General features: G+C 71.8%; 46 protein-coding genes, 1 rRNA gene and 1 pseudogene (1 of these 48 cut by a window edge). 22 read left to right on the top strand and 26 right to left on the bottom strand.

What is annotated here, in order from left to right; all coding sequences use genetic code 11:
* A 16S ribosomal RNA gene (locus tag AB0Q90_RS27960) occupies nt 1-76 on the bottom strand; the annotation flags it as partial.
* A gap of 555 nt (nt 77-631) precedes the next feature.
* Between AB0Q90_RS27960 and AB0Q90_RS27955 the strand changes: the two genes are divergently transcribed.
* Together AB0Q90_RS27955 and ptsP are read left to right on the top strand one after the other, a co-directional pair.
* Complete coding sequence (locus AB0Q90_RS27955) at nt 632-1,081, top strand: PTS glucose transporter subunit IIA (protein WP_363164538.1); 450 nt, start codon at nt 632-634, stop codon at nt 1,079-1,081.
* A gap of 80 nt (nt 1,082-1,161) precedes the next feature.
* Nucleotides 1,162-2,832 carry a phosphoenolpyruvate--protein phosphotransferase gene (ptsP, locus tag AB0Q90_RS27950; protein ID WP_363164539.1) on the top strand — a complete coding sequence of 557 codons (1,671 nt, stop codon included), beginning with the start codon at nt 1,162-1,164 and terminating at the stop codon, nt 2,830-2,832.
* A 70-nt stretch (nt 2,833-2,902) separates the two neighbouring features.
* Here the strand turns inward: ptsP and AB0Q90_RS27945 are convergent, their stop codons facing one another.
* Entirely contained in the window at nt 2,903-3,796 is an 894-nt protein-coding gene (locus AB0Q90_RS27945) for a hypothetical protein (RefSeq protein ID WP_363164540.1), read from the bottom strand.
* Nucleotides 3,797-3,931: 135 nt separating this feature from the next.
* Nucleotides 3,932-5,899 carry an acetoacetate--CoA ligase gene (locus AB0Q90_RS27940; protein ID WP_363164541.1) on the bottom strand — a complete coding sequence of 656 codons (1,968 nt, stop codon included), beginning with the start codon at nt 5,897-5,899 and terminating at the stop codon, nt 3,932-3,934.
* A gap of 213 nt (nt 5,900-6,112) precedes the next feature.
* On the opposite strand from AB0Q90_RS27940, the gene AB0Q90_RS27935 reads away from it, so the two are divergent.
* On the top strand, nt 6,113-8,488 hold the full coding sequence (locus AB0Q90_RS27935; protein ID WP_363164542.1) for a glycoside hydrolase family 31 protein: 2,376 nt from the start codon (nt 6,113-6,115) through the stop codon (nt 8,486-8,488).
* On the opposite strand, the gene AB0Q90_RS27930 is transcribed toward AB0Q90_RS27935, so the two are convergent.
* Nucleotides 8,482-9,015 carry an NUDIX domain-containing protein gene (locus AB0Q90_RS27930; RefSeq protein ID WP_363164543.1) on the bottom strand — a complete coding sequence of 178 codons (534 nt, stop codon included), beginning with the start codon at nt 9,013-9,015 and terminating at the stop codon, nt 8,482-8,484. The genes AB0Q90_RS27935 and AB0Q90_RS27930 overlap by 7 nt on opposite strands.
* Nucleotides 9,016-9,173: 158 nt before the next feature.
* Here AB0Q90_RS27930 and AB0Q90_RS27925 point away from each other — a divergent pair, with 158 nt between their 5' ends.
* The 5 genes from AB0Q90_RS27925 to glpK all read left to right on the top strand — a co-directional run bounded on the left by AB0Q90_RS27925 (nt 9,174) and on the right by glpK (nt 15,322).
* Nucleotides 9,174-9,605 carry a zinc ribbon domain-containing protein gene (locus AB0Q90_RS27925; RefSeq protein WP_363164637.1) on the top strand — a complete coding sequence of 144 codons (432 nt, stop codon included), beginning with the start codon at nt 9,174-9,176 and terminating at the stop codon, nt 9,603-9,605.
* Nucleotides 9,602-10,792, top strand: coding sequence for a lipid-transfer protein (locus tag AB0Q90_RS27920; RefSeq protein WP_363164544.1), 1,191 nt, complete (start codon nt 9,602-9,604; stop codon nt 10,790-10,792). The genes AB0Q90_RS27925 and AB0Q90_RS27920 overlap by 4 nt, the downstream gene beginning before the upstream one ends.
* 116 nt (nt 10,793-10,908) lie before the next feature.
* The gene (locus tag AB0Q90_RS27915; protein ID WP_363164545.1) at nt 10,909-12,561 is read left to right on the top strand and encodes a GGDEF domain-containing protein; all 1,653 of its coding nucleotides are present in this window, start codon (nt 10,909-10,911) and stop codon (nt 12,559-12,561) included.
* Between the two features lie 501 nt (nt 12,562-13,062).
* Nucleotides 13,063-13,788, top strand: coding sequence for an MIP/aquaporin family protein (locus tag AB0Q90_RS27910; RefSeq protein WP_363164546.1), 726 nt, complete (start codon nt 13,063-13,065; stop codon nt 13,786-13,788).
* Between the two features lie 22 nt (nt 13,789-13,810).
* Nucleotides 13,811-15,322 carry a glycerol kinase GlpK gene (gene glpK / locus AB0Q90_RS27905; RefSeq protein ID WP_363164547.1) on the top strand — a complete coding sequence of 504 codons (1,512 nt, stop codon included), beginning with the start codon at nt 13,811-13,813 and terminating at the stop codon, nt 15,320-15,322.
* 72 nt (nt 15,323-15,394) lie between these two features.
* On the opposite strand, the gene AB0Q90_RS27900 is transcribed toward glpK, so the two are convergent.
* Genes AB0Q90_RS27900 through AB0Q90_RS27880 form a run of 5 tightly spaced genes read right to left on the bottom strand, consistent with a single transcriptional unit; the run spans nt 15,395 to nt 23,350 of the window.
* Nucleotides 15,395-16,000, bottom strand: coding sequence for an ATP/GTP-binding protein (locus AB0Q90_RS27900; RefSeq protein ID WP_363164548.1), 606 nt, complete (start codon nt 15,998-16,000; stop codon nt 15,395-15,397).
* On the bottom strand, nt 15,981-19,607 hold the full coding sequence (locus AB0Q90_RS27895) for a hydantoinase B/oxoprolinase family protein (RefSeq protein WP_363164549.1): 3,627 nt from the start codon (nt 19,605-19,607) through the stop codon (nt 15,981-15,983). The genes AB0Q90_RS27900 and AB0Q90_RS27895 overlap by 20 nt, the downstream gene beginning before the upstream one ends.
* 24 nt (nt 19,608-19,631) lie before the next feature.
* Nucleotides 19,632-20,027: a DUF742 domain-containing protein gene (locus AB0Q90_RS27890; protein WP_363164550.1), complete on the bottom strand. Its 396-nt coding sequence runs from the start codon at nt 20,025-20,027 to the stop codon at nt 19,632-19,634.
* A 9-nt stretch (nt 20,028-20,036) separates the two neighbouring features.
* Entirely contained in the window at nt 20,037-20,474 is a 438-nt protein-coding gene (locus AB0Q90_RS27885) for a roadblock/LC7 domain-containing protein (RefSeq protein ID WP_363164551.1), read from the bottom strand.
* Entirely contained in the window at nt 20,471-23,350 is a 2,880-nt protein-coding gene (locus AB0Q90_RS27880) for a nitrate- and nitrite sensing domain-containing protein (RefSeq protein ID WP_363164552.1), read from the bottom strand. Before AB0Q90_RS27880 ends, AB0Q90_RS27885 begins: the two co-directional genes overlap by 4 nt.
* Before the next feature lie 421 nt (nt 23,351-23,771).
* Here AB0Q90_RS27880 and AB0Q90_RS27875 point away from each other — a divergent pair, with 421 nt between their 5' ends.
* On the top strand, nt 23,772-24,392 hold the full coding sequence (locus AB0Q90_RS27875; RefSeq protein ID WP_363164638.1) for a hypothetical protein: 621 nt from the start codon (nt 23,772-23,774) through the stop codon (nt 24,390-24,392).
* Nucleotides 24,393-24,618: 226 nt separating this feature from the next.
* Here the strand turns inward: AB0Q90_RS27875 and AB0Q90_RS27870 are convergent.
* A pseudogene (locus tag AB0Q90_RS27870) lies at nt 24,619-24,783 on the bottom strand (NAD(P)/FAD-dependent oxidoreductase); the annotation flags it as partial.
* Here AB0Q90_RS27870 and AB0Q90_RS27865 point away from each other — a divergent pair.
* Complete coding sequence (locus AB0Q90_RS27865) at nt 24,724-24,858, top strand: hypothetical protein (protein ID WP_363164553.1); 135 nt, start codon at nt 24,724-24,726, stop codon at nt 24,856-24,858. The pseudogene AB0Q90_RS27870 and the gene AB0Q90_RS27865 overlap by 60 nt on opposite strands.
* On the opposite strand, the gene AB0Q90_RS27860 is transcribed toward AB0Q90_RS27865, so the two are convergent.
* The 4 genes from AB0Q90_RS27860 to AB0Q90_RS27845 form a co-directional block, all read right to left on the bottom strand.
* Nucleotides 24,855-29,483, bottom strand: coding sequence for a hypothetical protein (locus AB0Q90_RS27860; protein ID WP_363164554.1), 4,629 nt, complete (start codon nt 29,481-29,483; stop codon nt 24,855-24,857). The genes AB0Q90_RS27865 and AB0Q90_RS27860 overlap by 4 nt on opposite strands.
* A 37-nt stretch (nt 29,484-29,520) precedes the next feature.
* Nucleotides 29,521-30,399, bottom strand: coding sequence for a hypothetical protein (locus tag AB0Q90_RS27855; RefSeq protein WP_363164555.1), 879 nt, complete (start codon nt 30,397-30,399; stop codon nt 29,521-29,523).
* A gap of 31 nt (nt 30,400-30,430) precedes the next feature.
* Nucleotides 30,431-31,957 (bottom strand): hypothetical protein, encoded by a 1,527-nt coding sequence (locus AB0Q90_RS27850; RefSeq protein ID WP_363164556.1) that lies wholly within the window; start codon nt 31,955-31,957, stop codon nt 30,431-30,433.
* A 79-nt stretch (nt 31,958-32,036) separates the two neighbouring features.
* Entirely contained in the window at nt 32,037-32,744 is a 708-nt protein-coding gene (locus AB0Q90_RS27845) for a GntR family transcriptional regulator (protein ID WP_363164557.1), read from the bottom strand.
* Nucleotides 32,745-32,914: 170 nt separating this feature from the next.
* On the opposite strand from AB0Q90_RS27845, the gene AB0Q90_RS27840 reads away from it, so the two are divergent.
* From AB0Q90_RS27840 to AB0Q90_RS27820, 5 genes are read left to right on the top strand one after another with little or no spacing between them, the layout of a single operon-like run.
* Complete coding sequence (locus AB0Q90_RS27840; protein WP_363164558.1) at nt 32,915-34,204, top strand: MFS transporter; 1,290 nt, start codon at nt 32,915-32,917, stop codon at nt 34,202-34,204.
* Nucleotides 34,201-35,022 (top strand): putative hydro-lyase, encoded by an 822-nt coding sequence (locus AB0Q90_RS27835; RefSeq protein WP_363164559.1) that lies wholly within the window; start codon nt 34,201-34,203, stop codon nt 35,020-35,022. Before AB0Q90_RS27840 ends, AB0Q90_RS27835 begins: the two co-directional genes overlap by 4 nt.
* A 19-nt stretch (nt 35,023-35,041) precedes the next feature.
* The gene (locus AB0Q90_RS27830; RefSeq protein WP_363164560.1) at nt 35,042-35,800 is read left to right on the top strand and encodes a 5-oxoprolinase subunit PxpA; all 759 of its coding nucleotides are present in this window, start codon (nt 35,042-35,044) and stop codon (nt 35,798-35,800) included.
* Nucleotides 35,797-36,423 carry a 5-oxoprolinase subunit PxpB gene (gene pxpB / locus AB0Q90_RS27825; protein ID WP_363164561.1) on the top strand — a complete coding sequence of 209 codons (627 nt, stop codon included), beginning with the start codon at nt 35,797-35,799 and terminating at the stop codon, nt 36,421-36,423. Before AB0Q90_RS27830 ends, pxpB begins: the two co-directional genes overlap by 4 nt.
* Nucleotides 36,420-37,289 (top strand): biotin-dependent carboxyltransferase family protein, encoded by an 870-nt coding sequence (locus tag AB0Q90_RS27820; protein ID WP_363164563.1) that lies wholly within the window; start codon nt 36,420-36,422, stop codon nt 37,287-37,289. The genes pxpB and AB0Q90_RS27820 overlap by 4 nt, the downstream gene beginning before the upstream one ends.
* A gap of 18 nt (nt 37,290-37,307) precedes the next feature.
* On the opposite strand, the gene AB0Q90_RS27815 is transcribed toward AB0Q90_RS27820, so the two are convergent.
* The 5 genes from AB0Q90_RS27815 to AB0Q90_RS27795 form a co-directional block, all read right to left on the bottom strand.
* Nucleotides 37,308-38,144 carry an SGNH/GDSL hydrolase family protein gene (locus AB0Q90_RS27815; protein ID WP_363164564.1) on the bottom strand — a complete coding sequence of 279 codons (837 nt, stop codon included), beginning with the start codon at nt 38,142-38,144 and terminating at the stop codon, nt 37,308-37,310.
* Nucleotides 38,141-39,298: a glycosyltransferase gene (locus tag AB0Q90_RS27810; protein WP_363164565.1), complete on the bottom strand. Its 1,158-nt coding sequence runs from the start codon at nt 39,296-39,298 to the stop codon at nt 38,141-38,143. Before AB0Q90_RS27810 ends, AB0Q90_RS27815 begins: the two co-directional genes overlap by 4 nt.
* Entirely contained in the window at nt 39,295-40,422 is a 1,128-nt protein-coding gene (locus AB0Q90_RS27805; protein WP_363164566.1) for a glycosyltransferase family 1 protein, read from the bottom strand. The genes AB0Q90_RS27810 and AB0Q90_RS27805 overlap by 4 nt, the downstream gene beginning before the upstream one ends.
* Before the next feature lie 139 nt (nt 40,423-40,561).
* Nucleotides 40,562-41,980, bottom strand: a complete 1,419-nt coding sequence (locus AB0Q90_RS27800; protein WP_363164567.1) for a HEAT repeat domain-containing protein — start codon at nt 41,978-41,980, stop codon at nt 40,562-40,564.
* Between the two features lie 301 nt (nt 41,981-42,281).
* Complete coding sequence (locus tag AB0Q90_RS27795) at nt 42,282-42,674, bottom strand: ankyrin repeat domain-containing protein (protein ID WP_363164568.1); 393 nt, start codon at nt 42,672-42,674, stop codon at nt 42,282-42,284.
* A gap of 261 nt (nt 42,675-42,935) precedes the next feature.
* Between AB0Q90_RS27795 and AB0Q90_RS27790 the strand changes: the two genes are divergently transcribed.
* Both AB0Q90_RS27790 and AB0Q90_RS27785 read left to right on the top strand, forming a co-directional pair.
* Complete coding sequence (locus tag AB0Q90_RS27790; protein ID WP_015661880.1) at nt 42,936-43,130, top strand: hypothetical protein; 195 nt, start codon at nt 42,936-42,938, stop codon at nt 43,128-43,130.
* A gap of 40 nt (nt 43,131-43,170) precedes the next feature.
* Nucleotides 43,171-44,757, top strand: coding sequence for an ABC transporter ATP-binding protein (locus AB0Q90_RS27785; protein WP_363164569.1), 1,587 nt, complete (start codon nt 43,171-43,173; stop codon nt 44,755-44,757).
* 35 nt (nt 44,758-44,792) lie between these two features.
* Here the strand turns inward: AB0Q90_RS27785 and AB0Q90_RS27780 are convergent, their stop codons facing one another.
* A complete protein-coding gene (locus AB0Q90_RS27780; RefSeq protein ID WP_363164570.1) occupies nt 44,793-46,292 on the bottom strand; it encodes a PLP-dependent aminotransferase family protein in 1,500 nt (499 codons plus the stop codon).
* A 64-nt stretch (nt 46,293-46,356) separates the two neighbouring features.
* On the opposite strand from AB0Q90_RS27780, the gene AB0Q90_RS27775 reads away from it, so the two are divergent.
* From AB0Q90_RS27775 to AB0Q90_RS27760, 4 genes are all read left to right on the top strand, one after another.
* Nucleotides 46,357-47,046 (top strand): hypothetical protein, encoded by a 690-nt coding sequence (locus tag AB0Q90_RS27775; RefSeq protein ID WP_363164571.1) that lies wholly within the window; start codon nt 46,357-46,359, stop codon nt 47,044-47,046.
* Entirely contained in the window at nt 47,043-47,810 is a 768-nt protein-coding gene (locus AB0Q90_RS27770) for a glycerophosphodiester phosphodiesterase (RefSeq protein ID WP_363164572.1), read from the top strand. The genes AB0Q90_RS27775 and AB0Q90_RS27770 overlap by 4 nt, the downstream gene beginning before the upstream one ends.
* A gap of 55 nt (nt 47,811-47,865) precedes the next feature.
* Nucleotides 47,866-49,200: an MFS transporter gene (locus AB0Q90_RS27765; protein WP_363164639.1), complete on the top strand. Its 1,335-nt coding sequence runs from the start codon at nt 47,866-47,868 to the stop codon at nt 49,198-49,200.
* Between the two features lie 255 nt (nt 49,201-49,455).
* Nucleotides 49,456-49,830, top strand: a complete 375-nt coding sequence (locus tag AB0Q90_RS27760; RefSeq protein WP_003977404.1) for an RNA polymerase-binding protein RbpA — start codon at nt 49,456-49,458, stop codon at nt 49,828-49,830.
* Nucleotides 49,831-49,942: 112 nt separating this feature from the next.
* On the opposite strand, the gene fxsA is transcribed toward AB0Q90_RS27760, so the two are convergent.
* The 4 genes from fxsA to AB0Q90_RS27740 form a co-directional block, all read right to left on the bottom strand.
* Nucleotides 49,943-50,500: an FxsA family membrane protein gene (gene fxsA, locus AB0Q90_RS27755; protein ID WP_363164573.1), complete on the bottom strand. Its 558-nt coding sequence runs from the start codon at nt 50,498-50,500 to the stop codon at nt 49,943-49,945.
* Nucleotides 50,501-50,571: 71 nt separating this feature from the next.
* Entirely contained in the window at nt 50,572-51,456 is an 885-nt protein-coding gene (locus AB0Q90_RS27750; protein ID WP_363164574.1) for a polyprenol monophosphomannose synthase, read from the bottom strand.
* Between the two features lie 544 nt (nt 51,457-52,000).
* Nucleotides 52,001-53,605, bottom strand: a complete 1,605-nt coding sequence (locus tag AB0Q90_RS27745) for an amidohydrolase (RefSeq protein WP_363164575.1) — start codon at nt 53,603-53,605, stop codon at nt 52,001-52,003.
* A gap of 48 nt (nt 53,606-53,653) precedes the next feature.
* The gene (locus AB0Q90_RS27740; RefSeq protein WP_004002750.1) at nt 53,654-54,094 is read right to left on the bottom strand and encodes an Lrp/AsnC family transcriptional regulator; all 441 of its coding nucleotides are present in this window, start codon (nt 54,092-54,094) and stop codon (nt 53,654-53,656) included.
* Nucleotides 54,095-54,362: 268 nt separating this feature from the next.
* On the opposite strand from AB0Q90_RS27740, the gene AB0Q90_RS27735 reads away from it, so the two are divergent.
* On the top strand, nt 54,363-54,806 hold the full coding sequence (locus tag AB0Q90_RS27735; RefSeq protein WP_363164576.1) for a hypothetical protein: 444 nt from the start codon (nt 54,363-54,365) through the stop codon (nt 54,804-54,806).
* A 20-nt stretch (nt 54,807-54,826) separates the two neighbouring features.
* On the opposite strand, the gene AB0Q90_RS27730 is transcribed toward AB0Q90_RS27735, so the two are convergent.
* On the bottom strand, nt 54,827-55,924 hold the full coding sequence (locus tag AB0Q90_RS27730) for a phosphotransferase family protein (RefSeq protein WP_363164577.1): 1,098 nt from the start codon (nt 55,922-55,924) through the stop codon (nt 54,827-54,829).
* 12 nt (nt 55,925-55,936) lie between these two features.
* Nucleotides 55,937-56,205, bottom strand: partial view of a hypothetical protein gene (locus AB0Q90_RS27725; RefSeq protein WP_363164640.1) — the 3' end only. 772 nt of this gene lie beyond the right edge of the window; the window shows 269 of its 1,041 coding nt (coding positions 773-1,041); its start codon lies beyond the right edge, outside the window; its stop codon occupies nt 55,937-55,939.

Genomic DNA, 56,205 nt, shown 5'->3' with positions numbered 1-56,205 from the left:
GGCTTCATCGTTCGACTTGCATGTGTTAAGCACGCCGCCAGCGTTCGTCCTGAGCCAGGATCAAACTCTCCGTGAATGTTTACCGGTAATCCGGTGCAACACCACGAGAGCGGAACAGTCGGGCGGAATAGGCCCGACCGTTCACAGCGTCCTCGCTGTGTTTTTCAAAGGAACCTCGCCCCGACCTGATGGCCGGAGACGGGGTATCAACTAATCTGGCGTTGATTTTTGGCACGCTGTTGAGTTCTCAAGGAACGGACGCTTCCTTTGTACTCACCCTCTCGGGCTTTCCTCCGGGCGCTTCCCTTCGGTGTTCCAAACTCTATCAGGGTTTTTCCGGCCCTCTGACCACCATCCTGCGGGCATGCAGAAGGTGACCCCGAGATAGGATCTGACAAGTTGGGTGCTGCCAGGCAAGGACGCTTGGTTGCGTCGCTCAGCCTCAAGCAGGAGTACGACTGTACACGGGGCCGCAGAGCGGGTGCAAATCGATTGGGGTTATGGTCTAGACCACCAAACGGAAGCTCTCCGTGCGGAACCGGTACTACCTATGACATACCCTGCTGAACAGTGCGCCGTCCGGGACAGGTAGTGACGGCCCATATGAATCTCCACCCCTGGGAGGCTTCCCATGACCACCGTGACGTCCCCGCTTGCAGGACGCGCCATCGGACTGGCGGCAGTGCCTGATCCGGTCTTCTCCGGGGCCATGGTCGGCCCGGGTACAGCGATCGACCCCGTGCGTGAGCCCTCCGAGGCCGTCGCACCCGTGGACGGAGTCATCGTTTCCCTCCACCCGCATGCCTTCGTAGTAGTGGACGAGCAGGGACATGGCGTCCTCACCCACCTGGGTATCGACACCGTGCAGCTCAATGGCGAGGGCTTCGAGCTGCTGGTGAACAAGGGCGACACCGTGACCCGCGGTCAGGCAATCGTTCGCTGGGACCCGGCCGCCGTCGAGGCCGCCGGAAAGTCTCCGGTCTGCCCCATCGTCGCGCTTGAGGCCACCGCCGAGGCCCTTGCCGATCTCCGCGACGACGGTGATGTGAAGGCGGGCGACAGTCTCTTCGCCTGGAAGTGACGTCAGTGCCGTCCTCAGACGGCAAGCAACGGACAACCACCGCGGCGGCGGGACCCGCCGCACTATCGGAGACGGGTGAGATGGAGACAACGCTGCGAGGCGTCGGCGTGAGTCACGGTGTGGCGATCGGCGAGGTTCGGCACATGGGAACGGCGGTCCTGGAACCGCCGGCCAAGCAGATCCCGGCGGAGGAGGCGGAGCGTGAACAGGGGCGCGCCCGCAAGGCTGTGGAGGCTGTGGCAGCCGACCTGATTGCGCGCGGCAATCTGGCGGGGGGCGAAGCCCAGGCGGTGCTCGAAGCCCAGGCCATGATGGCCCAGGATCCCGAACTCATGGCGGACGTGGACCGACGCATTGCCGTCGGCAGCACGGCCGAGCGCGCGGTGTACGACGCGTTCGCCGCGTACCGCGAGCTGCTGGCCGGCGCCGGTGAGTACCTGGCCGGCCGTGTGGCCGACCTTGACGACGTGCGGAATCGTATCGTCGCGCGTCTGCTCGGGGTGCCGATGCCGGGCGTGCCCGACAGCGACGAGCCCTATGTCCTGGTGGCGCGTGACCTTGCGCCGGCCGACACGGCTCTGCTGGATCCGACTCTGGTGCTCGGCTTCGTCACCGAGGAGGGTGGGCCGACCAGCCACAGCGCGATTCTGGCGCGGGCGCTCGGTGTTCCGGCGGTCGTGGCGCTGCCCGGTGCCGGTGAACTGGCCGAGGGCACGATGATCGCCGTCGACGGCAGCACTGGCGAAATCTTCGTGAACCCGAGCGAGGAGAAGAAGGCACGGCTGGAGGCTGCGGCCGCGGAGCGCAAGGCGGCGCTGGCTGCTTCGACGGGTCCGGGTGCCACGGCTGATGGCCACAAGGTGCCGCTGCTGGCCAATGTCGGGGGCCCGTCCGACGTGCCGGCTGCTGTCGAGGCCGGAGCCGAAGGTGTTGGTCTCTTCCGCACGGAGTTCCTTTTCCTCGACGACAGCAAGAAGGCGCCGTCGGAGGAGAAGCAGGTCGAGGCCTACCGTCAGGTCCTGGAGGCCTTCCCCGAGGGCCGAGTCGTCGTGCGGGTGCTGGACGCTGGTGCGGACAAGCCTCTGGACTTCCTCACCCCGGGCGACGAGCCGAATCCGGCGCTGGGCGTGCGTGGTCTGCGGACGCTGCTCGACCACCCGGAGGTTCTGCGCACTCAGCTGACGGCGCTGGCCAAGGCGGCCGAGGGTCTGCCGGTCTACCTTGAGGTCATGGCGCCGATGGTGGCGGACCGTACCGACGCCAAGGCGTTCGCGGACGCGTGCCGTGCAGCCGGGCTTCAGGCGAAGTTCGGTGCGATGGTCGAGATTCCGTCGGCCGCGCTGCGGGCACGGTCGATTCTGCAGGAGGTCGAGTTCCTGTCCCTGGGGACGAACGACCTCGCGCAGTACACCTTCGCTGCCGACCGTCAGGTGGGCGCGGTGTCCCGGCTGCAGGATCCGTGGCAGCCGGCGCTGCTCGACCTGGTGGCGATGTCCGCCGAGGCGGCCAAGGCCGAGGGCAAGAGCTGTGGTGTGTGTGGCGAGGCGGCGTCCGACCCGCTGCTCGCTTGTGTGCTGACCGGTCTGGGTGTCACCTCCCTTTCTATGGGGTCGGCGTCGATTCCCTATGTGCGGGCGACCCTGGCGAAGTACACGCTGGCGCAGTGTGAGCGCGCAGCGGCTGCCGCCCGGGCGGCGGACAGTGCCGAAGAGGCGCGCAATGCCGCTCAGGCGGTGCTGTCCGGCGAGTAGTCGGCAACCGCACAGCATCAGGCTGTATTAAGAGGGGCGCTCCGCTTTCGGGTGGGGCGCCCCTTTGCGTTCAGTGGTGGTGGCCGGGCATCGTCCCTTGCTCGCCGAGGTCCGGTGGGACGGTGTAGTCCACGTTCGATTCCGGGGAGATGAGGTCACCGGAATCGATGTCGGTGCAGTAGGCGTCGAAGACCTCGCCGGCGGTGAGGGGTTCCAGCCCGTTTCCGCGTAGGCGCCAGCCGTAGATGCGGTCGGTGGTGCCAGAGGTGCTGGTGCGCATGACGAGTCCGCCGGCGCTCTGGGTGGCGATGCCCAGGGCGAGCACCGTGGTGAATTCGAGGGCCTCGGCCTCGTCGAGTTGTGTGGTGCCGTCGGCGTCCTGGTCGGCGTGCAGGACGGAGACGAGCGGTTCGGGATTGCTGGTGACACTGCAGACGAGGTGTCGGTGGCCGGGCTGGGCGGTGTCGAGGATACGGACGAGCAAGGACGAGGCCCGGGTGAAGGCCGCGCGGCCGATGTCCTCGCCGCAGGTTGCGCAGGCGCCGAGGTGGGCCAGGAGTGTGGAGGCGTACTCCCACGTGGCTTGGCGGACTGCCTCGTCGATGAGGGCGGGAACGAGGTCGGCCAGGGGCTGGCCTTCGTAGGGGAGGCTGGGGCCTGTGGTGGCGAGTTCGGCGGTGAAGCGTGTGCGGCTCGACGGGATGTCGGGGTTCAGACCGGTGTCGGTGCAGAACTCGGCGTACTCCTGTGGGTCGAAGAGGGCCACTGTCGTGTGGCTGCCCTGGGAGGCTCGGGTCCTGAGGAGGGCCTCGACCTGTTTGAGGTAGGTGGTGTGGTCGTCGAAGGTGAAGCTGCGATAGCACCGCATGGCACGGAAGTCGTGCTCGTCGGCCAGCAGGCCGATGGTGCCGGCGATTTCGCGGCGCAGGACGCGTCGCATGGTCTGGTGGTCGGTGTACGCCATCTTTCCCCCTGTGCACAGTCGATCAATGCTCACTCACAGTAACCGGGCGCACTGACAATGGGCCTGACCTCGAACTTTTCCCTCCACGCTCCGTGGTTCGAGGTCAGGCCGGGGGTGTTGTGCCGGACCTGGGGATCAGTCGCGCTTGCGGGCGAGGTCCTCGTAGAAGTGCAGCAGGTCGAGGTTGTCGATGGAGCCGGGGTTGACGGCCTTTTCCAGGGGGGTGCCCTGGAGGAGGCGCTTGACCGGTACCTCGATGCGCTTTCCCGTGAGGGTGTGCGGGATGCCGGGTACCTCGATGACCTCGTCGGGGACGTGACGCGGGGAGAGCTGTTCGCGGATGGTCTGCTTGATGCGGTTCAGCAGGGCCTCGTCGAGGACAGCTCCGGGAACGAGGTGGACGAAGAGCGGCATCCAGTAGCCCCCGTCGGGCTGTTCGATGCCGATGACGAGGGATTCCTTGATCTCGGGCAGTCGCTCGACGGCCTCGTAGATGTCGGCCGAGCCCATGCGCACGCCCTGGCGGTTGAGCGTCGAGTCGGAGCGGCCGTGGATGACGACGGAGCCGCGGGAGGTGACGGTGATCCAGTCTCCGTGGCGCCACACACCGGGGTAGGTGTCGAAGTAGCTGTCGTGGTAGCGGCTGCCGTCGGGGTCGTTCCAGAAGTGGATGGGCATCGAGGGCATGGGATTGGTGACGACGAGCTCGCCCACCTCGTCGGTGAGGGGCTTGCCGCTCGGGTCCCAGGACTGCAGGTCGGTGCCGAGGCCGGGTGCCTGAAGCTCGCCGATGTACACGGGGAGGGTCGGTACGGCTCCCGCGAAGCAGGAGCAGACGTCGGTGCCTCCGCTGACGGATGCGATCCACAGGTCGTCCCGGACCTCGTCGTGCAGCCAGCGGAATCCGTCGGGCGGCAGCGGTGATCCGGTGGTGGCCACGCACGTCACCTTCGACAGGTCGAAGTCGCGTGCCGGGTGTACGTCGGCCTTGCGGCAGGCCATGACGTATGCGGCGGAGGTGCCGTAGAGGGTGGCGCCCGTGCGTTCGGCGATGCGCCACTGGGCGCCGGTGTCCGGGTAACCGGGGCTGCCGTCGTAGAGGACGATCGTGGTGCCGGTGAGGAGGCCGGAGACGAGGAAGTTCCACATCATCCAGCCGGTTGACGTGTACCAGAAGAACGTGTCCTCGGGGCCGAGGTCGCAGTGCAGGCCGAGTTGCTTGAGGTGCTCGACGAGGATGCCGCCCTGGGACTGGACGATGGCCTTGGGCAGGCCGGTCGTGCCGGAGGAGTAGAGCACCCACAGGGGGTGGTCGAAGGGGACCTGCTCGAAGACGGGTTCCGTGTCGGCGGCGGTGAGGGCCGACCATTCCAGGGCGCCTTCGGGGGCTTCGGTGCCGAGGACGGGGATATGGACGACGGCGCGCAGGGTGGGCAGTTCGCGGCGGAGTTCGGCGACGATGTCGCGGCGGTCGTGTTCCTTGCCGCCGTAGCGGTAGCCGTCGACGGTGAACAGGACGACCGGTTCGACCTGCTGGAAGCGGTCGAGGACGCTGCGGGCGCCGAAGTCGGGGGCGCAGGAGGTCCACACGCCGCCGACGGCGGCCGTGGCGAGGAGGGCGACGACGGCCTGCGGGATGTTCGGGAGGTAGCCGCTGATGCGGTCTCCCGGACGTACCCCGAGGGCGCGGAGTTCGGCGGCGAGTGAGCCCACCTGGCGGCGCAGTTCGGACCAGGTCACGGGGGTCGGATCATGGGTTTCGTCGACGTGGAGCAGTGCCGGTTCCTCCGCGCGGGTCGCGGCTGCGCGGAGTGCGTGCTCGGCGTAGTTCAGGGTGGCCCCGGGGAACCACTGGGCACCGGGCATCGTGCGGGTGCCCAGTACGCGCGCGTAGGGCGTCGAGAACCGTACGTCGAACCACTGCGTGACGGCTTCCCAGAAGGTGTCCAGTTCGTCCACGGACCAGCGGTGCAGTGCCGCATAGCCTCCTGCGGAGGGTGCGCCGTGGTGTTCGGCCGCCCAGGCCTGGAACTTCGTGACCTGTGCCTGGGCGATGCGTGCCGGTTCCGGCTGCCAGAGCGGCTGGGGGTTCACGGTCGACATGGGGCGGCTCCCGGACTGTGCGCGTCGTGTGCGTCTTCCGCGCACGGGCGTGGGTGTGCGCGTGACGCGGCTGACACGGACGATGCCATGTGATCGACTTCTACACCAGGGTCCGCCTCACATAGTCCGTGTCGTGAAGATGTGGTCCCAGCACGGGTGAACGGCAGTTGAACGGCACCCATGTGTAGGGCGGGCAGTGGCAGGCTGAGCAGCATGGACGGTCGTGACCTGGTGCGTTCGATGAAGGTGGTCGCCTCTGCGGGGGCGGTCCAGAGGTTGCGGACCGTACGGGCGGCGTGGCGCAGGAGGCGTGCCGATGCCGCCGGGCTGCCGCCGCGGAGGGCCGAACGCGCGCGCGTGCCGGGGCCCGTGCAGGAGGTGGAGCCCGGACCGGGCGGTGGCCTCGTCCGGTTCAGCCGCGCCCGGCTGCGCATCACGGTGGCGGTGAACGGGGCCGTGTTCTGGGGCTGGGACGGTGCGGACCCCGAGCCGTCCTATGCGCTGGCCGGGCGGTGCCCGCAGCCGGATCCCAGGGCGGTGCTGGAGCCGGACAAGGACGGTGGCTGGCGGGTGGTGGCCGAACGGGTGACGGTCGTTGTCTCGCGGCACGGCGCCGTCGAGGTGCGTACGCCCGGTGGCGTGACGCTGCGCCGTGATCTCCCGCCACGATGGTGGGAGCCGGTGGACGGTGGGCCGGCGCGCTGGATGCAGCGGTCGGAGGTGGCCGCGGACGCGCGCTTCTTCGGGCTCGGGGGGCGGGCTTCGGGACCACGGCTGCGCAACGGAACGTACCGGCTGTGGAACACCGACCCCGGCCATGCGTTCGGGCCGGACGACGATCCGCTCTACATCACGATGCCGGTGCAGGTGGTCGTGGCGGACGCGGCCACGCACCTGGTGTTCCACGACACCTCGTGGGACGGCACGGTGATACTGCGGGAGGGCGAGGAGGGGGCCGGTTCCGGGCACGACCGGGCGGGGATGTCCGAGGTGCGGATGGAGGGCGGGCCGCTGCGTTGTTGGGTGATGGTCGGCACTCCCGCGCGCGTGCTGCTCACCTGGGCTTCGCTCACCGGTGCACCCGCGCTGCCGCCCGCGTGGGCGCTCGGTCACCACCATGCCCGCTGGGGCTTCGGCAGTGAGCAGGAGGTGCGGCGGATCGTTTCGGGGTATCAGGAGCGTGAGCTTCCGCTGGACGCGGTGCACCTGGACATCGATCACTACGACGGCCATCAAGTGTTCACCGTCGACCAGGAACGGTTCCCCAAACTGCCCCAGCTCGCCGAGGAACTCCGGCGGGACGGGATCCGGATGGTGTCGATCGTCGACCCGGCGGTCAAGGCCGCCCCGGGAAACGCGGTGTACGACAGCGGCAGCGCGGAGGACGCGTTCGTCCGCGACGCTTCGGGGCAGCTCGTCACGGGGGTCGTCTGGCCGGGGGAAGCGGTTTATCCGGACTTCACCCACGCGCGCGTGCGGCAGTGGTGGGGCGGTCTCTACGAGGAACGGCTCGCCCAGGGGTTCGCCGGCTTCTGGCACGACATGAACGAGCCGACGTCGTTCACCGCCTTCGGGGAGTCGACGTTGCCGCGGTCTGCCCGGCACTCGCTGGAGGGGCGGGGCGGTGATCACCGCGAGGGCCACAACGTGTACGCGCTCTCCATGGCCAGGGCGGCGTACGAGGGGTTGCGCGAGCTGGCCCCCGAGGACCGGCCCTTCGTCTTCTCCCGTTCCGGCTGGGCGGGCATGCAGCGCTACGGAGGCACCTGGTCGGGCGATGTCGCGACGGGCTGGCCGGGGCTGCGCGCCTCGCTGTCGCTGGTCATGGGGCTCGGGCTGTGCGGGGTGCCGTACTCCGGGCCGGACGTGGGTGGGTTCGACGGGAGTCCGTCTCCCGAGCTGTATCTGCGGTGGTTCCAACTGGGTGCGTACCTGCCCCTGTTCCGTACGCATGCGAGCCTTCGGGCGGGACGCAGGGAGCCGTGGGAGTTCGGTGCCCATGTGCTGGAGCATGCGCGCGTGGTGCTTCTGGAGCGGCGGCGGTTGCTGCCGTACTTCCTGACGCTGGCGCATCTGGCGCGGCGCACGGGGGCGCCCTATGTGCGGCCGTTGTGGTGGGGTGCGCCCGAGGATCGTGCCCTGCGCGACTGTGAGGACGCGTTCTTGCTGGGCGACTGTCTGTTGGTCGCTCCGGTGCTGGATCCGGGCGCGGACCGGCGTGCGGTGCAGCTGCCGCGGGGGCGCTGGTACGACACGGCGACGGAGCAGGTGTACGAGGGGCCGGGGCAGGTGCTCGTCGATGCGCCCCTGTCTCGCATTCCGGTGCTCGCGCGCGCGGGCGCCGTCGTCCCGGTGCGTGGGGAGGACGGCGAGCTGGAACTGGAGGTCTGGGCGCCCGCGCGCGGGCGGTCCGGGGGCGGGCTGGTCGTGTCGGACGCGGGCGACGGGTGGGCCGAGCCGGAGATCGAGCGGTACGTCGCCCGCTGGCAGGGTGAGCGGGTGGTAGTGGAGCGGGAGGGTGAGGGCGGTGTGAGCCGGCCGCCCCACCCGGTGCGCGTACGCGGGCTGGCTGAGCGCCGGGCTCAGTAGCGGCCGTCGAACCAGGCCCGTACGGCCACTGTGTGCAGGGGGAAGGCGAGCTCCTCCGGTCGGCGCAGGAGGTGCCAGCCTTCCGTCTCGTTCGTCTCCGCGGACGGCGGGAGGCCTTCGGCCGGCCGTTCCGGGAGCAGCCCGAACAGCAGCAGGTGGCCGTCGGGCGAGCTCATCGCGTCGACGAGTCGTACGTCGCGGCTTGCCGCGTCGATGCCCGTCTCCTCCTTGAGTTCGCGGACGACGGCCTGCCGCCAGTCCTCACGGTCGTCGATGTAACCGCCGGGCAGTGCGATGCCCCCGCGCGCGGGGGCGATGGTGCGGGTGATGACGACGAGGGCGGTGCCCTTCGTGTCGTACACCGGCTGGAGTGCGATCGCGACGGGCAGTGGGTTGCGGTAGGCAACGGTGCCGCAGACCGGGCAAGTGCGGGGCCAGCCGGCTACGCCCTCTCCAAAGGGCGCTCCGCAGCTCGAACAGTGGGAGTCGGGCGCGGAGTTGGGGGTGGAGTGCTGAGTTTCGGACACGCGGCGGACTGTATCCGATCGGCGGAGGGGCGGCTTCCGGGGGCGGGTCACTACCGGGCGACGGCACGGTCTGCCCATTCCCGGACACCCGTGGCAGACTTCTGACGTTCCGTCAGATATGGCTCCGGGGAGGGAACTTGTCGCGTACACGCACGCCTGTGATGGCCGGATGGTTCACCGAGGAAGAGGACGACTTCAGGCTTCTCGGGACGCGGTGTTCGGCATGCGCGTCGGTCTTCTTCCCACGCGAGGACACGCACTGCCGCAATCCGGGCTGCCCGGGCGGCAACCTGGAGGAGCTTGCGCTCTCCCGGCGGGGGCGCGTCTGGTCCTACACGGACAGCCGCTACCGGCCTCCGTCACCCTATGTGACGGATCCGGAACTTCCGTGGGAGCCGTACGCGTTGATCGCTGTGGAGCTGGAGGCCGAGCGCCTGGTGGTGCTGGGACAGGCGGTTCCCGATGTCACCGTCGCCGAGCTGACGGTGGGCATGGAGGTCGAGGTCGTGCCCGGAGTGCTCCACGAGGACGCGGAGACGGTCTGGACGACCTGGCACTGGCGGCCGACGGGGGGGACGGTGACGGCATGACGCAGGATGTGGCAGTACTCGGGGCGGGCATGCACCCCTGGGGCAAGTGGGGGCGCAGCTTCGTCGAGTACGGAGCGGCAGCCGCCCGAGCGGCGCTCGCCGACGCGGAGTTGGACTGGCGGGACATCGGATCGGTCGTCGGTGCGGACACCGTGCGTGGCGGCTATCCGGGGTATGTCGCCGGCGCGACCTTCGCCAAGACCCTGGGCTGGCAGGGCGCCCGGGTCACGAGCGTGTACGCGGCGTGTGCCTCCGGGGCGCAGGCCATCAGCACCGCGCGGGCCCAGATCCTGGCGGGTCTGGCCGAGACGGTGCTCGTCGTGGGTGCCGACGCCGCTCCCAAAGGGTTCTTCCGGCCTGCGGGAGGAGATCGGCCCGACGATCCCGACTGGCAGCGCTTTCGGATCCTCGGGGCGACCAACCCGACGTACTTCGGGCTGTACGCCCGTCGTCGCATGGCCCTGCACGGGGACACGCCCGAGGACTTCGCGCAGGTCAAAGTGAAGAACTCGGCCATGGGGGCGCTGAACCCGTACGCGCGCTACCGCAAGCGGGTCACAGCGGAGGAGGTGGCCGCCTCCGCCGTCGTCGCCGATCCGCTGCGGCTTCTGGACATCTGCGCGACCTCGGACGGCGGGGCGGCACTGGTGCTGTCCAGCATGGACTTCGCGCGTCGGCACGGTGCGGCGGAGCCGGTGCGGATCCGGGCGGTGTCCACGGTGACTCCTCGCTACCCCACCACCGTGCTCGACCTGCCGGACATCGCGACGGACTCCGCTGCGGCCGTGGAGCCCGCCGGCGAGACGTTCCGGGCGTCCATCGCGCGTGCCGCGTACGAGGAGGCGGGCGTCGGTCCCGAGGATCTTGGCCTGGCGGAGGTCTACGACCTGTCCACCGCACTGGAGCTGCAGTGGTACGAGGACCTGGGGCTGTGCGGAGAGGGGGAGGCGGCGAAGTTGTTGAGAGAGGGCGCGACGGGCCCGGGCGGGCGCATACCCGTGAATGCCAGCGGCGGGCTCGCCTCCTTCGGCGAGGCCGTTCCCGCCCAGGCTGTCGCTCAGGTCTGCGAGCTGGCCTGGCAGTTGCGCGGAGACGCGGGCGGCCGCCAGATCGTGGGGGCGAGCGTGGGCATCACGGCGAATCAAGGGCTGTTCGGGCACGGGTCGGCGGTGATCGCCGTGCGGTGAGCGAGGGGAAACGGGCCGCGAGCAGGGATCTCCACCGTGCGTGACCACCCCGGAATCCTGCGTGAACGTCTCATGAACTGCACTCGGGCGCACGACAGGAACGCCATCATGCTCCCGTGCGCTCCTGGTCGGACACTCTCCGCTTCGCCTTCCAACCGGTGGTCAACCTGACGACCGGCGGGGTGGCCGGGCTGGAGATTCTTGCCCGCCCGGAGACCGGCGACATCCTGGCCGAAGCCCGGCGCGATCCCGAACTCGACGGCGGGCTGGCCGTGTCGGCGGTGCGTGCGGCGGCCCACAAGGAGACACTGCTGCCACTGCACGTCAACGTGTTCGCCGGCACCCTCGCCGACCTCGGCGGGCTCGCCACGCTGTACGACGCGGTGCGGCAGGCGGGGAGGATGCCCTGGGAGGTGACGCTCGACGTCGGTCCGCCGTACACGCACGTGCCGCAGCAGGCGCTTCTGGAGGCGGTGGCCGCGTTGCGGGAGCAGGGCTTCCGGATCAGCGCGGACGGCGTCGGGGACGGTGACGTACCCCTGCGGCTGCTCGTCGACATGGCGCCCGATCTGGTGAAGCTCGACGCGTCGCTGCTCGCGCGGTCGCCGGCGGTGCGGGCGATGCGGACGCTGTGCGACCAGCTGGGGGCCCTGCTGTGCGTCGAGGGCGTGGAGACCGAACTGCAGTGTGCGGCGGCGCTGTCCGCCGGAGCGCAACTGGCGCAGGGTGAGCTGTTCGCGCCGCCGACTCGGCTGCCTGCGGCGGACGTATACGTTCCGCCCCGCTCCCCCGTCGGCAGTGTGCCGCCGCGGTCGGGGCCGGCGGTGCGGCAGTTCGTACGACCCGCCGCGCTGCTGCCCGCCACCGCCTCCGCGGGGCAGGTGCGGGCGCTGCTGACGGGGTCGCCGGACGTGTCCGGGGTCCTGCTGGTGGACGCGCGCGGAATGCCGGTGCGGTCGGTGCACCGGTCGCGCTTCCTGTTGTCGATGTCGGGACGCTTCGGCCACGCCCTGTACGCCGACCGGCCCGCGTTCAAGCTCGGCGACCCGCCCCGGACGGTGGGGGTCGATGCCACCGCCTGGGAAGTCCTGGACGTGGTCGCGATCGGCGGCCGGGACCGGACGTCGGACGACGTGGCGGTGGTCGACCGGTACGGCCGGTGCGTAGGCGTCGTGCGGCTCGCGGATCTCGTGCGGGCGCTGGCCGAGACCCGGGTCGAGGAGGCGGCCGGGCTCAATCCGCTGACGCGGCTGCCCGGTTCGGACGCGATCACCGGTGAGGTGGACCGGCGGATCGCGGACGGACGGACGTTCGCCCTCAGTTGGCTGGACGTCGATCACTTCAAGCAGGTCAACGACGGCGCCGGATTCGCCGCGGGCGACGAGTTGATCCGGTCCGTGGGGCAGGTCCTTCGGCAATCGGCGTCCGGAAGCACCAGCGTGGGACACATCGGAGGTGACGACTTCCTGGTCCTGGCAGATCCGGAAGGGATGGATCCGGTGGCCTCGACCGTGTTGGACGCGCCCTGGTCGGCGGGCGGGCGCTCCGTCACGTTGTCGTTGGCCACTGTCCTGTGCATGCCGGGAAGCGTGCGCGATCACCGGGAGGCCGCCGCCTGTCTGGCACCGCTGAAGCAGGCCGCGAAGGCGTTGCGCGGGGCCAGTTGGGTGCTCGGGCGCGCCGGGCTGCCGGGACACGAAGTCCGTCGCGGGGCAGGGGCGTCGGCTCCGCAGGCGCAGTGCGCGGTGATGGAGCCGGGAAGAGGCTGAAGTCAGGCTGCCGGCAGCATCACCGCTGTGAACGTCCCACCCCGCCGCGGCCGTCCGACGTCACCCCGCTCTTCCCTCGACCGGCGCCGCCGGCACGCACGGCGACCCGGCTGTATCCCCGCCCCTGGTCTGCTTCGCCGCACGACAGTTCGGTCAAGCGGCACTGTTCAACGACCGGATGATCCAAACGATGGGCACGCGCGGGTGTGCCGACAACCGTTGCCGTCCGCGACCTTGACGCCCTTGGGACGTCGGTGAACACTTCCGGTGTCAGTCGACATCGCCGTACATTCTCGGCGTACCAGGCACTCTGCGCTGCGGGGGCCCCGTCTGATCCGGGGCCCGCTCCCCCACGGGGCGATGCGACGACGACGGCACGCTCGTCACGGACGCCGGGCGGGGCGCGGGACCTCCCTGCCTTCGGCTGAAGTCGCCGTGGGAAACGCACCCTGCACGGAGGACCGGGGGTCGATGCTCCCGGCCCAGGGCCTAGGAGCCGCCATGAGCAACGGAGACATCTTCCTCGGTGAAGTCATCGGTACCGCGATCCTGATTCTCTTCGGCGCCGGAGTCGTCGCCGCCGTCGTACTGAACTACTCCAAGGCGAAGGACGCCGGCTGGGTCGTCATCGCGTTCGGCTGGGGATTCGGCGTGATGGCCGGGGCGTACACCGCCCGCCCGCTGTCCGGCGGGCATCTCAACCCCGCGGTGACCCTGGGCATCGCCATCGACACCGACGAGTGGGACAAGGTGCACATCTATGTGGCCGGGCAGATGGTCGGCGCGATCCTCGGCGCGGTGCTGTGCTGGCTGGTCTACTACGCGCAGTTCCAGGCCAACGCCGAGGAGGACAAGGCCCAGCCGACGCTCGGGATCTTCTCCACGGCGCCCGCGATCCGCAATCCCGTGGCGAACCTCATCACCGAGATCATCGCGACCGTGGGCCTGGTGCTGCCCATCCTGGCCTTCGGACTGACCAAGGGGCTCGGGGAGTCCGGTACCGCGATCCTGATCGTCTCGTTCCTGGTGGTCGGCATCGGTCTGTCGCTCGGCGGTCCCACGGGATACGCGATCAACCCGGCCCGCGACCTGGGCCCGCGGATTACGCACGCCATCCTTCCGATCCCCAACAAGGGCACCTCGGACTGGGGTTACGCGTGGATTCCGGTAGTGGGACCGCTGATCGGCGGGGCGCTGTCCGGGCTCATCTTCAACGCAGCCTTCTGAAGGAACCGACGAAGGGGACGTCATGACGGACAAGTTCGTCGCCGCTATCGACCAGGGCACCACCTCCAGCCGCTGCATCATCTTCAACCAGGACGGCGCGATCGTCGCCGTCGACCAGCGCGAGCACCGCCAGATCTTCCCCAAGCCGGGCTGGGTGGAGCACGACGCCACCGAGATCTGGTCCAAGGTGCAGGCGGTGGTAGCCGGGGCGATCGCCAAGGCCGGACTGCGCGCCGACCAGCTCAGCGCGCTCGGCATCACCAACCAGCGTGAGACGACGGTCCTGTGGGACCGCGCGACGGGCAAGCCCGTGCACAACGCGATCGTGTGGCAGGACACCCGAACCTCGGCGCTGTGCAACCAACTCGGCGGCTCGGACGGGCAGGACCGTTTCCGCGAGCAGACAGGGCTGCCGCTGGCCAGCTACTTCTCCGGCCCCAAGGCGGCCTGGCTGCTGGACAACGTGCCCGGACTCAGGGCCCGCGCCGAGCGCGGCGAGATCGCGTTCGGCACCATCGACTCCTGGCTGATCTGGAACCTCACCGGCGGAACGGACGGCGGACACCACGTCACCGACGTGACGAACGCCGGGCGCACCATGCTGATGAACCTGGAGACTCTCCAGTGGGACTCCTCGATCCTGTCCGCCATGAACGTGCCCGAGGCCGTCCTGCCGGAGATCAAGTCCTCCGCCGAGGTGTACGGAACCGCCGTCGGCCAGCTCTCCGGTGTGCCCGTCGCCTCCGCGCTGGGCGACCAGCAGGCCGCGGTGTTCGGGCAGGCCTGCTACGACGTGGGCACGGCGAAGAACACCTACGGCACGGGCAGTTTCCTGCTGCTCAACACCGGCAACCGGCCGGTGCCGTCGAAGAGCGGGCTGTTGACGACGATGGGGTACAAGATCGGCAGTGAGGCGCCGGTCTACTGCCTGGAGGGGTCAATAGCCATAACGGGCGCGCTGGTGCAGTGGTTCCGCGACCAGCTCGGCATCATCCGCACCGCCGACGAGATCGAGTCCCTGGCGGCAAGCGTCGACGACAACGGCGGCGCGTACATCGTGCCCGCCTTCTCCGGCCTGTTCGCGCCGTACTGGCGCTCCGACGCACGCGGCGTCATCACCGGCCTGACGCGGTACGTCACCAAGGGGCACCTCGCGCGCGCGGTGCTGGAGGCGACCAGCTGGCAGACGCGGGAGGTCGTGGACGCCATGTACCAGGACTCCGGGGTGCACATCACGACCCTGAAGGTGGACGGCGGCATGACGAAGAACAACCTGCTCATGCAGCACCAGGCGGATGTGCTCGATGTGCCGGTGATCCGGCCCAAGGTGTCCGAGACGACCTGTCTGGGCGCCGCGTACGCAGCCGGGCTGGCGACCGGCGTGTGGAACGACCTGGACGAGCTCAAGGCGCACTGGCAGAGGGACGTCGAGTGGACGCCCGCCATGGAGGCGTCGGTGCGGGACCGTGAGTACCGCAACTGGCGCAAGGCGGTGGAGAAGAGCTTCGGCTGGCTGGAGGACGGCGAGGAGTAGCCGCACACGCGCGTGGGCTTGGACTGCGGCCCGTACCCCGGTCGGCGGGGGTACGGGCCGTGCCCGCGGGGGCTATGTGGTGACGGTCTGCCGGCGGTCCGCCGCGTGGGCCATGGCGTGCCGGACGACGCCGATGAGGACTTCCTTGACGGACTCCCGGTCGCGGGCGTCGCACAGCACGAGCGGCACGTCGTCGTCGAGGTCGAGGGCCTGACGGACGTCGTCGGCGGGGTAACGGGCGGATCCCTCGAAGCAGTTGACGCCGACCAGGAAGGGTATGGCGCGCCGCTCGAAATAGTCGACGGCGGCGAAGCAGTCCTCCAGGCGGCGGGTGTCGGCGAGCACGACGGCTCCGAGGGCGCCCTCGGACAGTTCGTCCCACATGAACCAGAACCGCTCCTGGCCCGGTGTGCCGAAGAGGTACAGCACGAGGTCCTCGCGCAGGGTGATGCGGCCGAAGTCCATCGCCACGGTGGTCGTGTGCTTGCCCTCCACGCCGCTCGTGTCGTCCACCGGGCGTCCGGCCTCGGTGAGGAACTCCTCGGTGCGCAGCGGCCTGATCTCGCTGACCGCGCCGACGAGGGTGGTCTTGCCCACGCCGAAGCCGCCGGCCACAAGGATCTTGAGCGTGACGGGCTCGACCGGAGGCTTGCCGCGCTCAGAACGCCCGAAGATCATCGATCTCTTCTCCTGCTTGATGGGGGTCGGGAGACGGTGGGCCGTAGCCTCCGCCGCCGGGGGTTTCGATGACGAGGACGTCGTCGGGGCCGACGTCCGCCGAGTCGCTGCCGTCGAGTGCGGTGATCGTGCCGTCGGCCCGCTCCACCCGGTTGGCGCCGAGCGCGCCGGGTTCGCCGCCGGCCATGCCGTAGGGCGGGACCCTGCGGTGCTGGGACAGTGTGGAGACGGTCATGGGCTCGTGGAACCGGATGCGGCGTACGGCGCCGTCGCCGCCGCGCCATGCTCCGGCCCCGCCGCTGTCGCGCCGGACGGCGAACTCGTCGAGCTGTACGGGCAGTCGCCACTCCAGGACCTCGGGGTCGGTGAGCCGGGAGTTGGTCATGTGGGTCTGCACCACGGGCGCGCCGGGGAAGCCGTCACCCGCGCCGGATCCGGAGGCGACGGTCTCGTAGTACTGGTGACGCTCGTTGCCGAAGGTGACGTTGTTCATGGTGCCGGAGCCCTCGGCCTGGACGCCGAGCGCGGCATAGAGCGCGCCGGTGATCGCCTGGGAGGTCTCCACGTTGCCCGCGACGACCGCGGCCGGCGGCTCGGGGGCGAGCATGGAGCCGGGCGGCACGACGATCCTCAAGGGGCGCAGGCAGCCGTCGTTGAGCGGGATGTCGTCGTCGACCAGGGTGCGGAAGACGTACAGGACCGCGGCGTTGACGACCGAGAAGGGGGCGTTGAAATTGGTGGTCAGTTGGGGTGAGGTGCCGGTGAAGTCGACGGTGGCGGAGCGCTTTTCGCGGTCCACGCGCACGCGTACCCGGATGACGGCGCCGGAGTCGGTCTCGTAGGCGTACTCGCCGTCGTCCAGGGCGTCGATCACCCGGCGGACCGCTTCCTCCGCGTTGTCCTGGACGTGGCGCATGTATGCCTGGACGACGTCGAGGCCGAAGTCCTCGATCATGTGGGCGACTTCGTCGACGCCCTTCTGGTTGGCGGCGATCTGGGCCCGCAGGTCGGCCAGGTTGGTCTTCGGATTGCGGGAGGGGTAGGGCGCCTCGGTGAGCAGGCGCAGCGTCTCCTCCTCGCGGAAGCGGCCGTCCTCGGCAAGGAGCCAGTTGTCGAAGAGGACGCCCTCCTCCTCGATGGTGCGGCTGTCGGCGGGCATGGAGCCCGGGGCGATGCCGCCGATCTCGGCGTGGTGGCCGCGGGAGGCGACGTAGAAGAGAATCCGGTGACTCTCCGTGCTCTCCCTCTCGAAGACCGGGGTGATCACCGTGACATCGGGCAGATGCGTGCCGCCGTGGTACGGGTCGTTGACCGCGTAGGTGTCGCCGGGCCGCATCTGCGTGCCCCGCCGCCGGATGACCTCCTTGACGCTCGTCCCCATCGAGCCCAGGTGGACGGGGATGTGCGGGGCGTTGGCCACCAGGTTTCCGTCCGGGTCGAACAGGGCGCAGGAGAAGTCCAGGCGTTCCTTGATGTTGACGGACTGGGCCGTGGACTCCAGGCGGGCGCCCATCTGTTCGGCGATGGACATGAAGAGGTTGTTGAAGACCTCAAGGAGAACGGGATCCGCTTTCGTATCGAGATCGGAACTCTCCGTAATCGCCGCGCGTTCCATGACCAGATGCCCGTCGTCGGTCGTCGCGGCCCGCCAGCCGTCGTCCACGACGGTCGTCGCACCGGCCTCGGCGATGATCGCGGGGCCGATGACGGACTCGCCGGGAGGAAGGTCCTCTCGGCGGTGGAGGGGTACGTCGCGCCAGGTGCCGCCGGTGTGGAGTCGGACGGTGTCGGGCGCGGAGGCACGGCCCTGGTGGGTGGCCAGGGCGGAGAGATCGGGGGGTTGTGTGATGCCGGTGGCTTCCACGGAGAGGGCTTCGACGACGATCGGGCGATCGAGGGTGAAGGAGTACGTGGCTCGATGACGTTCTTCGAAGGTGTGGCGCATCGTGTCGGGCTCGGTCAGCTCGACGGTGAGTGTGGTGTCGGTGCCGTCGTAGCGGAGTTGGGCGCGGCGGGTGACCTGGATACGGTCCTGGGGGACGTCCTCGTCGAGGAGTTCGGCGCGGGCGGCGGCCTCCAGATCGTCGGCGGTCTTGAGGACGCCGGGCATCGAGGCGGCCTCCAGCGGGGCCTCGACGGACTGTTCGCGCATGGCCGTGGTGTCGGCGAGCCCGATGCCGAGCGCGGAGAGGACACCGGCCATGGGCGGCACGAGCACGGTGCGGATGCCGAGCGAGTCGGCGACCTTGCAGGCGTGCTGACCGCCGGCACCACCGAAGGTGGTGAGGGCGTACCGGGTGACGTCGTGGCCCTTCTGCACGGAGATCCGCTTCACGGCATTGGCAATGTTGGCAACGGCGATCTGCAGGTAGCCCTCGGCGACCTGCTCGGGCGTGCGGTCGTCGCCGGTCCGCTCGCGGATCTCGCGCGCGAGGGCGGCGAAGCGGTCGCGGACGAGCTCCGCGTCGAGCGGCTGGTCGCCGTCCGGGCCGAACACCTCGGGAAAGTGGGCGGGTTGGATGCGGCCGAGCATGACGTTGGCATCGGTGACGGCGAGCGGGCCGCCGCCGCGGTAGCAGGCGGGCCCCGGGTCCGCGCCCGCCGAGTCGGGGCCCACCCGGTAGCGGGATCCGTCGAAGTGGAGGATCGAGCCGCCACCGGCCGCGACGGTGTGGATGTCGAGCATGGGGGCACGCAGCCGGACGCCGGCGATCTGGGTGGTGAAGACGCGCTCGTACTCGCCGGCGAAGTGCGAGACGTCGGTGGAGGTGCCTCCCATGTCGAAGCCGATGACGCGGTCGAAGCCGGCCAGCTGCGACATGCGGGCCATGCCGACGATGCCACCGGCGGGGCCGGACAGGATGGCGTCCTTGCCACGGAACTGTCCGGCCTCGGCGAGGCCGCCGTTGGACTGCATGAACATCAGCCGGACGCCCTCAAGTTCGTCGGCCACGTGCTGCACGTAGCGGCGCAGCACGGGCGAGAGGTAGGCGTCGACGACGGCGGTGTCCCCGCGCGGGACGAGCTTCATCAGTGGGCTGACCTCGCTGGACAGCGAGATCTGGGGAAAGCCGGCGCGGGCGGCCAGGCGGCCGACGGCCTGCTCGTGGGCGGGGTGGAGGTGGCTGTGCATGCAGACCACGGCGACGGCGCGGATCCCGTCGTCGTACGCCTGGCGCAGTGGCCCGGAGAGTGCCTCCAGGTCGGGGGCGCGCAGGACGGTGCCGTCCGCGGCGATGCGTTCGTCGATCTCGATGACGCGCTCGTACAGCAGCTCGGGGAGTTCGATGCGGCGGGCGAAGATGCGGGGACGGTTCTGGTAGGCGATGCGCAGGGCGTCCCGGAAGCCGCGGGTGATGAGCAGCAGGGTGCGCTCGCCCTTGCGTTCCAGAAGCGCGTTGGTGGCGACCGTGGTGCCCATGCGGACGGCCTCGACGGGGTCGTCGGAGCCCTGCATCAGCGCGCATACGCCCGCGACGGCCGCGTCGGCGTAGCGCGCCGGGTTCTCCGACAGGAGCTTGTGCGTGAGCAGCCGGCCGTCCGGGCGTCGCGCGACGATGTCGGTGAAGGTGCCGCCTCGGTCGACCCAGAACTGCCAGCCTGTCACGTCAGTACCCCGCTTCCGCGCCGGTCACAGCGCCCGGAGGCCGTTGATCACGTCGCGCAGAATACTCTCGTCCACCAGTTCCGCAGGGGGAACCGGCCGGTTCACATGGACGAGTTCCCCGTCCACCAGGTCGCCGACGAGGACCCGGACCACTCCGATGGGCAGGTCGAGTTCGGCGGCGAGTTCGGCGATCGACTGGGGGGCGTCGCGGCACAGCGCGACGATGTCCACGTGCTCCGGGGACAGCGTCGTGTCCTCTTCCGGATCGTCGGCGTGCCGCTCCGTGACGACGACCGCGATGAGGTCGAGCCGGTGCTGGGCCGCACTGGTGGTGCGGCCGCGCGTCATGGCGTACGGACGGACGACCGGTCCGGCCTCGTCGTCGAACCAGTGGCTTCTTCCCTGACCGTCTGGGCTCATGTCATCCCACTACCCGCCAGAGGGCAGATCGGTGCGTGGAGCCGCGGCCAGATGTACACCGACGCGCTTGACCAGGAGGGTCATCTCGTAGGCGACCTGGCCGACGTCGGAGTCGGCAGCCGAGAGGACGGCCAGGCAGCTGCCGTCTCCCGCGGCCGTCACGAACAGGAACGCGTCGTCGAGTTCGACGACCGTCTGGCGCACGCTGCCGGCCTCGAAGTGGCGGCCCACGCCCTTGGCGAGGCTGTGGAATCCGGAGGCGACGGCGGCCAGGTGCTCGCTGTCCTCCCGGGTCAGGTCCTTGGACGCGCCCGTCGGCAGGCCGTCCCCGGAGAGCACGATGGCCTTGCGGATACTGGCGACGCGATCCACCAGGTCGTCGAGGAGCCAGTTGAGTTCCCCGGACTTGTTGGTCGCTGTATGGCCGGTCACCTTCGGTGCGGTCATCGACCGTCCCCCTTTGTCGTTCCTCGTGGTGCTGTGCCGCTGTGGGCGTCGTCGCCCGCGGCGTTCTCGTCGCGGCCCCGCTGCCAGCCGCGCTGGAGCGAGGCCATGCGGCTGCGTACCTCGTCCGCGTCCCGTTCGACGGGCTCCACCCGGTCCTCGGTGGGCCGGACGGGGTCCTGTCGGAGCTGCGGGGCGAGGTTCGCCTGTCGTACGCGCCGGGGCAGCGGTCCCGTGTCGGAGCCGGTCTGGTGCTCCGTGGGGGCCGGACGGCGGTCCGGTGCGTCCGTCCTGCTGGATTCGATCGCGGCGCGACGGGTGCGTCGGGGCAGTGCGGGGGGCTCCCCGGTACCGTCCCGGCCGGCGGCCGCCGCGGTGTCGGCTCGCGCCCCGGGCGGATCCGATGCGCCGGGGCCGCGGCGCAGGGGTGCGGCCCCGCCGCGCCGGGTCGGCAGCGCCGCGGTGGGAGCCGGCTGCGGGTTGCTCGGGCCAGACGCCGGCCCGTCGGCAGTCCCGCCCCGGCGCTCGGCGACCGGACGTCCATGGGAGCTGACCAGCTTGGGCGCATGCCGGCGGGGCAGCGGCACCGGGGCGCTGAGGTGGTTGTCCGTGGCGTCGTGCCCAAGGCCGCCGGAGGTGGGCGGTTCCTGGCGGGCGTGGTCGTCGTGTCGGGCGTCGGTGGTGTCCTGGGCGCGGCTGAGGTGGGAGCGGCGGGGCCGGAACAGCCCGCCGCGCTCGCCGTCCTCGTCGTCCAACGCGTCCGGGAAGTCGTCCAGGGCGTCCAGGTCGACTGGCGCCTCCAGTTCGACCGGGCCGTCCAGCAGCTTCGAGGGCAGGCCCGGCAGCTGCACGGGCACTTGGGCGAGAGCGCTCCGGCGGCTCTCGTCCAGACGGCCGGCCTCCTCCAGCCGACGGCTCTCCTCCAACTCGGCTTCCTTGGAGGGGCCGGGCCGGTCGAGGCGGAAGCCGATGCCGTTGGTGTCGGGGATGTCGTCCGTCAGCAGGGCGTCGGGAATGAACACGACGGCCGTGGTGCCGCCGTAGGGCGACGGCTGCAGGGAGACGCGGACGTTCTGCCGCTGGGCGAGCCGGCTGACCACGAAGAGGCCGAGCCGGTCGGTGTCGGAGAGCTCGAACTCGGGGGTCTCGGCGAGCCGGAGGTTGGCGTCCAGGAGAGCGTCGGCGGCCATTCCGAGTCCGCGGTCGTGGATCTCCAGGGTGAAGCCGTTGGCGACACGATCGCCGAGCACATGGACGGCGGTGTGCGGCGGGGAGAACACCGTGGCGTTCTCCAGGAGTTCGGCCACGAGATGGGTGAGGTCCGCGACCGCCGGTCCGGTGACGGCGACGCGCGGAAGGCGGCGTACCTCGATGCGCTCGTAGTCCTCGACCTCGGCGACGGCGGCCCGCACCACGTCCATGAGCTGGACGGGTTTGCGCCACTGCCGGGAGGGGGCGGCGCCGGAGAGGATCACCAGGCCCTCGGCGTGCCGGCGCATACGAGTGGTCAGGTGGTCGAGGCGGAACAGGTCGGCGAGTTCGTCGGTGTCCTCGGTCCGGCGTTCCATGGTGTCGAGAAGGGTGAGCTGCTTGTGAAGGAGCACCTGGCTGCGACGGGCGAGGTTGACGAAGACCTCGGAGACGCCGGCACGGAGCTCGGCCTGCTTGACGGCGGCCTCGACCGCAGCTCGCTGGAGGGTGTTGAGGGCCTGGCCGACCTCGCCGATCTCGTTCTTGTCGTACTCCAGGCGCGGGACCTCGGTCTCCACGTCAACCTGTTCGCCGACGGACAGACGGCGCATCACGCTGGGCAGTCGGACGCCGGACGCCTCGTGGGCCTCCAGGCGCAGCTGCCGCAGGTCGCGGATGAGACCGCGGCCGATGCGCACGGAGAGGAACAGCGAGACCAGCAGGGCGATCAGACCGAGGACGCCGGCGATGGCGGCCTTGGCGATGACGCCCATCGCGACGGGACGGACGCGGTCCTGATAGCGGTCGCCCGCCTCGTCGTTGAGCTTGCCGAGCTCTTCCAGCACATGGCCCGCCGCGGTGTCCCAGCTCTTCGCGGTGACACCGCTCGGTGTGCCGGGGCCGGCCGCGACGGCGGAGTCCTCGGCCACGAAGAGGCGGGCGGTGTCGGCGTTCTTCCAGAAGCGCTTGAAGCGGTCGCGCTCCCAGGAGGGCAGGAGCGCGAGGTTGACCTCGTAGATCAGGGTGCGCTGGGCGGCGTAGTCGGAGACCTGGCGGACCTCTTCGCGGGAGAGCCTGCCGACGACGAGGGCGGAGCCGAGCAGGGCGTCCTCGCGGGAGAGCAGTTCACGGGCGCGGGCGAGGCTGACCAGGGCGCGGTACTGCTTGTCCATCTCCACGTTGTCGACGACATGGAGGTTGGCGAGCAGGATGTAGCAGGGCTCGACCATGTCGTTGTAGAGCTTGAGGGCCTGGGCGCGGTTGACGGTGCCGTCCTCGATGCTGCGCCGCAGGGACGTGATGCCGTCGAAGGCGTCCAGGACGGCGGTCATGCGCTCGTCCGTGCCCTGGCCCATCGCGTCACGCACGTCCGGCTTCTCCGCGTTCCTGCGGATCTCGGAGACGGCCTTGTCCGTGGCGATGCGGCTGCGCCTGAGGGCGGCGAGCCCGTCGGAGGCCCGTGGGTCGGCCAGGTAGACGAGGGTCTGGCGACGTTCCTGCTGGAGCACCCGGACGGTGTCCTCGATGGGGTAGGCGATCTTCTCAACGACGGAGGACACGTTGAACAGCTCTTGTGCCTCGCGTCCCGTCAGTACCGTGGCGAAGCCCCAGATCGCACTCAGGGACACCAGCGGCACGAGAAGCAACGCCACGATCTTCCGGCGGATGGACTTCCCGCGAAAGCGCATGGCCTCCCCCAGCTCGACCCCCGCCGGCCCGGGGGCACACATGTACGTCAACAAACGGCGCGAGCCTACTACCGACGCATGCGTAACTCGAAGAGTCATCCGGAAGCCGAACTTCCGCACCAGGGTCAAGACATGGGGAGTTGTCCGATCATTACGGGAGATTGCCTCCCCGAATCCGGCGTCTGCCACCGAAACCAATCCGGCCGCCCTGTCAGGTCAGTTGGCCGGTTTTCTTCCGTCATCGGGAATCTTCCGGGCGCGTCGTTCGTCCTTCTCTACGGGAAATGGGGGCGGAATCGGCCACAGGAGCCGCATCCCGTCACCGGGCGGCGTAAAACAGCGCAAGCCGGGCAGCCACTGGGGAGCCGGGTCTTCGGGCGCAGGAGCGAGGGGTGTGCTGGCGGTGGGGAGTGACACGTTGATGGGCACGGCGGAGCGGCGCGTGGCATCCGACGAGAGCGGGGCGACGGCGCCTTCGACGGTGCGACAGGGCGTCCAGGCGCCGGATCACGACATTCCGGCACGGGGGCGTGCGGTCATGGGCGCAGACGATCTTTGTCCGGAGACCGACCGCCGACCGGCACCGTACGCGGGTGCCGGCCGGGTCGGCGAAGGCTCCGCCGAGCGTGCGACGGCGCGCGAGCAGGCGCCTTACCGGCCGCTGTGGGTCGAGGAGCCGGCGCGGCGCCGGAGGATGCCCGATCCGGTGCGCACGGCGGCAGTTCGGGCCGTGCTGATCATCGCCGTGACGCTGATACAGGCGATGGTGGCCTTCCTGTGCACCTTGGCCGGATCGTGGCTGGCGTTCCCGATGGTGCTCAGCAGTGTGGCCAGCACGGTGGTGGCCACCTGGGGCGCGCTCGACGTCTGGGTGACCCGCCAGGTGTGGAACCAGCGCAACGGCGTGGTCTCGGCGCCGAGCAGCACCGCGCGTGCGCTGCGACGCGAGCGGCGCAGGGCACGGCGACAGGCACGGACCGCCGAGCGGGCCCAGGAGCGGATACGCGGGCAGGGCGGCACCGGGCAGCTGTCGCACCCCTGACGGGCGGACGGGCGGGACGGGCGGCGGACGCTGCCGCCGCCGAGTGGGCGGCCCAAGTCGGCCTTCCCGCTGGGGGTTCAGTCGCCTGGGTGGACAGTCACTGGGACGCTGGACGGTTACTGGGACGCTGGACGGCCACCGGGACGTTGGACAGTCGCCGGGGCTCCGAGAGTTCGCGTGCCGACCCTCCGCCCCCTCAGGCACCTCCGCGCCCCCCTCCCAGCCCTCAACACGCAGCCGACCCCACCCGCCCCTCCCCCCCCTCCCGCGCAAGCTCACGTCGTGCCCGCATGAACGGGCGTGGGCGGTCCACGGAGAGTACGGCGGTCGTGTGGCCGTCCCTCTTGTAGAGGGCGAGGAAGCCTCCGTCGGCCGGTGCCCCGTCGGCAAGGCCGCCAACCCGTGCGTCACGACGATGATGATCGGCGAGAAGTGCGCGGATCTGCTGAAGGAGGACGCCCTTTAGGCCTGCTGGGGCTCCTGGGCCGGCTGGGCCTGGGGCCGCTTGAACATCCGCGTCGCCGTGATCTCGCTGTGCACCGCCTCCTCCGTCCGGGCCTGCTGCGGCAGCCCCGGGCGGAGGTGCTCCTCCACGCTGATGTACTTCAGGCCCGCCCTGAGGTCGGCGTCGTTCCGCAGCCGGATGACCAGCGGGAACTCGGCGAGGGCGGTCGTGTCGAACAGCCCTGTGGTGTACAGCAGCTGGACTCCCAGGGCGTCCGACACGGCCCGCTGGAGCTCCAGCAGGTATGTCGCGTTGGCACGCCCGATTGGGTTGTCGAGGAACAGCGTGCCCGCGTGCCGGTGCTTGTCCCGGCCCCGGTCGTTGGACCGGAGCGCGGCCATCGTGCAGTACAGCGCGATGGCGGCGGTGAGCAGCTGACCGCCGGAGAACACGTCGCCCATCTGCCCGACCGGCACGCGCTCGGCGCGCAGCACGGCGTCGGGCTTGAGGATCTCCACGGCGATGCCCTTGGGCTGGAGGGCGGCGCCGACACCGCGCAGCAGCAGGGACATTCCGTCGCGGCGCAGGTCGGAGTTCTTCTTCACCGCCGCGCGGGTCGCCTCGTCGATGACCTCCCCGAGCCGCTCGGTGAGCGTGGCCTGGTCGGGCTCCTCGAAGCGGATGCGCAGGAACTCCTGCCCGGACCACTCGCCGAGGCCCTCCGGCAGCCGGGAGAGCCGCTGGGCCGACCGCAGGGTGGCGAGCGCCGACTCCACCAGCCCGCGCAACCGGTCCACGATCGAGTCGCGGTTGCGCTCCAGCTGCTCCAACTCGTCGGTGAGGACCCGCAGTCGGGGCGCGAACGCGTCCGCCCACTTCTGGGCGTGCTCGGGCAGCGCGGAGGCGGGCAGCTCACGGATCTGCTGCCGCGCGGGCGTGCGCACCTGCTCGTAGCGCGTGGCGTTGGCGTGCCGCACGAGAACGTCGCTCGCCTCGCGTACGGCGGCCTCGGCGGCGGACAGGTCTGCGGCGCAGCCGCGCAGGGACCGGCGGGCCTCGGCGGCGGACTGCCGGGCCTCCTCCAGGCTCCCCGGGTACGGCTCGGGCTCCTCCTGCTCCTCCTCGGCGGCGTGCTCGCGCAGCAGGTCGCGGAGCATCGCGGCGATCTCGTCGAAGCCGCCGGCCGCGTCCTCGGCGGCGCGGTGTGCGTCGAGCAGTTCGGCGTGGGCCTCGCGGGCCTGGCCGAGTGCCTCGGTGCGCGAGGCGAGTTCGGCGGTCGCCGTGCGCAGCAGCGCCTGGGCGTGCTCGGCGTCGCGCGGCTGAAGCCCTTCGGACAGCTCGGTGTGCGCCTCGCCGTCCTCGGGCGCGTGCCGCTCGGCCTCGCCGCGCAGCCGCCCGAGCTGCTCGCTCGCGGTCGACATACGGGTCTCCAGGAGCTGTACGAGCTCCTCCGCGCGCGCGGCGGCCGCCTGCCGGGAGGGTCCGTCGGAGCCGTCGGGCGACTGAAGCAGCTGCTCCGCGCGCGTGCGGACCTTGTTGCTCAGCCGGTCCAACTCCGCGCGCGCCGCGCTCTCGTCGCTCTCCGCGCGGGCCTGCTCGGCCCGCAGATCGGCGCCCACACCGACCTTCTCGTACACCTGCGAGGCAGCCCGATAGGCCTCGCGCAGGGCGGGCAGCGACGCCTTGGGAGCATCCGCCTCGGTCTCCGGTACGTCGTCGGGGGCGCCCGCGATCTCGGAGCGCTCGGCGCGCAGCGCACGTGCGGTGCGCCGGGCGTCGTCGGCGGCGCGCTGGGCGGCGCGCCGGTCCTCGTCGGCGGCGCGGGCGCGCTCCAGGCAGACCTGGGCCCGGGCCTCCGACTCGGCGGCCTCGTCGGCGAGTTCGCGCAGGCGGGCCTGCCAGCCGGAGCGCTCGCGCAGCCGGAAGGCGAGTCCGGCGAGGGCGTCGGCGGCCCGCCGGGCCTTCTGCGCGGCCTCCTGCCGCTCGTCGCGCGCCTGGGCGGCCTCGGCGGCGGCTTCGTCGGCCTCGGCGCGCACGGTCCGCGCCTCGGCCAGCTCGGCCTCGCTCTCCTCGGCGAACGCGCGCGTCTGTCCGGCGGCCTCGCCCAGCTCGGCCATCCGTCCGGCGGGGCAGCCGGTGCGCCAGGAGGCGAGCCGCGCGGCCAGCTCCCGGTCCTTGCCGAGCCGCGCGGCGAGGTTGCGGATCTCCTCGTCGCGTTCGGTCGCCCGCGCGCGCAGCGCCTGCCGCTCCTCGTCGGCGGCGTGCTCGTCGTGCATGGCCGGGTTCGGCGGTACGAGGAAGACGTCGCCGCTCTGCGTGTCCGTGCCCGGCGTCGGCGCGAGCAGGGCGGCGGCGGTGCCGACGGCCACGGCGGACCGGGGCAGCAGCGCCGCGTCGCCGAGTACCTCGCGGGCACGCGCGTGCGTGTGCGGGTCGGTGATGATCACGCCGTCGACCAGCTCGGGTCGGGCGGCCAGCACGCGCGCGTGGTCGGTGGGGTCGACGGCCTGGGCGAGGTAGCGCCAGCCGGGCAGTGCGGGGATGCCCTGCTCGCCGAGGAACTCCACGGTCGCCAGCACGTCCGGACCGGGCGGCAGCAGTCCGCCGTCGCCGAGCGCGCCGAGGATCCGGGAGTCGTCGGCGGCGGCCGTCCGCAGCTCGAACAGCTGCCGTTCGGCGGAGGAGACGGCGTCGTCGAGGAGTTCGCGCAACTCGTCGGCGAACCGGTCGAGTTCCTCGGGGCTCAGCCCGTGCGGGCCGTCGCTCTCCTGGCGGGGCTGCGGCAGGGCCCCTCTTGTCTCTCCGGTCAGGCTGAGCAGCTCCGCCAGCCGTTCCTCGGCCGCCAGCGCCTCCGCGAGCCGGCGCTCGGCCTCGTACGACCGCTCCGCCGCGGTCGCCGCGTCGGCCGCGCGGGCCGCGGTCAGCTCCGCGCGTGACTCCGTGGCGGCCGCCTCGCGCGCGTGCTCCGACGCCCGTCGGGAGGCCTCGCGCGCGGTGTCCCAGGCGGCGACGGCCGTCTTCTCGGCGTCGCTCGCGGCGAGGGCGGCGCGGGCCGGGTCGGCGTCCGGGGCGCTGTCGTCGAGCCAGCCGGCGCGCACGGCCTCGGCCGTCTCCTGCTCGACCTCGGCGAGCCGCTGCTTGAGGTGCCCGACCTCACTGCGGGCCCGCTGGGCCTCGGTGGCGGCGGAGGTGGCGTCCCGGTGGGCGGCCTCGCCGACCTCCTGGAGGGCGGCCGAGCGCTCCTCGCCCTCGTTGGCGAGGTTCTCGGCGCTCTCCGCGGCCGCGTGCAGCGCCCGTACGAGGTCGACGGCGGCCTTTGCGCGGGCGGCGAGCGCGGGGGCCGCGTCGCGTTCGGCCTCCTGGATCGCGGCGGCCACGCGCGCGACCCGGTCGGCGGCGGCGCGGTGGCGCAGCACGGCCTCGGCGGCCTGCCAGGCGGAGTGCAGGGTGCGTGCGTCGGCGAGCTCGCGCTTCTGTGCGGCCGCCGACTTCTCGGCGGCGGCGAGCGCCAGCGAGGCGTGCCGGTAGGCGAGTTCGGCGGCGACCGAGGCGCTGCGCTGCCGCGCCGCCTCGGCGTGCGTGACGGCGTATGCGGCGGCGGTGACCCGCTGGGCGAGGTCGGCAGCCCGCACGCGCTCCTGCACGCCGCGCGCGGAGAGCCGGCGGGCCAGCGTCCTGGTGCGCCGCTCGGCCCCGGCGTGGATGTCCCGCGCGCGTGAGCGGACCTCGGCCGCCTCGACGATCCGTCCGAGCAGGTCGACCGACCCGGCGGTGAAATCCCGTTCGGCCATCAGCTCGGCGCGGCGGCCCAGCTTGTTGCCGAATCCGCTGACCAGGTCGGCGAGCCCGTCGGTGTCCCGGGTGTCCGTGACCGCGCGCAGCAGCAGGTCGGTGAAGTCGGAGTCCTTCTTGACCGCGAAGAGACCGGCCGCCTCGCCCTCGTCGGCGTTCATCTCCCGCTGGTAACGGAAGAGTTCGGGGTCCAGGCCGAGGTCGCCGAGGTGCTCGATCCAGCGGTCGTGGATCTCCTCCCAGTGCACCTCCAGGTGCGGGTACGCCTTGCCCGCCTCGGTGAGGGCGTCCCGGAAGCCCTTCATCGTGCGGCGGCGGCCCTGCGCTCCCGACTGGCCCTCCACGGCGGGCCGTACGGCGGTGGACTCGGCGACGGGGAGGTTGTCCAGGCTGAGCCCGGGGCCGGGCCGGAAGGAGTACCAGGCCTCGGCGAACTTCCGCGGGTCGTTGGAGACCTGCCGTCCCCGCCATTCGCTGACCTTGCCGACGACGACGCACTCGCCGGTGAGCGTGTGCTGCCACTCCAGGGCGACATGCCCGCAGTCGTCGGCGAGCAGGAACTTGCGCAGCACACCGGAGCTGGCGCCGCCCAGGGTGTTGCGGTGGCCCGGCAGCATCACGGAGAAGATCAGCTTCAGGAGTACGGACTTGCCGCCGCCGTTCTCCAGGAAGAGCACGCCGGCGGGCGCGGGCCGGCGCGGCGGGCCGACGGGCTCCTCCTCGAAGAACTCCGCCTGGGTGGGCGCGGGGTCGGGCACGGGCTCACCGACACCCCGCAGGTCAAGCACGGTGTCGGCATAGCGCGCACCGGCGGGCCCGATGGAGTAGAGGCGGACCCGGGACAGCTCGTACATGGCGGACTCTCGTAAGTCTTCGGCAGGTGGGGGGAGTTCAGGAGTGGAACGGCAGCCCGGCGTCGGCCACCAGCTCCAGGTCGTCGCCGTCCTCGGGCGGCAGCAGCGTCGCCGTGCCGTCGGTGACGGGGACGACGCCCAGCTCCAGCAGCTCGGCCAGCGCGGCGCTGCCGGCCATGTCGCGGACCTGGAGCTGGTAGCGGGCGGTCGTGCGGTACGTGCCGCCGTTGTCGTCGCCCGTCCGCTGCAGGAAGCCGGAGTCGGTGAGGAAGGCGACGGCCTTGCCGACGATGCCGGTGGTGGAACCGGCGAGTCTGCGGGCGTCCTTGGTGGCGCCGGTGGCGGAGCGTCTGGCCCAGATCCGCCAGGCGGCCTCCAGACCGGGCGCGTCGGTGGCCGGGTCGGTGTTCTCGCCCTGTTCCTCGGCGCGCTCCTCCAGCCGCCGGCAGGCCTGGCGGACGAACGCGTCGACGCCGTTGACGGAGACCCGCCCGATGTAGCCGTCGTCGGCGAGGTCCTCGGGCCGCGGGAACGCCAGGGCGGCCACCGCGAGATGGGCGAGACCGTGCAGGAAGCGGTCCCCGGAGTCGGCCGAGGTCCGCTTCGCGTAGTCGCCCATGCGCACGGCGAACACCGAGTCCTCGGCGGCGGTCACCGCCATCCCCGCGCGCGGGGACACCTCCAGCACGACCAGCCCGAGCCCGGCGGCCACGGCGTCCGCGAGCCGCGCGAAGGGCGGGTCCTCCCGGTAGCGGCGCAGCAGCTCCGTGTACTCCTGATCGCGCGCCGGCTGCAGCTTGGGCTGGAGCCCGAAGGCGACGAGCCGCGCCGCGTCGGCGGCGTCGGCGGGCGTGACGGCGGCGGAGACCGGTGCGGGGCCGGTCTCCTGCTCACTCCACTCGACGTGCTCGCTCACGGTCGGTCTCCTTGCTGCGCTGTCACTCGGTTCATGCCGCTTCCGTCCTGTCCGCCGCCATCCCGGCCGCGTCCAGCAGGGCCGTGCCGACGATGAGGTCGGCCCCGCCGAACTCGGGATCGTCCAGCTCGGTCCCGTCGTCCACGGCGAACAGCAGCTTCTCCTCGCCCTGCCGGTAGGCGGTACCGACCGGCGGGCTGGCCGCGTGCACCGCCAGCAGGGCCACGAGATACGGCAGATCGGGATCCGACCGTCTGGCCTCGGCCAGCAGCCCCGACAGCCGCCGCGGGGCGTCCGCGGGCAGGTCCAGCAGTTCCGTCGCGGCGGCGAGCTGCTCCTCGCTGAACCGGCTGTCGTCCGGGGTCGCGATGAGGTCCGGCTCGGGCATCTCCGCGCCCAGGTGCTCCCGCTCCACCGGCGGCGTCAGCAGTATGTCGACCAGATCCGTGACCCGGACGGACACGGGGGTGCGCAGCCCGGTCCCGCGCGCGAAGAACGCGTCCGTGACGCGCACGGCCTGTCCCACGGCCAGCGGCAGCACGGGGGCGACGAGATGCCCGTACAGGTCTGTCCCCGAGGTCGTCATGGGGGTGGCGAAGGCCTGCCGGTCCTGCTCCGCGCGGAACAGCGGCCCGGCCTCCAGCAGGCGCGACTGCAGCTGGGTGTGGCGTCGGATGCAGTCCTTGACGATGTCGACCAGCTCGGCGGCCCGCCGCTTCTGCTCGGGGTCCTCGGACTCGTCGCGGGCCTTGCGGATGTTGGTGAGGATCGCGTTCTCGTGCCGGTAGCGGTCGGCCACATGGTCCAGCGCCTCGGCGATCATGTCGGGCACGGCGTTCAGCCAGTCCACCGCGCGGACGTTGCGCCGGGTCGCGTCCAGGGCCTTGCGCAGGGTCTCCGAGTACTGCACGGTCCGGTACCGGGCCTGCTCGGCGGCGAGCTGGGCGTCGGCCAGGCGGCCCCGGCTGATCAGCACCTCCAGCTTGACCTCGGCGGCGATCTGCGCGCTGGTGACGTCGGTGTCGAGGGCGCCGACGAGGACGTTGACGGCCTCGTCGGTGGTGCGGAGGTAGACCGTGCCGCCGGGGCCCGGCACCTCCTCGATCAGCTTGAAGTCGTAGTCGCGGCGCACATAGGTGCCGTCGGGCGCGAAGGTGCCGTACACGGCGCGGAAGCCGCGGTCGACACTGCCGACGTTGATCAGGTTCTCCAGGACCCAGCGGGCCACGCGCTCGTGCTCGGCGACGGGCCGTCCCGGGGCCTGGGCGGCGATGCGCGGGATGAGCCGGGCCACGATCTGGTCGTGGTCGGCGCCCGTGTCGAAGTCCATGTTCAGGGTGACCAGGTCGATGGCGGCGAGCGCCACCTCGGCCATGCCGTACACCGAGTACTCGCCCGCCAGGTTGGCCTTGCGGGCGTCGAGGTCGTGCAGCGGGGCGGTGCAGGCGAGCGCGCGCAGCCGCCGCGCCAGTCCCTCGTCGGCGGCCGGACCCGGCGCGGGTCGCGGCCCCGCGCTGAGCTGGGGCGGAACGCTGTCCGTCGGTGCAGGCGAAGTCACGGTGCACAGACTAGGTCCTCGGTCTGACATCGACCCAAACGACCCAGAAGCGACGGGCGTCACTCCCGCACGACAGACCTCAGCCGAGGCCCGTGCCGTCCTCGCCCACCCGGCGCCGGTAGACCTCCACGACCCGGCGCAGGGAGTCGTCGAGGTAGACGGCGAGGAGCCGCTCGGCCCGGTCCCGGTCCCCGTCCTGCAGGGCCTGGAGGATCTCCAGATTGCGGACCAGATACGGCTCGTGCAGCCGGCGCGAGTCGTCCACGACGTGGAAGGCGAGCCGCAGTTCGGCGAAGACGCTGCGCATCAGCTCGTCGGTGCGGTCGCTGCCCGCCAGCGAGACCAGCTCCCGGTGGAAGTGGATATTGGCCGTACCCAGGCCGTTCCAGTCACCTTCGTGAGCGGCCCGCTGCCCCTCGGCGACCGCCTCGACGAGGCCGTCGAGCGCGTACGGCGGCTCGCCGAGCCCTCGGACGACCGCGCACTCGACCAGGCCGCGGGTGCGGTAGATGTCCTCGACGTCCTCGACGCTCAGGACCCGCACGAAGACGCCCCGGTTCAGCTCGTGGACGAGCAGGCGTTCGTGGGTGAGCAGCCGGAACGCCTCGCGGAGCGTGTTGCGGGAGACGCCCAGGGCGCCGCCGATGCTGTCCTCCGACAGACGGGTGCCGGGCGGGAAGTACCCCTCGGCGATGCGGGTCCTGAGGATGTCCGAGACCCGCTCGGCGGTGCTGGTGCGCCCCAGGAGGGCACGGTCGTCGGCCAGACCCGTCAGCTGCTGTGCCATGCCCGGAATTCAATCGCAGACACAAGAACGAAACAACACGGGTATTGAGGGATCGTTCAACGATCCTCTACGTTGCTCTGCACGGCGCCGCTTCCCTCACCGCGGCGCCGACCGCTTCCGCACGGCACGGCTCAGTCCCAGCACCCTCCGTCTCCCTCTGCGAGGTGCACATGAGCACGACCCCTCCCACCACCCGCACCCGTCCCGCTACAGATGACCGACGCGCCGACGACGGCGCGCTGGGCTGGCTGCGCGCCCTGGGCCCGCGAGGCCGCCGCGCCTTCGCCGGCGCGTTCGGCGGCTACGCCCTGGACTCCTACGACTACTTCACCCTGCCGCTGAGCATGGTGGCGCTGGCCGCGTACTTCGGCCTGGACAGCGGCCAGACCGGCCTGTTCACCACGGTCACGCTCGTGGTCTCGGCGGTGGGCGGCGCGCTGGCCGGCGTGGTGGCGGACCGGATCGGCCGGGTCAAGGCGCTGATGATCACCGTCATCACGTACGCGGTCTTCACCGTGGCCTGCGGCTTCGCGCCCAACTACGAGACGCTGCTGGTGTTCCGCGCCCTCCAGGGCCTCGGGTTCGGCGGCGAATGGGCGGTCGGCGCGATCCTGGTCGCCGAGTACGCGAGCGCGAAGCACCGCGGCCGCACCCTCGGCGCGATCCAGAGCTCCTGGGCCGTGGGCTGGGCACTGGCCGTGATCATGTACACGCTGGTCTTCTCGTTCCTCGGCGACGACCTCGCCTGGCGCGTGATGTTCTGGACCGGCGCGCTGCCCGCGCTGCTCGTGGTCTGGATGCGGCGCCGCGTTCATGACGCGCCCCAGGCGGTGGCGGTGCGCGAGCGGAGCGCCGGGCGCGGATCCTTCGCGGCGATCTTCAAGCCCGGCCTGCTGCGCACGACGGTCTTCGCGGTCCTGCTCTCGACCGGCGTCCAAGGCGGCTACTACACCCTGGCCACATGGGTGCCGACCTACCTGAAGACGGAACGCGAGCTGTCGGTCGTCGGTACGGGCGGCTATCTGACGTTCCTGATCTCGGGCGCCTTCCTCGGCTACCTGACCGGCGGCTATCTCACCGACCGGCTGGGCCGGCGCCGCAACATCTGGCTGTTCGCACTGCTGTCGGCCCTGTGCATCCTGGCGTACGCGAACATCCCGAGCGGCGCCAACACCCTGCTGCTGATCCTCGGCTTCCCCCTCGGGTTCTGCATGTCGGCGATCTTCAGCGGCTTCGGGTCCTTCCTGAGCGAGCTGTACCCGACGGCGGTGCGCGGCACGGGACAGGGCTTCACGTACAACACCGGCCGCGCCGTGGGCGCCGTCTTCCCGACGACGGTCGGCTTCCTGGCCGACAGCTGGGGCGTGGACGGAGCACTGGTCTTCGGCGCGATCGGCTACGGCCTGGCGGCGCTGGCCCTGCTCGGGCTGCCGGAGACGCGCGGGAAGGAGTTGGCGTGAACCGCACGGACGACCGCCCCCTGACCGTCGTCGACGAGCACGCGCACGCGTGGCGGCCGAGGGACGCCCGGGCCCGCTTCCGCGCGGGTCTTGCGGGCCCCACCGCCGGCGTCGCGGCCGGCCACACCCAGGTCAACCTGATCTCGGTGCCCGCCGACTGGGCGTACGACATGCTGCTGTTCTGCCAGCGCAACCCCAAGCCCTGCCCGGTGCTGGACGTCACCGACGCCGGGTCCACCACGACCGTCCTCGCCGAGCGCGCGGACCTGCGCACCGATCTGCCGCGCTACCGGGTGTGGCAGGACGGTGAGCTGGTGGACGAACCGACGGACGTGCGGGCGCACTGGCGCGGCGACCTGGTGTCGTTCCTGATCGGGTGCAGCTTCACCTTCGAGTGGGCGCTGACCGAGGCGGGTGTCCCGATCCGCCACATCGAGCAGGGCCGCAATGTCCCGATGTACGTGACCGACCGTCAGTGCCGTCCGGCGGGACGGCTGCACGGCCCGATGGTGGTGTCGATGCGGCCGGTCCCGCCGGAGCACCTGGCCGCCGCGATCCGGGAGAGCAGTCTGCTCCCGGCGGTGCACGGCAGCCCGGTGCACTGCGGCGATCCCGCGGGGCTCGGCATCGACGACCTCGGCCGCCCCGACTTCGGCGACCCGGTGGACGCCGCGCCCGACGACATCCCGGTGTTCTGGGCCTGCGGGGTGACCCCGCAGGCCGCCGTGACGGCCTCGCGGCCGCCGTTCGCCATCACGCACGCACCGGGACAGATGTTCGTGACCGACGCCCGCGACGAGCAGTACCGCGTGGCCTGAGAGAAAACCCGAAGGATCCATGACCCCGATCGATCTGAACGCCGACCTCGGCGAGGGCTTCGGCCGCTGGCGTCTCACCGACGACGAGCGGCTGCTGTCCGTCGTCACCAGTGCCAACGTGGCCTGCGGATTCCACGCCGGGGACGCGGCCACCATGCGGCGGGTGTGCGAACTGGCCGCCGCGCGCGGGGTACGGATCGGCGCCCAGGTCTCCTACCGCGACCTGGCGGGGTTCGGACGGCGCGCGATGGACGTGCCGCCCGCCGAACTCACCGCCGAGGTGGCCTACCAGATCGGCGCTCTGGAGGTCTTCGCGCGCGCGGCGGGCACGCGCGTGTCGTACGTCAAGCCGCACGGCGCGCTCTACAACCGCGTCGTGCACGACGAGGAGCAGGCCGGCGCGGTCGCCGACGGCGTGCTCCTCGCCGACGCTTCACTGCCCGTGCTCGGGCTGCCCGGCTCGCGCCTGCTGGAACTGGCCGAGAAGGCGGGCCTGCCGACCGTCACGGAGGCGTTCGCGGACCGCGCCTACACCGACGAGGGCACGCTGGTGCCCCGCGACCGGGAGGGCGCCGTGGTCACCGACCCGGACGCCGTCGTGGAGCGGTCGGTGAGCATGGCCCGCTTCGGCACGGTCGACGCCCACTCCGGGACGCGCATCGCGGTACGCGCGCGTTCCCTGTGCCTGCACGGCGACACGCCCGGCGCGGTGAACCTGGCCCACCGGGTGCGCGAGCGGCTCCAGGAGGCGGGCGTCCGGGTGGAGGCCTTCGCATGAGGGCGCTGCCCGTCGGCGACGGCGCCCTGCTCGTCGAGGTGTCCTCCGGCGAGCAGGCCCAGGCACTGCACGCGGAGCTGCTGCGCCGCCGTGCGGAGGGCTCGCTGTCCGTCCGCGAGATCGTCCCCGCGGCCCGCACGGTCCTCCTCGACGGCGTCCCGGACCCGGCCCGCCTGGCCTCCGAACTGACCGCCTCCGAGGTACCACCCACACCCCCACGCGCGCGTGAGGTCGTCGAACTCCCGGTGCGCTACGACGGCCCGGACCTCGCGGACGTCGCCGCGCACTGGGGTGTGCGCGAGGAGGAGGTGGCCCGCATCCACGCGGACACGGAGTTCACGGTCGCCTTCTGCGGTTTCGCACCCGGCTTCGGCTATCTCACCGGCCTGCCCGCGCGCTACGACGTACCGCGCCGGGCCACCCCGCGCACGGCCGTCCCCGCAGGTTCGGTGGCCCTCGCCGGCCCCTACACGGGCGTGTACCCGCGCTCCTCGCCGGGTGGCTGGCAGCTGATCGGCACCACGGAGACGGTGCTGTGGGACCACGCGCGCGTACCGGCGGCGCTGCTGGCACCGGGGACGCGCGTGCGGTTCGTTCCGGAGGGTCCGGTGGGGTCCTCATGACGGACCGCGCCCTGGCCGTCGTACGCGCCGGAGCCCTCACCACCGTGCAGGACACGGGCCGCCCCGGCCACGCCCACCTCGGCGTGCCCCGCTCCGGCGCCCTGGACGGTCCGGCGGCGGCCCTGGCCAACCGCCTGGTCGGCAACGCGCCCGAGGCGGCGGTGCTGGAGACCACCCTCAACGGCGTTGCCCTGCGCCCGCGTTCGACCATCACGGCGGCGGTCGTCGGCGCGCCCTGCCGGGTCACGGTGGACGGCCGCCCGGTCGCCTGGGGCGCCCCGGTGCGCGTCCCCGCCGGCGCCGTCCTGGACGTCGGACCGGCCGTCTCCGGCCTCCGCAGCTACGTGGCCGTCTGCGGCGGCATCGCCGTCGAGCCGGTCCTTGCCAGCCGCTCCACGGACCTGCTGTCCGGGCTGGGCCCGCCGCCGCTCACCGACGGCACGGTGCTGCCGCTGGGACACCCGACGCACCTCCACGCGCGCGTGGATGTCGCCCCGCAGCCCGCGCCACCCACGGAGCTGGTCCTGCGCGTGACGCTCGGCCCGCGCAACGGCTGGTTCACGCCGACGGCCGCGCGAACCTTCACTTCGCGGACGTACCACGTGTCACCGGCGAGCAACCGCATCGGCCTGCGCACCGAGGGGCCGACCCTGGAGCGCTCGGTGACCGGCGAACTCCCCAGCGAGGGCATGGTGCTGGGCGCGGTCCAGGTGCCGCCCGACGGCAGACCGGTGGTGTTCCTGGCCGACCACCCCACCACGGGCGGCTACCCGGTGATCGGGGTGGTCCGCACGGCGGATCTTCCGGCGGCGGCCCAGGCGGTACCGGGTACGCCGGTCCGCTTCTTGGAGGTGCGCAGGCGCTGAGGCGCCCTTCAGGGGCAATTACGCCTCCCGCACCGCCAAAGAGGCCAACGCCGCCGACACCGCGGCCGAGGCCCGCACATCGAGCCGCGCACTCGTCCCCCGCGCCCGGTGCCGCATCTCGTCGACGGCAAGCGTAAGAAGCTGCGGCAGCAGGTCGGTGCACCGCCGAGCCACCCACCCCGTCCCCGCGGTCGCGAGCCACCACAGACTCGCCGACTTCGTGGGGGCAGGGAACTCCGGCTCCGCCGAGGGCGCGAAACCCGTCGCCAGCCCGCCCTCGGCGAGCAGCGCATGGAACCGCAGGGCCAACTGCCGATGCCCCCGCTCACCGGGATGCAGCCGATCCGCACTCCACATCGCACGGTCCGTGAGCCAGGCGCCCTCGGACGCATGCAGATGCACCGCCTCGTACCGCTCGGACAGCGCGTGCACGACGGCGTTCACCGCACGCTGCCGCCGAGCCAGCGGACGTGCCAACGCGCCGGGCAGGCCGAGCATCGCGCCGGGGTCGGGCAGGCAGGCCGTGAGCAGGACGGCGCCCTGCCCGGTGAGGGCCGCGTACACGGTGTCGAGCCGGGCGGCGACGGCACGGATGTCGAAGGTGCAGCGCAGGGTGTCGTTGACGCCGACGACGACGGAGGCGACGTCCGGCCGCAGTGCCAGCGCGGCGGGCAGCTGCCGTTCCAGCACGTCGCGCGTCTGGGCTCCGCTGACGGCGAGGTTGGTGAACTCCACGGGCTGTTCGGCGAGCCCGGCGGCGAGCAGCGCGGCCCAGCCGCGCCACCCGTCGCCGACGGGATCGCCCACTCCTTCGGTCAGCGAGTCGCCGAGGGCGGCGAAACGCAGGGGTCTCATCCGACGCCCTCCGCCACCCTCGTGCGCCCGGGAACCGGCACGTCGTGCGCGGTGAGGAAGGCCGCGACCGCGGTGTCCCAGCCGAAGCACTCCGCACGCGCGCGTGCCGCCTCGCGCCGCTCCGTCGCGGGGCGGGCGAGAAGCAGCTCCACGGCGTCGGCGAAGCCCTCCCCGTGGTCCGCCGCGACGGCCCCGGCGGCCCCGATGACCTCCGGCAGCGCGGAGGACGTGCTCACCGCCACGGGCGTGCCGCAGGCCATCGCCTCCAGGGCGGCCAGACCGAACGTCTCCGCGGGCCCCGGCGCCAGACACACGTCCGCGGACGCCTGGAGCGCGCCGAGCAGACCGCGGTCGGAGACATGCCCGAGGAAGGTCACCGGCAACCCGCGCTCCCGTGCCCGCTGTTCGAGCCGTGGGCGCAGCGGGCCGTCACCGGCGACCACCAGCACCGCCCGCTGCCCGCGCGCGAGCAGCGCCTCCAGCGCGTCCAGCGCCGTTCCGGGCCGCTTCTCCACCGAGAGCCGGGTGCACGTCACCAGCAGCGTCTCGTCCCCGCGCGCGTGCCGTGCCCGCAGCCCGGGGTCGTGCAGCGCGGGGTGCCGTTCCACCAGGTCGACCCCGAGCGGCGCCCGGACGACGTTGCGCGCCCCGATCCGCACGAACTCCCGCTCGGCGAACTCCGTCGTGCACACCACGCGCGCGTAGGTGTGCGCCGTACGGACGTTGAGGGCGTCGGCGGCGCGGCGGGCGGCGCCCTCGGGCAGCCCCCAGGTGCGCAGGACGCCGTCGGCGGTCTCGTGGGAGACCATCACGGCGGGCACGCGGGCCCGCCGTGCCCACTTGCCGGTCCACCGGAGCGTCGTACGGTCGGACACCTCCAGGCGGTCCGGGGCCAGTTCCTCCAGGAGGGCGGCCACGCGCCGCTTGTCGGTGAGGACGCGGTAGCCGCCGGTGCCGGGCAGCAGCGGCCCGGGCAGGGTGATGACCCGGCCCTGCTCGGTCTCGCGGTCGCTGTGGCTCTCACCGGGCACGATGAGCACGGGCTCGTGCCCGGCCGCCTTGAAGCCCTTGCCGAGCTCGCGCAGGGCGGTGCGCAGCCCGCCCGAGGCGGGCGCGACGAAGTTGGCGAGACGGACGATGCGTATGGGGTTCACGCGGCCACCGCCGTCCTGCGGCTCGCCAGCACATCGGCGTAGTGGCCGATGAGCTGGTCGCCGACGGCCGCCCAGGTGCGCCCCTCGACCATGGCGCGGGCGGCGGCTCCGTAGGCGGAGCGCAGGGCGGGGTCGGCGGCGAGGGCCGCCACCGCGTCCCGGACGGCGGCCGCGTCGCGCGGCGGCACCAGCAGCCCGGTGTGCCCGTGGGCGACCAGGTCCAGCGGGCCGCCCGCGGCGGGCGCGACGACCGGCACTCCGCTGGCCATGGCTTCCTGCACGGTCTGGCAGAAGGTCTCGAAGGGGCCGGTGTGGGCGAAGACGTCCAGCGAGGCGAAGATCCGGGCGAGGTCGTCGCCGGTGCGACGGCCGAGGAAGACCGCGCCGGGCAGCGCCTGTTCCAGACCGGGCCGGCTCGGCCCGTCGCCCACGACGACGACCCGGACGCCGTCCAGGCCGCAGGCTCCGGCGAGGAGCTCGATGTGCTTCTCGGGGGCGAGCCGACCGACGTAGCCGACGATCGTCTCGCCGTTCGGGGCGAGTTCGCGGCGCAGCGCCTCGTCCCGGAGTTCCGGACGGAAGCGGACGGTGTCCACACCGCGCGGCCACAGCTTCACCCGGGGCACGCCGTGTGCCTCCAGGTCGTTCAGGGAGGCGCTGGAGGGGGCGAGGGTGAGGTCGGAGGCCGAGTGGACGGAGCGGATGCGCCGCCAGGCGGCCGCCTCGCCGGCGCCCATGTAGGTGCGGGCGTATCCGGCCAGGTCGGTCTGGTAGACGGCCACGGCGGGGATGCCGAGCCGCGCGGCGGCCGCCATGCCGCGGACGCCGATGACGAAGGGGCTGGCCAGGTGGACGAGGTCGGCGTTGTGCTCGACGAGCGTGGCGGCCAGGCGTCGGCTGGGGAGAGCGACGCGGACCTGGGGGTAGCCGGGGAGCGGGAGGGAGGGGACATGGACGACGGGGCAGGGCGCAAGGGCGCCCAGCTTGTGCCCGGGAGCGGGGGCGGGGGCGACGACGACGGGGGCGTGACCGCGATCGACGAGGTGTCGGGCGGTCTGGAGCGCGCAGTGGGCCACGCCGTTCACATCGGGGGGAAAGGATTCGGTCACGATGACGACACGCATACCGGTGTTGTCGCCGTACTGGACGTGGCCGCGTCAAAGTGGATCTTTCCGAACGACAAACGTCCCATGAGCGTTGCGCTGCACACCCGAGCGGGTCAGGCCGCGTCCATGCCCGCCTGACCCGCGGGTCATCCGTCGTTCACACGGCGGGCGTGTCAGGCCCGATCCGGCTGCGTACGGCTGTCTGGACCTCGGCCTCCTCGGCCGGGTCGGCGGCGAGTCGGCGCAGTCGCTCCACGACCCGGTTGTCACCGGTCTCGGCGTGCCGGGCGGCGATCTCGCGGGTGGTCTCCTCGCAGTCCCAGAGGCACTCGACGGCGAATCCGGAGGGGAAGGAGGGGTCGGTGGCGGCTAGGGCCCGGGCGGTCCGGCCGCGCAGATGGGACGAGGCCGTCTCGCGGTAGATATGGCGCAGGACGGGGGCGGCGCAGGCGATGCCGAGCCGTCCGGCGCCGTCCACGAGGGTCCACAGGGTCGGTGCGTCGGGTCCCTCGCCCCGTACGGCTTCCCGCAGGGCCGCGAGGACCAGTTCGCTGTCCTGGGCTCCGCCACGGCAGGCGAGCATGCGTCCGGCGGAGGCACCCAGGGGATCGGGGCGCCGGGCCCAGCCGCGCGCCCGGTCCACGGCGGCGACGCTCCGCATGCGTTCGAAGGCGTCGACGGCGGCGTCCACGACGGGACGCGGGCCGGTGCTCACGGCTGCCTCGATCAGGTCGAGGGCATCGGGATCGTTGTTGTCGGCCAGGTAGCGCAGGGCGGTGCAGCGGGCTCCCTCGCTGCCGTCCTTGGCGGCCTGGACGATCTCGGGCCGGTCCTCGGGGCCGGCGACGGCCGTGAGACACCGGGCGGCGGGCACATGCAGTGCGGCGCCGCGTTCGACGCCCTGCTGGGCCCACTCGAAGACGGCCTGCACGCTCCACCCCGGCCGGGGCCCGGTAGGTCGCATCTGCCGTTGCCAGCGGTCGAAACAGCCCGTCTCCTGAGCGGCACGCACCCGCGTGGCGACGGATTCGCGCGGATCCTCGGCCCACAGCCGCCAGGGGCGGGGCTCGAAGGCGTCGCGCACGGCCGCGGCCAGTTCGGCCTCGCCCTCGGCGTCGGTGGCGAACCGGGCCAGGACGGGCGCCGCGAGGGCGCGCAGCCCGGCGTCGTCGTCCCTGAGCGCCAGCTCGTCCAGCGCCCAGGCCCAGTTGGAGCCTGAGGCGGCGTACCTGCGCAGCAGTTCGAGCGCGTCCCGCCTGCCGTAGGAGGCGAGGTGACCGAGGACCGCGAGGGCCAGCCCGGTACGTGACTCCTCGGTGTCGAAGAAGTCCTCGACGTCGAAGAGGTGCGCCTCGATCTCGTCCAGCTCGCCGTTGAGGTCGAGGAAGAGTCGGGCGTAGTAGAGGGAGCGGTTCTCCACCTGCCAGTCGTGGCGGGGGTCGCTCAGCACGCAGTGGTTGAGCGCCGCGAGCGCTTCGGCTCGCGGGGCGGTGAGCGCGTGCAGCGTTCCGTCGCCGCGGCCCCGCTGAAGCAGGCCGAGCAGCGTACCGCTGGGCGCTATGACCGGATCGAACATGGGAAACAGCCTCACATCAAGCGTCGACGCAACCGGGGATCGTGCTTTACCTGGCCGCGTGACAACACGTCGGGGCGCCCGCCGTTTCCTGCTTGCTGTAGACCATCTTCCTCTGCCTCTCGTCGGTGGCCCATGCGGACCGCATCACGGCCCGCGCGGTGCGGCAACACCTGCCCAGCCATCGCGTCCGTGAATCACGACGTCATGATGACTCGGCAGTTCCATCTGCCGCGACCGAAATTTCGGCGGCCCTTTACCGCCTCCCCCGTTTTCTGTGTCTTCGCTGGTCAGAACATTCGGTTCACTGTGCGTCGAACAATTCGAGCAGTTCGGTCTTGCCGAACATGCGGGCGGTGTCGACGGCCGACGGAGTGCCCGCCGACGGATCGGCGCCACCCTCCAGAAGGGCCTTGATGACGTCCGTCTCACCCTTGAACACGGCCCCGGCGAGCGGGGTCTGGCCTCGGTCGTTGACCCGGTCCGCCTCGGCACCCCGGGCGAGCAGGGCGCGCACCGCCTCGGCGTGGCCGTGGTAGGCGGCGAGCATCACCAGGGAGTCGCCCCGGTCGTTGGTGAGGTTGGCCGGAACGCCCGCGTCGACGTACGCCACGAGCGCCTCGGTCCGCCCCTGCCGGGCCAGATCGAAGATCTTCGTCGCCAGCTCCACGACCTCGGGGTCGGGGGCTTCGCTCATCGGCCGGACCGCCTCTCATTACAACCGTTCAGGTGAATCGCCAGGGTACTGGCTCCCGCGGCACATGACCCGTTGTGCCCGAGGTAAAGATCACCACGAACCCGGTCGGACGCAAGAGCCCAGCTCAACCGGCCCAGGACGGCTCCGCCACTTGGGGGAAATCTGGGAAAATTCCCCCATTTGCACCTTTTATCGTATGGATACATCCTGTGAGCCTGGAAGTACTCATGGTGACTGTCCCCACGAACCAGGAGAACTCAAATGATCCTGTCCATCTCAGGCGTGGTCCTGCTCGGCATCATCGTCTTCCTCTTCTTCAAGAAGGACGGACTCAAGGCGTCGCACGCCCTGGTGGCCGCACTCTTCGGCTTCTACCTCGCGAGTACCGCCATCGCCCCGAGCATCAAGGCCGGCGGCGAGAGCCTCGCGAGCCTCCTCGGCGGCATCAAGTTCTGACGCCGCACGTCCCGTCCGTACGCACCTTCAGGAGACACCAGTGGCCCGGCGCCCCCTCCCCCGCATCCTGAGTACAGGCAGCGCGCAGATCGCCCGGAGCCGGGAGCTGGCCCGGACGGCGGCCGACAGCGCCACCGACGTCCTCCATCCACTGATCACGATCACCCGCGGACTGCGCCGGCTGGCAGCGGCCGGGCGGCGCAAGTGGGCCGACACCCCCAAGGACAAGCGCGGGCCGCTGCTGTTCCTGGTGGCCTCGGTGATCCTGGTCGTGGCGCTCGTGCCGTACGGCCCGCTGCTCGCCGTCATCACGCTGATGGCGGCGGCAGCCTGGCAGGGCCGGGACCGCACCCCACCGGCGCCCGAAGGCCCCGACGAGTCCCAGACGGAGCGCCTGAAGTCGCTGTACGAGGCCCTCGTCCCGTACTTCTCGGCGGCCGAGGACCCCGCCCCGCTGTACTCCCACGGCGGTGAGTGGGAGAACGTCTTCCCGGGGTACGAGTTCGACGCCTCCGGACGCGTCACAAGCCTCACGATCCGCTACCCGGCCTACTTCACCGACGGCGAGCCCGAGGCCCGCGGCCGCATCGAGCACCTGCTCACCGCGAAGTCGGGACGCGGCCGCGAATACCGCTTCACCTGGGACGAGGAGGGCAACCAGCTCTCCCTCGCGGTCCTGCCGCCGCTGCCCACCGACATCGCCGCCCAGCGTTTCGTCACCGCCCCCGGCGAGACGGTGCTCGGCTTCACCGACCCCGGCGAGGTCCAGCGCACGCTCCCCCTCACCCACGGCGAGGAGCAGCGCGACATGCCGCCGGTCGTCTGGCGCACCGGAATCCGCTCCACCGAGCCCCATCTGCTGGTCCTGGGCCAGCCCGGCAGTGGCACCTCCACCCTGCTCCGCTCGATCGCCCTCCAGGCGCTCCAGTACGGCGACGTCGTCATCGTCGAGGGCGGCGGCACCGGCGAGTACGCCTGCCTGACCGGCCGCGACGGCGTGCTCGCGGTGGAGTGCGCGGCGGCCGGAGCGCTGGCCAGCCTGGAGTGGGCCGCGCACGAGACGGAGCGCCGGCTGATCGCCATCAACCGCGCCCGCCAGGCCGGCCACCCGCCGCCCGAGGACACCAAGCGCCCCCTGTGGATCCTCCTGGACCGCCCGACCGCCTTCGCCCACCTCGCCGCCGCCGACGGCCACAAGGATCCCCAGTCCCTGCTCCAGGTGCCCCTGCGGCACGGCCGCGCGGCGAACGTCACGGTGGTCGTGGCCGACCAGTTCGACAGCGCGGAACTCCTGAGCGAGCCCGTACGGCAGCACACACGCGCGCGTGCCGTCCTGGGACCCGCCACGGCCGACCAGCTCACGGCGGTCCTGGGCGCACCCGCGCAGACCACCCCGATCGCCCAGGTCCCCCCGGGCCGCGGCTACGCCCGCCTGGGCACCGGCCCCGTCCTGCGCCTCCAGGTCCCGGCCACCCCGGACCCCTACGACGACGCCACGAGCGACACCCACCGCCAGGCGGTCCTGGACCTGCTTCCGCCGCGCACGACCCCGGCGGACGCGGAAGAGCACCCCGAGCCGGTCCCGGCCGAGGCCTTGGTGGCGGAGACTCCCCAGCCGACGTCCTAGTTGTCGAACCGGACGACGAGGCAGTGCCGGCGGGATCAGGCCACGAACGTCCGAGGCGTCTCCCCGCCCGCGGTCCCGCCGCTCTCCACCAGCCGCGCCGCCGCGGCCAGCCGTACCGCGGCCTCCTCCGCCACCGCTCCGCCCACGGTGAACGGCAGCCGCACATACCCCTCGAAGGCGCCGTCGACTCCGAACCGCGGTCCGGAGGGCACACGGACGCCCACCCGCTCGCCCGCCTCGGCAAGGCGTGAGCCGGACAGTCCGCCCGTGCGGACCCACAGGGTGAGTCCGCCCTTCGGGACCTCGAACTCCCAGTCGGGCAGCTCCCGCCGCACCGCGGTGACCAGCGCCTCCCGGTTCTCAAGGGCCTGATGCCGGCGCAGCTCGACGGCCTGCTCCCAACCGCCCGTGCTGAACAGCCAGTTCACCGCGAGCTGCTCCAGCACCGGTGTCCCCAGGTCGGCATAGGCACGCGCGGCGACCAGGCTGCGGATCACGTCCGGCGCCGCCCGCACCCATCCGATGCGCATCCCCGCCCAGAACGCCTTGCTGGCCGAGCCGACGGTGATGACGGTGGCCCCGGCCGGGTCGAAGGCGCAGACCGGCCGGGGCATGTCGACATCCTCGTCGAGCCAGAGCTCGCTCATCGTCTCGTCGGCGACCAGCACCGTCCCGGCCGAGCGTGCCGCGTCCACCATCTGCCGCCGCTGGTCGTCGCCGGCGAGCGCGCCGGTCGGGTTGTGGAAGTCGGCGACGACATAGGCGATCCGGGGCGCCGCGTCGCGCAGCACCTGCCGCCAGCGGTCCATGTCCCAGCCGTCCAGCCCCTCGGCCATGGCGACGGGCACCAGGCGGGCGCCCGCCTCCCGCATCAGCTGAAGAATGTTGGCGTACGACGGCGACTCGACCGCGATGCGCTCGCCCCGCCCGCCAAAGAGGTGGCAGATGGCGTCGATGGCGCCCATCGCCCCGGTCGTCACCATGATCTGCTCGGGCATGGTCGGGATCCCGCGCGCGGTGTACCGCTCGGCGATCATCGCGCGGAGCGCGGGCAGTCCGGCCGGGTAGTCGCCGTGCGTGTGGGCGTACGGCGGCAGTTCCTCCAGGGCGCCCTGCACGGCCCGGGTGAGCCAGGGCTCGGGCGCGGGAAGGGCCGCGCAGCCCAGGTCGATCATCGAGCCGAGGGCCTCGGGCGGCAGGGGTTCGAGCCCGCGCGCGGGCAGCGGGTTTCCGGCCGGGACGGCGGTCCAGCTGCCGGCTCCGCGCCGGGACTCCAGGAAGCCCTCGGTGCGCAGCGCCTCGTAGGCCGCGGCGACCGTCGTACGGCTGACGGACAGGGAGAGGGCCAGTTCGCGCTCCGCGGGCAGCCGGGCTGCCACCGGCACCCGCCCCTCCAGGACCAGCAGCCGGATGCCGTCGGCGAGCGCGCGATAGGCGGGCGGGCGGCGCGTGCCGGGCCCCGCGGGGCGGTCCTGCTGGGAGCTGAGCAGCCGGGCGAGCTGAGCCGGCCCCACCGCCGAAGTCCACTGCGCCATGGAAATCAGTCCACCTTCCCCGAATTGGCCCTGGATGGCCGTTCACCTCAAGCCACAGGGTGTCATGAACCAGGCCACTACCACCACAGGGGGGACTCTCTTGTCCACTACAGGCCGCCTCGGGCGACGGTTGATCCAGCTGTACGCCGGTCTCGCGCTGTACGGGGCTAGCTCGGCGCTGCTCGTCGAAGCGGGCCTCGGCCTGGAGCCCTGGAACGTGCTGCACCAGGGCCTCGCCGAGCTGACCGGCCTCACGATCGGCGTCGTGTCGATCATCGTGGGCGCCGCGGTGCTCCTGCTGTGGATCCCGCTGCGCCAGCGGCCGGGCCTCGGCACCGTCTCCAATGTGTTCGTGGTCGGCATCGCCATGGACGGCACGCTGGCCGCGCTCCCCGAGGTGCACTCCCTCTCCGTCCGGATACCCCTTCTCGTCGCCGGCATCGTCCTGAACGGCGCGGCCACCGGCCTCTACATCGCCGCCCGCTTCGGTCCGGGCCCGCGCGACGGCCTGATGACGGGGCTGCACCAGCGCACCGGCCGCTCGATCCGGCTGATGCGTACGGCCGTCGAGATCGCGGTGGTCGTCTCCGGCTTCCTCCTGGGCGGCACGATCGGCGTCGGCACGCTGCTCTACGCGCTGACCATCGGCCCGCTCGCCCAGCTCTTCCTGCGCGTCTTCGCCGTCCCCCAGGCACCCGGCGGCAGCACGGTCGTTGCCACCGGTCAACCCCGTCGGGCCATACTGCGACGGTGAGCACGCCGATACGCCACCCCTATCTCGACCATCCGGGCCCGATCCCCTTCGCCCACCGCGGCGGCGACGCCGAGGGCCTGGAGAACACCCAGCTGCAGTTCCGGCGCGCGGTGGACCTGGGCTACCGGTACCTGGAGACCGACGTCCACGCCACCCGCGACGGCAAGCTGGTCGCCTTCCACGACTCCACGCTGGACCGGGTGACCGACGGGGCGGGCAGGATCGCCGACCTGCCCTGGGCGGACGTACGGCACGCGCGCGTGGCCGGGCAGGAACCGGTACCCCTCTTCGAGGAGCTGCTGGAGGCCTTCCCCGAGGCGCGGTGGAACGTCGACGTCAAGTCGGAGTCCGCGCTGCTGCCCTTCCTCGACCTGATCGAGCGCACCCGCACCTGGGACCGGATCTGCCTCGGCTCCTTCTCCGAGGCGCGCGTGGTGCGGGCCCAGCGGCTGGCCGGGCCCAAGCTCGCCACCTCCTACGGCACCCGCGGCGTGCTCAATCTGCGGCTGCGCTCCTGGGGCGTGCCCGCGGCGGTGCGCCGCTCGGCGGTCGCCGCGCAGGTTCCCGAGATGCAGTCCGGCATCCAGGTCGTCGACCACCGCTTCCTGCGCACCGCCCACGCGCGCGGGCTTCAGGTGCATGTGTGGACGGTCAACGAGGAGGACCGTATGCACCGGCTCCTGGACCTCGGCGTCGATGGCATCATGACCGATCACATCGAGACATTGCGCAAGGTCATGGAGGACCGGGGCGTCTGGGTCTGACCCGGCGGCCCGCGGCCCGGACGGGGAAGCGAGGGCGCGGGTGGACACCGGCACCATGGAGACGAAGGCGGCCGAGGAGGCCGCCGGGCGGCGGCACGAGCAGCGCGGCTGGTACTTCTACGACTGGGCGTGCTCCGTCTATTCGACGAGCGTGCTCACCGTGTTCCTGGGCCCCTATCTGACGTCGGTGGCCGAGGAGGCCGCGGACGCCGACGGGTTCGTCCATCCCCTCGGCATCCCCGTGCGGGCCGGGTCCTTCTTCGCCTACTCGGTGTCCCTGTCGGTGATCGTGGCGGTGCTGGTGATGCCCCTGGTGGGCGCCGCCGCCGACCGCAGCGGCCGCAAGAAGCCCCTGCTGGCGGCCGCCGCGTACACCGGGGCCACGGCGACGGCGGCCATGTTCTTCCTCGACGGCGACCGTTATCTCCTCGGCGGCCTGCTGCTGGTGGTCGCGAACGCGGCGCAGTCCGTGGCGATGATGCTCTACAACTCCTATCTGCCGCAGATCGCCCCGCCCGAGGAGCGCGACGCGGTCTCCTCCCGGGGCTGGGCCTTCGGTTACGCCGCGGGAGCCCTGGTCCTTGTCCTGAACCTGGTCCTCTATCTGGCGCACGACTCCTTCGGCGTCTCCGAGACCACGGCCGTCCGTATCTGTCTGGCGTCGGCGGGTCTGTGGTGGGGCGCCTTCACCCTCGTACCGCTGCGCAGACTGCGCGACCGCCGCGCCTCCCCCGCCAAGCGGACGACCGCGTCCGGCTTCCGGCAGCTCGCGGCGACGATCCGCGACATGCGCCGCCATCCGCTGACACTGGCGTTCCTGCTGGCCTACCTCGTCTACAACGACGGCATCCAGACCGTGATCACCCAGGCCTCGGTCTACGGCTCCGAGGAACTGGGGCTCGGGCAGTCGACGCTGATCGGCGCGGTGCTGCTGGTCCAGCTGCTGGCGGTGGCGGGCGCTCTGCTGATGGGGCGGCTGGCCCGGACGTACGGCGCCAAGCGCACCATCCTCGGCTCGCTGGTCGCATGGACGGTGACACTGGCGGCGGGGTACTTCCTGCCGGCCGGGGCACCGGTGTTCTTCTTCGTGCTGGCGGCCGGCATCGGGCTGGTACTGGGCGGCAGCCAGGCACTGTCCCGCTCCCTGTTCTCCCATCTCGTCCCGCCGGGCAAGGAGGCCGAGTACTTCTCGGCGTACGAGGTGAGCGACCGCGGCATGAGCTGGCTCGGCCCGCTGCTGTTCGGGCTCACCTACCAGCTGACCGGCAGCTACCGGGACGCGATCATCTCGCTGGTGGCCTTCTTCGCCGTCGGATTCGTGCTGCTCGCCCGGGTTCCGGTCCGGCGGGCGATCCACGACGCGGGCAACCCGATTCCCGAGAGGATTTAGCGTTCAGCGCGAAAGGGCTGTAGTGTACGCGTTTGGCCTGCCAGGCGTACCGTTACTGCGCGTCAAAGATGCCGAAACGCTGGGTGACATCTGCTAGCAGATGTGACAAACCGGGCGCTGGTGGGTACAACAAGGGGCGGCTACGACGGCGACGCATGACCCGGAACGGGAATCTTTACCGCCGACCGGACGTTGACCGGATGACGACGACAGCGACACCTGTCCTGTGGGCGACAAGCCCGGGAGGCACGATTCATGAGTGAGCGAGCTCTTCGCGGCACGCGCCTCGTGGTGACCAGCTACGAGACGGACCGCGGCATCGACCTGGCCCCGCGCCAGGCCGTGGAGTACGCATGCGAGAAGGGGCACCGGTTCGAGATGCCCTTCTCGGTCGAGGCGGAGATCCCGCCGGAGTGGGAGTGCAAGGTCTGCGGGGCCCAGGCACTCCTCGTTGACGGCGACGGCCCTGAGGAGAAGAAGGCCAAGCCCGCGCGTACGCATTGGGACATGCTGATGGAACGGCGCACCCGCGAGGAGCTCGAAGAGGTCCTTGAGGAGCGCCTGGCCGTTCTGCGTTCCGGCGCGATGAACATCGCGGTCCACCCCAGGGACAGCCGCAAGTCGGCCTAGTTCTGCCGGGACCGGAACCCGATACGCACAACAAGAACCGCGGGCGCCGTACGTTCAAGTACGGCGCCCGCGGTTCTTCGCGTGTGTCCGGGGCGCTCGGTGTGCGTCCGGCTCAGTGGGTCAGCGGCGGACGCGGCTCCGGCGGGGTGTCCCCCGGCTCGTCCCTGACGACCTCACCCTGCACGACCTTTCCGTCGGGCCGGTGAATACGAGCCTGCTGGAAGGCGTCGCCGAGGGTGCCGGGGCCGGCCTGGCGGAACCTGCGCTCCAGGGAGCGCTCCGCATACCGGCTCAGCCCCTTCTGCACCGGCGGGACCAGCAGGAGCAGGCCCACCACGTCCGAGATCAGCCCGGGCAGGACCAGCAGCAGGCCGCCGAGCATCATCAGACCGTTGCCACCGCCGCCCTCGGCGGGGGTCCCGCCGTTCTGCAGGGCCTCGTTCAGCTTCTGGAAGGCGCGCCTGCCCGCCCGCTTGATCACCACCGAGCCGAGCACGACGCCGGCGAGCAGGAGCAGGAACACGGTGAGGCCGCCCGCCGCGCCCGCGACCACGGTCAGCAGCCAGATCTCCAGCACCAGCCAGGCGGCGATGCCGAGCGGCAGGAACCTGCGCAGCCGGGAGCGCCGGGGCCGGGCGGGATGCGTGGGAGTCGGAGCGCCAGTCGTCATGCATCCAGTGTGCCTGGCCCCGGCTCAGTGCGGGATAAGGGGATGATCAACGGGGCTTGTGCGGCGTAGGGCTACGACGGCGGCGTCTGAGACGGCTTGGTCGGCTCCGCGGGCGGCGTCCGGGACGGCCCGGTCGGGTCGCTCGGCTCCGCGGGCGGCGTCCGGGACGGCTTGGTGCGGTCCAGCAGCTTGCCGACCCGCTCCTTGGCGCCCCAGGTCGTGACCCGCCACAGCGCCTCCACGAGGATGTCGCGGCTCATCTTGGAGTCGCCGTGCTCACGCTCGACGAAGGTGATGGGCACCTCCACGACGTGATAGCCGGCCTTCACCGCGCGGCGGGCGAGGTCGACCTGGAAGCAGTAGCCCTGGGAGGCGACGTCGTCGAGGCCGAGGCCCTCCAGGGTCTCGCGGCGGAAGGCGCGGTAGCCGCCGGTGATGTCGCGCAGCGGCAGGTCGAGGGCCATGCGCGAGTAGAGGCTGCCGCCGCGGGAGATGAACTCCCGGCTCTTGGGCCAGTTGACGACCCGTCCGCCGGGCACCCAGCGGGAGCCGAGGGCCAGGTCGGCGCCCTTGAGCGCGGTGAGCAGACGGGGCAGTTCCTCGGGCTGGTGGGAGCCGTCGGCGTCCATCTCGATCAGGACTCCGTAGCCCTTCTCCAGGCCCCAGCGGAAGCCCGCGAGATAGGCGGCGCCAAGCCCCTCCTTGCCCCTGCGGTGGAGCACCTGGACGTGGTCGTCCTCGGCGGCGAGTTCGTCGGCGAGCTTGCCGGTGCCGTCGGGACTGTTGTCGTCGGCCACGAGAACGTGCGCCTCGGGCACGGCGCTGCGCACCCGGCCGACGATGGCCTTGATGTTCTCCGCCTCGTTGTAGGTCGGGATGATCACCAATGCCGTGCCGAGCGGGCCGAACCGCCTCCCTGAGTCCCGCGCCTCGCGGGTCTCGTCGCCGTCGTTCACTGCTGCCCCTTCGTGTCCGTCCGCAGACGTCCACCATAGTGGCCGCGGCCTGCTATGACGTGACATCCCGTTCGTATGGTGGTGTCGATTCCAGAAGAACGGGGTAGGGCTCAGCTTTTCGGATCATGTGTCCTGCGGATGGGGGCCCGGCGCCCTTCGGGCCGACCTGGGGCCCGCTGGCTGCGGGTCGACCGAAAGCCGTTGTCTACTGAGCGCCCGGGCCCCACCCGGGGTCACACCTCCCCGACCGGCCGGAACGTTCCCTCGCCGCGGCGCGGGCGCTGAGCCTGGCTCCCAGTGGCGGTGCCCCGGTGCGGCACACCGTCCCTGACCCAGCGGCGCTGAGGCGAGGACCTGAAGGTTTTGTCGTTCCCCGGTCGGGCGTCCGGTGGTGGACTCGGCAGAACCTACCGGCCCGCTGCCGTCGGCTGTCAACAGTCGTTTGACCTGCGATTCTTTCCTCAACTGCCTGGTCAGCGCGGAGGATGCGCAGGTCGTGCGAGGCGACGGTGACGCACGATCGGCCGCACGAGGGCGCGGGAGATCACTCGCCCGGCCGTACGAACACCGTCCGTCCGCCGACCACCGTGCGCAGACAGACGGGCAGGTCACGGCCGGGTGTCAGGTCGGGCAGGCCGGGGGTGCCGGAGCGGGGGTCGGTCGACCAGCGCGCAACCCGGTCGTCCGGCGCCTGGACCACTAGTTCACCGGTGCGCCATACGGCGTAGTCGGCGGGGGCGCCGGGGACCAGGACGCCCGCGTCGTCCCGGCCGACCGCGCGCCAGCCGCCGCGCGTGTGCGCGGTGAACGCGGCCCGGACCGAGACGCGGTGCTCGGGCGTCTGATGGAAAGCGGCCGCGCGGACCGTGCCCCAGGGGTCCAGGGGGGTGACCGGGCTGTCGGAGCCGAAGGCGAGGGGCACACCGGCCCGCAGCAGGGCCGCGAAGGGGTTCAGGGCGCGGGCCCGGTCGGTACCCAGGCGCCGTACGTACATGCCGTCCTCGCCGCCCCACAGCGCGTCGAAAGCCGGCTGGACGGAGGCGGTCAGGCCGAGCTCGGCGAAGGCCGCGATCGTCTCGGGGGTGAGCAGCTCGGCGTGCTCGACGCGGTGGCGGGCGGCGCGGATGCGGGCGAGGCCCAGCTTCTCGGCGGCGGCCCGCACGCCCTCGACGACCGCGGTGACGGCGGCGTCGCCGATCGCGTGGAAGCCGGCCTGGAGGCCCGCCTCGGTGCAGGCGGCGACGTGGGCGGCCACGGCTCCGGCGTCGAGGTAGGCGATGCCGGTGTGGTCGGCGTCGGCGTAGGCCTGGTGCAGACAGGCGGTGTGCGAGCCGAGGGCGCCGTCGACGAACAGGTCCCCCGCCGCGCCGGCCGCGCCGAGGGCCCGGGCCTTGTCGACGTCCTGTTCCGCCCAGTAGCCGACCACGCGGGGGCCGGGCTCCTCGGCGGCGAGCCGCAGCAGGCCGGTGAAGTCGTCCTCGGAGGAGATGTCCGGGCCGCCGCACTCGTGGAGGGTGCCGATGCCGAGGGAGGCGGCGTGGGCGAGGGCGGCGCGCTGGGCCTCGACGCGCTGTGCGGGCGTGACCGCGCCGAGCGCTGTCGCCCGGACGGTGTGGTGGGCGTCGGCGGTGAGCGGGCCGTCCACGCGCCCCAAGGACGTCATGTCGAGCAGGGCCGTCGTCACGACCGCCGAGTGGACGTCGATGCGCGACAGGTACAGCGGGCGCCCCGAGGCGGCCTCGTCGAGCTCGGCCCGCGTCGGGGGGCGGCCGCCGGGCCAGCGGGAGGAGTCCCAGCCGTGGCCCAGCAGGACGCGGTCCTGGGGGCGGGCGGCGGCGAAGTCCCGTACGAGGGCCAGGGCCGCCTCCAGGGATGGGGCGGCGGACAGGTCGAGGCCGGTCAGGGCGAGGCCCGTGGCGGTGGTGTGCACATGGGCGTCGGTGAAGGCCGGGGTGACGAGCGCGCCGTCCAGATCCACGACCTCGTCCACGCCGTCCGCGAAGGCGTCGGCGGCGCCTTCCGAGCCGACCCAGGCGACCTGGCCGTGCTCGACGACCATCGCCGTGGCGAACGGGTCGGCGGGGCTGTGGACTTCTCCGCGGCGGAGCAGGACGGTCTTCGGCTCGGACTCGGCGGTGCGCTCACTCATGGGGGACAGTCTCCCGCCTCGTGCCGGCCGTCCGACACGCAGGTGGGGTCAGATACGGGGCGGCCGTGCCTCGTAGGGGGTGGAGAGCACCACCGTCGTCCGCGTGGAGACCCCGGCCAGCGACCGCAGCCGGGCCAGCAGTTCCTCCAGCTCGTGCGGGGTGGCCACGCGCACCTTGAGGATGTAGTTCTCGTCGCCGGCGACGCTGTGGCAGGCCTCGATCTCGGGCACGCCGGCGAGGCGGTCCGCGATGTCGTCGGGTGCGCTGGGGTCGAACGGTTTCACCGAGATGAAGGCCGTCATGGGCAGCCCCACGGCCTCGGGGTCGACCACGGCGGCATAGCCGCGGATGACGCCACGCTGCTCCAGCCGTCGCACCCGCTGGTGCACGGCGGACGTGGACAGGCCCGTGGCCTTGCCCAGATCGGTGTAGCTCATCCGCCCGTCCTTGACGAGCAGCTGCACAATTTGTCGGTCCAGCTCCTCCATGGCGCAAGAACCTACAGTGCGTCTGATCTCCTCGGATACCTGAGCGGCCCAGGTCATGCCCGGTTTGTGATGTGACCGCGTGAAGTCTGTGAGCCGCCTGGGGGACAAACCGGCCGCGCCGGGCACCTGCGCGCGGCATGTGACGAACGCCACAGCTCTCGGGCGACCTCTGTGATGTTGCCGTGATTACCGCCAAGACGTGGCGGGAAGTGCTTGCTGTGGTCGAGGCCGCAGTGCCTGAACGGCCCAGCCCGAGGGGGAGAATCCCATGCAGAGTCTTAAGCGCCCTGGTCGTACCGCACCCAAGCGCCCGCAGCTTGTCGTCGAGCCCGAGCCGGAGGGCGTCGAACCCGACGTATCCGACCTCGCCGACGACGAGTTCGACGCGTACGACACCTTCGAGATGTACCGGGTGATCTGCCCGGACTGCGCGCAGCCCATCGCCCTGCTGGCGGACGAGGAGGTCCTGCCGGAGCACGCGCTGTGCGTGTCGCCGTGGAACCCGTTCGGCCTGACGGTGTGCGCCGGAACCGGCCGCCGTGCCGCCGACGCCCGCTCCGCGGACGAGTCGGCCGAGCCCCAGGAGCAGGACACGGCCCTGCTGCTGACGCTCCCTCAGGGGCTCGACTGGCGGACGCAGCCCTTCTCGCACGTCGGCGGCCCGGGCTCGCGCCCGATGCGGGTGCCCGCGATGCGGAACCAGGCCGCCTGAACGCACCGCGAAGCGGTCACTCAATCCCAGTAGCTGCCCTGCACCATGGCTCGCAGACTGCCGTGGTGCAGGATCAGTGTGTCCGGGTCCGCCGGGACGGCGACTTCGCCGAAGTGGGCCTGGCGGTAGGCGATCCGCAGCATCACGACGCCGTGCCGCAGGGCGGCGTACAGCGTGTAGAAGTCCATGTCGCGCGGGGTGTGGCCGGTGAGCTCCGCATAGCGGGCCTCGACCCGGTCACGGCGCAGGAAGTCGGGCAGGCCGCGCTGTCCGAAGGCGACCGTCAGGTCGTGGAAGAAGCGGTGCAGATAGACGGTCCAGCCGAGGTCGACCTCGCGCGGAGCCAGTGCCGCCATCTCCCAGTCCAGGACGGCCGCGGGTTCGAACCCCTTGTAGACGACGTTCCCGATCCGCGCGTCGCCCCAGTTGAGCACCGGCGCGCCCGGTTCCCGCGGCCAGAGTTCCTCCAGGCGGTCGAAGGCGGCCTCGATCAACGGTGAGCGGGCGAGACCGTCAACCACCCATTCGTAGTACGCACGTTGGGCGGCGACATGCCGGCGCAGCGCGTCGCCCTCACCGGGCAACGCCAGGAACTCGGCGTCCCGCACGGGCACTTGGTCATGCAGCCGGGCCAACAGCCCCACCGTCGCCGCCTCCAGCCGCGCGCGCTCCTCGTCGCTCGCCGCGTGCAGCCAGTTGCCCTCGTAGGTGTACGGCATCACGTCCGGCGGGACGCGCCCCTCGACGCGCTCCATGACGAAGAAGGGCGCCCCGAGCGGGCCGGCGTCCTCCTCCAGCCACAGCACCTTCGGCACGGGCACGTCCGTGCGTTCGGCGACGACACGCATCGTCCGGTACTGGCGCGGCATGTCGTACACCGGGAAGACGGTGTACGCCGCCGGATCCGCCGCGAGCCGCAACGCACAGCCCCGCACCGGGGGTTCGGGGTGCTCGATGTCGAAGAGCAGGGTCTCGCTGGACAGGCCGTTCGACGCGGGGACGGTGACGCCGACCGCCTTGGCGCCGGGCAGCCGGGTGCCGAGCCAGGCGGTGAGGCGGTGGGCGATCTCCTCCGGGTCGCGGGTGGTGGTGCGCGGGCGGGGTGCTGTGGCTGCCATGAGGTGAACCCCCTACGGTGCGACCGACGTGAAGTCCGTGAAGCCGCTCGGGTCGTGCCGCCCGAACGAGCCGTGCTCGAAGATGCCGTGGCCGACCTGTCCGTCCAGGTGGAAGCGCGCCGCGTGGTCGGTGACGCCGTACGCGGTCAGGGGGTGCGCCTCGGTGAGGTCGTAGGTGCGCCGGTCGACCCAGCCGCGCCCCTGCCAGGTGCCGTGCTGCCAGTCGTCGGCGGGCGGGTAGCCGGCGCCGATGGCAAGCGGGGAGGAGGTGAGGACCTCCA

Origin of the sequence: Streptomyces sp. NPDC079141 (assembly GCF_040686775.1) — a bacterium.
In the GTDB taxonomy this organism is placed as follows: domain Bacteria; phylum Actinomycetota; class Actinomycetes; order Streptomycetales; family Streptomycetaceae; genus Streptomyces.
The sequence above is the reverse complement of the archived record's forward strand: the minus strand, read 5'-3'. Positions and strand labels throughout refer to the sequence as shown.

Excerpts from the sequence above, each read along its gene's own strand:
- AB0Q90_RS27935 (WP_363164542.1), top strand. The coding sequence starts at position 6,113 with ATGGACGGTCGTGACCTGGTGCGTTCGATGAAGGTGGTCGCCTCTGCG.
- AB0Q90_RS27880 (WP_363164552.1), bottom strand. The coding sequence starts at position 23,350 with ATGCGCTTTCGCGGGAAGTCCATCCGCCGGAAGATCGTGGCGTTGCTT.
- AB0Q90_RS27765 (WP_363164639.1), top strand. The coding sequence starts at position 47,866 with ATGGAGACGAAGGCGGCCGAGGAGGCCGCCGGGCGGCGGCACGAGCAG.
- AB0Q90_RS27780 (WP_363164570.1), bottom strand. The coding sequence starts at position 46,292 with ATGGCGCAGTGGACTTCGGCGGTGGGGCCGGCTCAGCTCGCCCGGCTG.
- AB0Q90_RS27830 (WP_363164560.1), top strand. The coding sequence starts at position 35,042 with ATGACCCCGATCGATCTGAACGCCGACCTCGGCGAGGGCTTCGGCCGC.
- AB0Q90_RS27940 (WP_363164541.1), bottom strand. The coding sequence starts at position 5,899 with ATGTCGACCGTGAACCCCCAGCCGCTCTGGCAGCCGGAACCGGCACGC.
- AB0Q90_RS27730 (WP_363164577.1), bottom strand. The coding sequence starts at position 55,924 with ATGGCAGCCACAGCACCCCGCCCGCGCACCACCACCCGCGACCCGGAG.
- AB0Q90_RS27945 (WP_363164540.1), bottom strand. The coding sequence starts at position 3,796 with ATGGCGTACACCGACCACCAGACCATGCGACGCGTCCTGCGCCGCGAA.
- AB0Q90_RS27900 (WP_363164548.1), bottom strand. The coding sequence starts at position 16,000 with ATGATCTTCGGGCGTTCTGAGCGCGGCAAGCCTCCGGTCGAGCCCGTC.
- pxpB (WP_363164561.1), top strand. The coding sequence starts at position 35,797 with ATGAGGGCGCTGCCCGTCGGCGACGGCGCCCTGCTCGTCGAGGTGTCC.
- AB0Q90_RS27815 (WP_363164564.1), bottom strand. The coding sequence starts at position 38,144 with ATGAGACCCCTGCGTTTCGCCGCCCTCGGCGACTCGCTGACCGAAGGA.
- AB0Q90_RS27885 (WP_363164551.1), bottom strand. The coding sequence starts at position 20,474 with ATGACCGCACCGAAGGTGACCGGCCATACAGCGACCAACAAGTCCGGG.
- fxsA (WP_363164573.1), bottom strand. The coding sequence starts at position 50,500 with ATGACGACTGGCGCTCCGACTCCCACGCATCCCGCCCGGCCCCGGCGC.
- AB0Q90_RS27845 (WP_363164557.1), bottom strand. The coding sequence starts at position 32,744 with ATGGCACAGCAGCTGACGGGTCTGGCCGACGACCGTGCCCTCCTGGGG.
- AB0Q90_RS27875 (WP_363164638.1), top strand. The coding sequence starts at position 23,772 with ATGGGCACGGCGGAGCGGCGCGTGGCATCCGACGAGAGCGGGGCGACG.
- AB0Q90_RS27890 (WP_363164550.1), bottom strand. The coding sequence starts at position 20,027 with ATGAGCCCAGACGGTCAGGGAAGAAGCCACTGGTTCGACGACGAGGCC.
- ptsP (WP_363164539.1), top strand. The coding sequence starts at position 1,162 with ATGGAGACAACGCTGCGAGGCGTCGGCGTGAGTCACGGTGTGGCGATC.
- AB0Q90_RS27775 (WP_363164571.1), top strand. The coding sequence starts at position 46,357 with ATGAACCAGGCCACTACCACCACAGGGGGGACTCTCTTGTCCACTACA.
- AB0Q90_RS27790 (WP_015661880.1), top strand. The coding sequence starts at position 42,936 with ATGATCCTGTCCATCTCAGGCGTGGTCCTGCTCGGCATCATCGTCTTC.
- AB0Q90_RS27740 (WP_004002750.1), bottom strand. The coding sequence starts at position 54,094 with ATGGAGGAGCTGGACCGACAAATTGTGCAGCTGCTCGTCAAGGACGGG.
- glpK (WP_363164547.1), top strand. The coding sequence starts at position 13,811 with ATGACGGACAAGTTCGTCGCCGCTATCGACCAGGGCACCACCTCCAGC.
- AB0Q90_RS27795 (WP_363164568.1), bottom strand. The coding sequence starts at position 42,674 with ATGAGCGAAGCCCCCGACCCCGAGGTCGTGGAGCTGGCGACGAAGATC.
- AB0Q90_RS27760 (WP_003977404.1), top strand. The coding sequence starts at position 49,456 with ATGAGTGAGCGAGCTCTTCGCGGCACGCGCCTCGTGGTGACCAGCTAC.
- AB0Q90_RS27805 (WP_363164566.1), bottom strand. The coding sequence starts at position 40,422 with ATGCGTGTCGTCATCGTGACCGAATCCTTTCCCCCCGATGTGAACGGC.
- AB0Q90_RS27955 (WP_363164538.1), top strand. The coding sequence starts at position 632 with ATGACCACCGTGACGTCCCCGCTTGCAGGACGCGCCATCGGACTGGCG.
- AB0Q90_RS27920 (WP_363164544.1), top strand. The coding sequence starts at position 9,602 with ATGACGCAGGATGTGGCAGTACTCGGGGCGGGCATGCACCCCTGGGGC.
- AB0Q90_RS27840 (WP_363164558.1), top strand. The coding sequence starts at position 32,915 with ATGAGCACGACCCCTCCCACCACCCGCACCCGTCCCGCTACAGATGAC.
- AB0Q90_RS27745 (WP_363164575.1), bottom strand. The coding sequence starts at position 53,605 with ATGAGTGAGCGCACCGCCGAGTCCGAGCCGAAGACCGTCCTGCTCCGC.
- AB0Q90_RS27820 (WP_363164563.1), top strand. The coding sequence starts at position 36,420 with ATGACGGACCGCGCCCTGGCCGTCGTACGCGCCGGAGCCCTCACCACC.
- AB0Q90_RS27800 (WP_363164567.1), bottom strand. The coding sequence starts at position 41,980 with ATGTTCGATCCGGTCATAGCGCCCAGCGGTACGCTGCTCGGCCTGCTT.
- AB0Q90_RS27860 (WP_363164554.1), bottom strand. The coding sequence starts at position 29,483 with ATGTACGAGCTGTCCCGGGTCCGCCTCTACTCCATCGGGCCCGCCGGT.
- AB0Q90_RS27735 (WP_363164576.1), top strand. The coding sequence starts at position 54,363 with ATGCAGAGTCTTAAGCGCCCTGGTCGTACCGCACCCAAGCGCCCGCAG.
- AB0Q90_RS27910 (WP_363164546.1), top strand. The coding sequence starts at position 13,063 with ATGAGCAACGGAGACATCTTCCTCGGTGAAGTCATCGGTACCGCGATC.